Source organism: Pseudomonas sp. EL_65y_Pfl2_R96, from assembly GCF_963970905.1.
In the GTDB taxonomy this organism is placed as follows: Bacteria; Pseudomonadota; Gammaproteobacteria; order Pseudomonadales; family Pseudomonadaceae; genus Aquipseudomonas.
Genome location: NZ_CAXAQH010000001.1, coordinates 454,280 through 510,079, shown reverse-complemented (window position 1 = coordinate 510,079; position 55,800 = coordinate 454,280). Strand labels below are relative to the sequence as shown.

At 60.0% G+C, this 55,800-nt stretch carries 54 protein-coding genes and 2 pseudogenes (2 of these 56 only partly in view); 27 read left to right on the top strand and 29 right to left on the bottom strand.

The genetic code is table 11. The features are described 5' to 3' along the window. A protein-coding gene (locus AACY49_RS02355) for a penicillin acylase family protein (RefSeq protein ID WP_339521512.1) crosses the window boundary here: on the bottom strand, window positions 1-1,450 show its 5' portion. 1,001 nt of this gene lie to the left of the window's left edge; 1,450 of the gene's 2,451 nt are visible here — the first part of the coding sequence; its start codon is at window positions 1,448-1,450; its stop codon lies off the left edge, out of view. A 196-nt stretch (window positions 1,451-1,646) separates the two neighbouring features. Then, a pseudogene (locus AACY49_RS02350) lies at window positions 1,647-1,992 on the bottom strand (thiol:disulfide oxidoreductase); the annotation flags it as partial. Window positions 1,993-2,134: 142 nt separating this feature from the next. Here AACY49_RS02350 and AACY49_RS02345 point away from each other — a divergent pair. Next, window positions 2,135-2,692 carry a cysteine hydrolase family protein gene (locus tag AACY49_RS02345; RefSeq protein WP_258697275.1) on the top strand — a complete coding sequence of 186 codons (558 nt, stop codon included), beginning with the start codon at window positions 2,135-2,137 and terminating at the stop codon, window positions 2,690-2,692. Window positions 2,693-2,820: 128 nt separating this feature from the next. Here the strand turns inward: AACY49_RS02345 and AACY49_RS02340 are convergent, their stop codons facing one another. The 4 genes from AACY49_RS02340 to AACY49_RS02325 form a co-directional block, all read right to left on the bottom strand. Next, on the bottom strand, window positions 2,821-3,030 hold the full coding sequence (locus AACY49_RS02340; protein WP_007906737.1) for an SEC-C metal-binding domain-containing protein: 210 nt from the start codon (window positions 3,028-3,030) through the stop codon (window positions 2,821-2,823). A 5-nt stretch (window positions 3,031-3,035) separates the two neighbouring features. Then, window positions 3,036-3,521: an LEA type 2 family protein gene (locus AACY49_RS02335; protein ID WP_258697274.1), complete on the bottom strand. Its 486-nt coding sequence runs from the start codon at window positions 3,519-3,521 to the stop codon at window positions 3,036-3,038. 166 nt (window positions 3,522-3,687) lie between these two features. Continuing rightward, window positions 3,688-4,164, bottom strand: a complete 477-nt coding sequence (locus AACY49_RS02330) for a YchJ family protein (RefSeq protein WP_258697273.1) — start codon at window positions 4,162-4,164, stop codon at window positions 3,688-3,690. Between the two features lie 4 nt (window positions 4,165-4,168). Next, window positions 4,169-4,666, bottom strand: coding sequence for a DUF6231 family protein (locus AACY49_RS02325; protein ID WP_320391910.1), 498 nt, complete (start codon window positions 4,664-4,666; stop codon window positions 4,169-4,171). A 178-nt stretch (window positions 4,667-4,844) separates the two neighbouring features. Here AACY49_RS02325 and AACY49_RS02320 point away from each other — a divergent pair, with 178 nt between their 5' ends. From AACY49_RS02320 to AACY49_RS02305, 4 genes are all read left to right on the top strand, one after another. Next, complete coding sequence (locus AACY49_RS02320) at window positions 4,845-5,540, top strand: OmpA family protein (RefSeq protein WP_258697271.1); 696 nt, start codon at window positions 4,845-4,847, stop codon at window positions 5,538-5,540. Window positions 5,541-5,630: 90 nt separating this feature from the next. Further along, a complete protein-coding gene (locus tag AACY49_RS02315; RefSeq protein WP_320391906.1) occupies window positions 5,631-6,350 on the top strand; it encodes an OmpA family protein in 720 nt (239 codons plus the stop codon). A gap of 162 nt (window positions 6,351-6,512) precedes the next feature. Further along, window positions 6,513-6,791: a DUF1145 domain-containing protein gene (locus tag AACY49_RS02310; RefSeq protein WP_258697269.1), complete on the top strand. Its 279-nt coding sequence runs from the start codon at window positions 6,513-6,515 to the stop codon at window positions 6,789-6,791. Further along, entirely contained in the window at window positions 6,784-7,542 is a 759-nt protein-coding gene (locus AACY49_RS02305) for a collagen-like protein (RefSeq protein WP_258697268.1), read from the top strand. Before AACY49_RS02310 ends, AACY49_RS02305 begins: the two co-directional genes overlap by 8 nt. 164 nt (window positions 7,543-7,706) lie before the next feature. On the opposite strand, the gene AACY49_RS02300 is transcribed toward AACY49_RS02305, so the two are convergent. Beyond that, window positions 7,707-8,171, bottom strand: a complete 465-nt coding sequence (locus AACY49_RS02300) for a CopD family protein (protein ID WP_258697267.1) — start codon at window positions 8,169-8,171, stop codon at window positions 7,707-7,709. Window positions 8,172-8,270: 99 nt separating this feature from the next. Between AACY49_RS02300 and dinG the strand changes: the two genes are divergently transcribed. The 5 genes from dinG (at window position 8,271) to pdxH (ending at window position 16,122) form a co-directional block, all read left to right on the top strand. After that, window positions 8,271-10,415 carry an ATP-dependent DNA helicase DinG gene (dinG, locus tag AACY49_RS02295; RefSeq protein ID WP_258697266.1) on the top strand — a complete coding sequence of 715 codons (2,145 nt, stop codon included), beginning with the start codon at window positions 8,271-8,273 and terminating at the stop codon, window positions 10,413-10,415. A 96-nt stretch (window positions 10,416-10,511) separates the two neighbouring features. After that, window positions 10,512-12,932, top strand: coding sequence for a beta-agarase (locus AACY49_RS02290; RefSeq protein WP_339521511.1), 2,421 nt, complete (start codon window positions 10,512-10,514; stop codon window positions 12,930-12,932). A 248-nt stretch (window positions 12,933-13,180) separates the two neighbouring features. Next, window positions 13,181-14,326 carry a serine hydrolase domain-containing protein gene (locus tag AACY49_RS02285; protein WP_339521510.1) on the top strand — a complete coding sequence of 382 codons (1,146 nt, stop codon included), beginning with the start codon at window positions 13,181-13,183 and terminating at the stop codon, window positions 14,324-14,326. Between the two features lie 113 nt (window positions 14,327-14,439). After that, window positions 14,440-15,450 carry an OmpA family protein gene (locus AACY49_RS02280; protein WP_258697263.1) on the top strand — a complete coding sequence of 337 codons (1,011 nt, stop codon included), beginning with the start codon at window positions 14,440-14,442 and terminating at the stop codon, window positions 15,448-15,450. 24 nt (window positions 15,451-15,474) lie between these two features. After that, window positions 15,475-16,122, top strand: a complete 648-nt coding sequence (pdxH, locus tag AACY49_RS02275) for a pyridoxamine 5'-phosphate oxidase (RefSeq protein ID WP_258697262.1) — start codon at window positions 15,475-15,477, stop codon at window positions 16,120-16,122. 5 nt (window positions 16,123-16,127) lie between these two features. Here pdxH and AACY49_RS02270 read toward each other — a convergent pair whose 3' ends face one another. Further along, on the bottom strand, window positions 16,128-16,364 hold the full coding sequence (locus AACY49_RS02270) for a hypothetical protein (protein ID WP_258697261.1): 237 nt from the start codon (window positions 16,362-16,364) through the stop codon (window positions 16,128-16,130). Between the two features lie 168 nt (window positions 16,365-16,532). Between AACY49_RS02270 and AACY49_RS02265 the strand changes: the two genes are divergently transcribed. Further along, a complete protein-coding gene (locus AACY49_RS02265) occupies window positions 16,533-16,997 on the top strand; it encodes an outer membrane lipoprotein (protein WP_258697260.1) in 465 nt (154 codons plus the stop codon). 69 nt (window positions 16,998-17,066) lie between these two features. On the opposite strand, the gene AACY49_RS02260 is transcribed toward AACY49_RS02265, so the two are convergent. The 4 genes from AACY49_RS02260 to nhaA form a co-directional block, all read right to left on the bottom strand. Next, complete coding sequence (locus AACY49_RS02260; protein WP_258697259.1) at window positions 17,067-17,297, bottom strand: DUF7683 domain-containing protein; 231 nt, start codon at window positions 17,295-17,297, stop codon at window positions 17,067-17,069. 56 nt (window positions 17,298-17,353) lie between these two features. Beyond that, a complete protein-coding gene (locus AACY49_RS02255) occupies window positions 17,354-17,647 on the bottom strand; it encodes a colicin E3-like toxin immunity protein (protein ID WP_408980540.1) in 294 nt (97 codons plus the stop codon). After that, window positions 17,616-18,842 carry a colicin E3/pyocin S6 family cytotoxin gene (locus tag AACY49_RS02250; protein WP_339521509.1) on the bottom strand — a complete coding sequence of 409 codons (1,227 nt, stop codon included), beginning with the start codon at window positions 18,840-18,842 and terminating at the stop codon, window positions 17,616-17,618. Before AACY49_RS02250 ends, AACY49_RS02255 begins: the two co-directional genes overlap by 32 nt. A gap of 121 nt (window positions 18,843-18,963) precedes the next feature. Then, window positions 18,964-20,151: a Na+/H+ antiporter NhaA gene (nhaA, locus tag AACY49_RS02245; protein WP_339521508.1), complete on the bottom strand. Its 1,188-nt coding sequence runs from the start codon at window positions 20,149-20,151 to the stop codon at window positions 18,964-18,966. A 248-nt stretch (window positions 20,152-20,399) separates the two neighbouring features. Here nhaA and AACY49_RS02240 point away from each other — a divergent pair, with 248 nt between their 5' ends. Continuing rightward, on the top strand, window positions 20,400-21,497 hold the full coding sequence (locus AACY49_RS02240; RefSeq protein ID WP_258700784.1) for a PLP-dependent cysteine synthase family protein: 1,098 nt from the start codon (window positions 20,400-20,402) through the stop codon (window positions 21,495-21,497). A gap of 143 nt (window positions 21,498-21,640) precedes the next feature. Here the strand turns inward: AACY49_RS02240 and AACY49_RS02235 are convergent, their stop codons facing one another. The 3 genes from AACY49_RS02235 to AACY49_RS02225 form a co-directional block, all read right to left on the bottom strand. Then, the gene (locus AACY49_RS02235; RefSeq protein WP_258697257.1) at window positions 21,641-23,254 is read right to left on the bottom strand and encodes an NAD(P)/FAD-dependent oxidoreductase; all 1,614 of its coding nucleotides are present in this window, start codon (window positions 23,252-23,254) and stop codon (window positions 21,641-21,643) included. 95 nt (window positions 23,255-23,349) lie between these two features. Further along, the gene (locus AACY49_RS02230) at window positions 23,350-24,015 is read right to left on the bottom strand and encodes a COG3650 family protein (RefSeq protein WP_258697256.1); all 666 of its coding nucleotides are present in this window, start codon (window positions 24,013-24,015) and stop codon (window positions 23,350-23,352) included. A 181-nt stretch (window positions 24,016-24,196) separates the two neighbouring features. Then, window positions 24,197-24,796, bottom strand: coding sequence for a short chain dehydrogenase (locus tag AACY49_RS02225; RefSeq protein WP_258697255.1), 600 nt, complete (start codon window positions 24,794-24,796; stop codon window positions 24,197-24,199). A 105-nt stretch (window positions 24,797-24,901) separates the two neighbouring features. Here AACY49_RS02225 and AACY49_RS02220 point away from each other — a divergent pair, with 105 nt between their 5' ends. Next, window positions 24,902-25,816: a LysR family transcriptional regulator gene (locus tag AACY49_RS02220; RefSeq protein WP_258697254.1), complete on the top strand. Its 915-nt coding sequence runs from the start codon at window positions 24,902-24,904 to the stop codon at window positions 25,814-25,816. Between the two features lie 64 nt (window positions 25,817-25,880). Here AACY49_RS02220 and AACY49_RS02215 read toward each other — a convergent pair whose 3' ends face one another. From AACY49_RS02215 to AACY49_RS02175, 9 genes are all read right to left on the bottom strand, one after another. Further along, the gene (locus tag AACY49_RS02215; protein WP_339521507.1) at window positions 25,881-26,366 is read right to left on the bottom strand and encodes a DoxX family protein; all 486 of its coding nucleotides are present in this window, start codon (window positions 26,364-26,366) and stop codon (window positions 25,881-25,883) included. Further along, the gene (locus AACY49_RS02210) at window positions 26,363-27,121 is read right to left on the bottom strand and encodes an HvfC/BufC N-terminal domain-containing protein (protein WP_339521506.1); all 759 of its coding nucleotides are present in this window, start codon (window positions 27,119-27,121) and stop codon (window positions 26,363-26,365) included. The genes AACY49_RS02215 and AACY49_RS02210 overlap by 4 nt, the downstream gene beginning before the upstream one ends. Further along, on the bottom strand, window positions 27,118-27,972 hold the full coding sequence (bufB, locus tag AACY49_RS02205; protein WP_339521505.1) for an MNIO family bufferin maturase: 855 nt from the start codon (window positions 27,970-27,972) through the stop codon (window positions 27,118-27,120). Before bufB ends, AACY49_RS02210 begins: the two co-directional genes overlap by 4 nt. 25 nt (window positions 27,973-27,997) lie before the next feature. Beyond that, window positions 27,998-28,303 (bottom strand): BufA1 family periplasmic bufferin-type metallophore, encoded by a 306-nt coding sequence (locus AACY49_RS02200; protein ID WP_339521504.1) that lies wholly within the window; start codon window positions 28,301-28,303, stop codon window positions 27,998-28,000. Window positions 28,304-28,605: 302 nt separating this feature from the next. Further along, complete coding sequence (locus AACY49_RS02195) at window positions 28,606-29,307, bottom strand: ABC transporter ATP-binding protein (RefSeq protein ID WP_007906649.1); 702 nt, start codon at window positions 29,305-29,307, stop codon at window positions 28,606-28,608. Beyond that, complete coding sequence (gene livG / locus AACY49_RS02190; protein WP_258697250.1) at window positions 29,308-30,075, bottom strand: high-affinity branched-chain amino acid ABC transporter ATP-binding protein LivG; 768 nt, start codon at window positions 30,073-30,075, stop codon at window positions 29,308-29,310. Next, window positions 30,072-31,328, bottom strand: coding sequence for a high-affinity branched-chain amino acid ABC transporter permease LivM (locus AACY49_RS02185; protein ID WP_339521503.1), 1,257 nt, complete (start codon window positions 31,326-31,328; stop codon window positions 30,072-30,074). The genes livG and AACY49_RS02185 overlap by 4 nt, the downstream gene beginning before the upstream one ends. After that, window positions 31,325-32,248: a high-affinity branched-chain amino acid ABC transporter permease LivH gene (gene livH, locus AACY49_RS02180; RefSeq protein WP_237883833.1), complete on the bottom strand. Its 924-nt coding sequence runs from the start codon at window positions 32,246-32,248 to the stop codon at window positions 31,325-31,327. Before livH ends, AACY49_RS02185 begins: the two co-directional genes overlap by 4 nt. 233 nt (window positions 32,249-32,481) lie before the next feature. Next, the gene (locus AACY49_RS02175) at window positions 32,482-33,609 is read right to left on the bottom strand and encodes a branched-chain amino acid ABC transporter substrate-binding protein (protein WP_258697248.1); all 1,128 of its coding nucleotides are present in this window, start codon (window positions 33,607-33,609) and stop codon (window positions 32,482-32,484) included. Window positions 33,610-33,958: 349 nt separating this feature from the next. On the opposite strand from AACY49_RS02175, the gene AACY49_RS02170 reads away from it, so the two are divergent. Next, the gene (locus AACY49_RS02170) at window positions 33,959-34,264 is read left to right on the top strand and encodes a DUF2288 domain-containing protein (RefSeq protein WP_033059033.1); all 306 of its coding nucleotides are present in this window, start codon (window positions 33,959-33,961) and stop codon (window positions 34,262-34,264) included. Between the two features lie 297 nt (window positions 34,265-34,561). Here AACY49_RS02170 and AACY49_RS02165 read toward each other — a convergent pair whose 3' ends face one another. After that, complete coding sequence (locus AACY49_RS02165) at window positions 34,562-36,757, bottom strand: hypothetical protein (RefSeq protein ID WP_339521502.1); 2,196 nt, start codon at window positions 36,755-36,757, stop codon at window positions 34,562-34,564. Window positions 36,758-36,981: 224 nt separating this feature from the next. On the opposite strand from AACY49_RS02165, the pseudogene AACY49_RS02160 reads away from it, so the two are divergent. Next, window positions 36,982-37,518: pseudogene (locus AACY49_RS02160) on the top strand (NAD(P)-dependent oxidoreductase); the annotation flags it as partial. Here the strand turns inward: AACY49_RS02160 and AACY49_RS02155 are convergent. Continuing rightward, window positions 37,409-39,691, bottom strand: coding sequence for a putative bifunctional diguanylate cyclase/phosphodiesterase (locus AACY49_RS02155; RefSeq protein WP_258700783.1), 2,283 nt, complete (start codon window positions 39,689-39,691; stop codon window positions 37,409-37,411). The pseudogene AACY49_RS02160 and the gene AACY49_RS02155 sit on opposite strands and share 110 nt — an antisense overlap. Before the next feature lie 293 nt (window positions 39,692-39,984). On the opposite strand from AACY49_RS02155, the gene AACY49_RS02150 reads away from it, so the two are divergent. Then, entirely contained in the window at window positions 39,985-41,334 is a 1,350-nt protein-coding gene (locus AACY49_RS02150; RefSeq protein ID WP_339521501.1) for a spinster family MFS transporter, read from the top strand. A 94-nt stretch (window positions 41,335-41,428) separates the two neighbouring features. Here the strand turns inward: AACY49_RS02150 and rapA are convergent, their stop codons facing one another. After that, on the bottom strand, window positions 41,429-44,275 hold the full coding sequence (gene rapA / locus AACY49_RS02145; RefSeq protein ID WP_339521500.1) for an RNA polymerase-associated protein RapA: 2,847 nt from the start codon (window positions 44,273-44,275) through the stop codon (window positions 41,429-41,431). A gap of 229 nt (window positions 44,276-44,504) precedes the next feature. Between rapA and AACY49_RS02140 the strand changes: the two genes are divergently transcribed. From AACY49_RS02140 to ccoM, 3 genes are all read left to right on the top strand, one after another. Continuing rightward, window positions 44,505-44,846, top strand: coding sequence for an aspartate-semialdehyde dehydrogenase (locus tag AACY49_RS02140; protein ID WP_339521499.1), 342 nt, complete (start codon window positions 44,505-44,507; stop codon window positions 44,844-44,846). 105 nt (window positions 44,847-44,951) lie between these two features. After that, window positions 44,952-45,113 carry a hypothetical protein gene (locus AACY49_RS02135; protein WP_007935839.1) on the top strand — a complete coding sequence of 54 codons (162 nt, stop codon included), beginning with the start codon at window positions 44,952-44,954 and terminating at the stop codon, window positions 45,111-45,113. A gap of 144 nt (window positions 45,114-45,257) precedes the next feature. Beyond that, window positions 45,258-45,374 (top strand): cytochrome c oxidase subunit CcoM, encoded by a 117-nt coding sequence (ccoM, locus tag AACY49_RS02130; RefSeq protein WP_007926603.1) that lies wholly within the window; start codon window positions 45,258-45,260, stop codon window positions 45,372-45,374. A gap of 254 nt (window positions 45,375-45,628) precedes the next feature. Here ccoM and AACY49_RS02125 read toward each other — a convergent pair whose 3' ends face one another. Together AACY49_RS02125 and AACY49_RS02120 are read right to left on the bottom strand one after the other, a co-directional pair. Beyond that, window positions 45,629-47,104, bottom strand: a complete 1,476-nt coding sequence (locus AACY49_RS02125; protein WP_007903847.1) for an inorganic phosphate transporter — start codon at window positions 47,102-47,104, stop codon at window positions 45,629-45,631. A gap of 378 nt (window positions 47,105-47,482) precedes the next feature. Next, entirely contained in the window at window positions 47,483-47,683 is a 201-nt protein-coding gene (locus AACY49_RS02120) for a hypothetical protein (protein WP_007935837.1), read from the bottom strand. A 665-nt stretch (window positions 47,684-48,348) separates the two neighbouring features. Between AACY49_RS02120 and pcaR the strand changes: the two genes are divergently transcribed. The 8 genes from pcaR to AACY49_RS02080 all read left to right on the top strand — a co-directional run. Next, window positions 48,349-49,191, top strand: a complete 843-nt coding sequence (pcaR, locus tag AACY49_RS02115; RefSeq protein WP_007903845.1) for a pca regulon transcriptional regulator PcaR — start codon at window positions 48,349-48,351, stop codon at window positions 49,189-49,191. Window positions 49,192-49,480: 289 nt separating this feature from the next. Further along, window positions 49,481-50,827, top strand: a complete 1,347-nt coding sequence (locus AACY49_RS02110) for an MFS transporter (RefSeq protein WP_095054391.1) — start codon at window positions 49,481-49,483, stop codon at window positions 50,825-50,827. 270 nt (window positions 50,828-51,097) lie between these two features. Further along, window positions 51,098-51,955, top strand: a complete 858-nt coding sequence (locus AACY49_RS02105; RefSeq protein ID WP_339521498.1) for a CoA transferase subunit A — start codon at window positions 51,098-51,100, stop codon at window positions 51,953-51,955. Next, window positions 51,955-52,734, top strand: coding sequence for a CoA-transferase subunit beta (locus AACY49_RS02100; protein WP_339521497.1), 780 nt, complete (start codon window positions 51,955-51,957; stop codon window positions 52,732-52,734). Before AACY49_RS02105 ends, AACY49_RS02100 begins: the two co-directional genes overlap by 1 nt. Continuing rightward, complete coding sequence (pcaF, locus tag AACY49_RS02095; protein WP_339521565.1) at window positions 52,731-53,936, top strand: 3-oxoadipyl-CoA thiolase; 1,206 nt, start codon at window positions 52,731-52,733, stop codon at window positions 53,934-53,936. Before AACY49_RS02100 ends, pcaF begins: the two co-directional genes overlap by 4 nt. Before the next feature lie 53 nt (window positions 53,937-53,989). Continuing rightward, complete coding sequence (pcaH, locus tag AACY49_RS02090; protein ID WP_339521496.1) at window positions 53,990-54,694, top strand: protocatechuate 3,4-dioxygenase subunit beta; 705 nt, start codon at window positions 53,990-53,992, stop codon at window positions 54,692-54,694. A gap of 1 nt (window position 54,695) precedes the next feature. Next, window positions 54,696-55,262, top strand: a complete 567-nt coding sequence (gene pcaG / locus AACY49_RS02085) for a protocatechuate 3,4-dioxygenase subunit alpha (protein ID WP_258697241.1) — start codon at window positions 54,696-54,698, stop codon at window positions 55,260-55,262. Between the two features lie 190 nt (window positions 55,263-55,452). Next, window positions 55,453-55,800, top strand: the beginning of a protein-coding gene (locus AACY49_RS02080) for an MFS family transporter (RefSeq protein WP_339521495.1). The gene runs 948 nt beyond the window's last position; the window shows 348 of its 1,296 coding nt (coding positions 1-348); it begins with the start codon at window positions 55,453-55,455; its stop codon lies beyond the right edge, outside the window.

Below are 55,800 nucleotides of genomic sequence, written 5' to 3'. Positions count from 1 at the left end.
CGTCCCAGTCGTAGCGACCTTCCCAGCCTGGCGACGGCAGCAAGCCTTCGCCTTCGCGACGGTTCGGGTAGCGACCGGTGACTTGCCAGCCGATATTGCTGGCATCGGCAAACACCAGATTCAGGGCAATGGCACGGATCTCACGGCTGGCGTCCGACGCTTTCTCGGCGCTCTGTGCTCGGGACAGGTCGAAAAAGGCGTCCAGGCTTTTGTCGTCGGTGAAGTCCGGCATCTGCAAGGCCAGACCGTAACCATTCGCCAGCGCGGTGCCTTGTGCGCTGTTGAGCAGCGGCCCGTGGCGGGTTTCGTACACCGCTTCGCGAATCGGCCGCTGGCCTTTGACGAAATAAGTTTCGTTGCGCACGATCGCCGGCTGCCATTTGCCGCCCACTTCGTAGGAAAGGCCGTTGCCCTGGCGTTTGATTTTTTCCAGGAACAGGTCCTGGTTGTCGCCCATGACGGTGGTCATGCTCCACGCCACTTTGCCGTTGAAACCACCGAGCACCATCGGTAACCCGGCAATGGTCACGCCGGAGGCCTGGTATTTCGGCGCGCGAATCTGCACGTAACTGAGCAACGACGGCACGCCCAGCGGCCCGTGGCTGTCGCTGGCCAGCAGGCTTTTGCCGCTGCGGCTGCGTTGCGGGGCGATCGCCCAGTTGTTCGAAGACGTGGCGCCCAGCAGATTCAGATCCGACAGTTGGCCGGTGGCTTTGCCTATTTCGCTCAGCCCCGGGATTTGCCCGTTGAGTTTGATGCCCTGAAGTTTTTCGGCTTCAGCCACCGGCAGTTTTTCGTCGGGCGCAGACGGCGTCAGCCACGCCAGTTTGTCGGTGCTGACGGTCTGGGCCAGCATCAATGAGGAAATCTCTTCCGGCAGGTTCGCCGATTGGCTGAAGTTCAGCAGGCAGAACATCAGCGCCGAATCTTCCGGTTTCCAGTATTCAGGCTTGTAGCCGGTGGCCGCGAGGTCCGCAGGCAATTTGTCGCGGTAGCGGAACAGGTAGGCGTTGACCCCGCGGGCATAGACTTCGAAGAACCGCTTGAGACGCGGCGAAGAGGCCTTGTACAGCTCATCCGCGCTTTTCTTCAGATTGACCGCGCGCATGTAGCGGTCGGCGTCGAGCAGGTCCGAACCGGACATCTCCGCCAAACGGCCCCGGGCCAACAGGCGCAGAGTGACCATCTGGCTGATGCGGTCGCTGGCGTGCACGTAGCCGAGGGTGAACAGCGCATCGTGGAAGCTGTTGCTCTCGATCAGCGGCATGCCCATGGCATTGCGACGAACCGAAACGTTCTGCGCCAGACCCTTGAGCGGTTGCACGCCGGAGGTGGGCGGGAGGGTGTCCTGAGTGTTCCAGGTCTGACAACCGGTCAGGCTCAAAACACCGGCCACTGCTGCGGCAACGCCGAACCGGGGAAGAAAATGTGTAAGGGCTGGCGAGGCCATGGCAAAGCTCCTGCGGGGGGTAGAGGCGCAATAAAGGCGCTACGTTAGTGAGCAGGAGGAGGCCGCGCAAGCGGGGTGTAGGGTTATTTCAGGAAATGTCTGATAAACCACAAACTTCTGGACGATGCGTTACCCGTGGCGAGGGGGCAAGCCCCCTCGCCACAACAGCCTCCTAACCACAGGGTTTGTGTTTGCCTCAGGATTTAGGTGGATTGACCTTGTCCACCAGCGCATACGCCTTCACCGTCGCCGGGCGGTTCTGGATGTGGTTGAACCAGCGCAGCACGTTAGGGAAGTCTTCCAGGTTCTGGCTCTGCCATTTGTGGGAAACGATCCACGGGTAGATCGCCATGTCGGCAATTCTGCCCGGCCATCGGCCCCAGGCCGCCCATCTGCCAGAACAGCCATTGCAGCGCCTGCTGGCGCCCGCGCAGGTCCTTGGGCAAGAACTTGCCGGTTTTCTCCGCCAGGTACAAAAGAATCGCCCCCGACTCGAACAGCGACAACGGAGCTCCGCCATCGGCCGGCTCGTGATCGACGATGGTTCCAAATCAAGAGACATCGTCAGGTATGGGCAGCGACCGCGAGCATCAGGTCGTCCTGTTTGCGTTTGATGGCTTGCCAGTAGCAGGAAGTGATGCTGAAGTGCGAAAAACTCAATGACCTTGCATGAGAAAAGTCGGCATGGAGCTCAAGACGAACGCGGCGCTGATCATCATCGATCAACAAAAAGGCATCCTGCACCCCAGGTTGGGTCGTCGAAACAACCCACAGGCCGAAGAGCGCATTCTGGAATTGCTGGGGCATTGGCGTCGAACCGGGCGGCCGGTGATTCATGTGCAACACTTGTCCCGTTCAGCGGATTCGGTGTTCTGGCCGCAGCAATCGGGGGTGGAGTTTCAGCAGCGATTTCAGCCATCGGTCGGTGAGTGGCTGATACAGAAGCAAGTGCCGGATGCGTTTTGTTCGACGGGGTTGGAGGCGCGTTTGCGCGAGGCGGGGATCGATCAGTTGATCATCGTTGGTGTGGCGACCCACAACTCGGTGGAGTCCACGGCGCGAACGGCCGGGAATCTGGGGTTTGAAGCGTGGGTTGCGGAGGATGCGTGCTTTACCTTCGACAAGGCGGATTTTTTCGGCAACGACCACTCAGCCGAGGAGGTACATGCGATGTCGCTGGGTAATTTGCATGGCGAATATGCGACGGTCGTGGGCACAGCAGAAATATTAATGGCTGGCTGAAAACCTGTGGGAGCGAGCCTGCTCGCGATAGCGTTTTAACGGCCAAATTGATAGTGAGTGTGCCGCCGTCTTCGCGAGCAAGCCCGCGAAGGCGATTCAACAGGCGAAAAAATTATCCGCCCGAAGCATCAAGCGCCGTGGCACTTCTTGAATTTCTTGCCGTTGCCGCAGGGGCAAGGGTCGTTGCGGCCGACATCCTTCAGGGCGTTGCGCACCGGCTCCTGGTGGGCGTGGCCGCAGTTCGGGCCGTGGACATGGCCATGGTCGTGATCATGGTGGTCGTGATGGTCATGATCGTGGTTGCAGTCAGGGCCATGGACATGGGGTTGCTGGGTCATCGGGGTCACTCCGGAATTAAATCGGCGGCGATTATCACGCCATTGCGCGCCAGGTGCACGTAGTGCGCGATGAATATACCGGTTTCAAGTGTGCCTTCCAGACGATAGGGAATCGGTTGATCGGGTTTTTTCAGCAGTTTCACCAGGTCCCGGACTTTGGGCCACAGGTTGGTGCGGATCGGTACTTTGAAATAGGCGCTGCGCTTGGGACCTACGGTGAACCAGTGTTCGTGCTCGCCTTCGGTCAGCAGGATGTCCCCCAGGTGAATGCGATATTCCAGGGCGCGCACCGTCAGGTCTTGGTCATTGGGATTGTCGACGCGAAAATGCAGCAGGAATTTCTGCTCCAGCAGCCTGGCCCGGACCACCTCGACCTTGACCAGATGGACCTGCGGATCCGGCAGGTCGTCACTGAACCATGAGGCGCAGCCGCCGAGTCCTGAAAACAGCAGCAAGGTGAACAGATAGAGCGCGAGTCGTCGGGTGGTCATGGTCGTGTTTCTCCCTTTGTAGCAGCTGGCGAAGCCTGCGTTCGGCTGCGAAGCAGTCGCCAACCCTGGCGCCTCGGTCTATCTTAAACACCGCGCCGCCCGGTTTCACGACTGCTGCGCAGCCGAACGCAGCCTCACAGGCTCGACAGCTGCTACAGGGATCACCTCAAGCGCTGAAATAACTCGCACAACACTTCTTGAACTTCTGCCCGCTGGCGCAAGGGCACGCATCGTTGCGCCCGGCCTTGAGTGGCACGGTAGGGTCGATGAAGTACCAGCGGCCGGCGTTCTGTACAAATGACGAACGTTCGCGGTGGCTGTGTTCGCCGCTGTTGTCGTGCCAGCGAGCGGTAAAGGTGACGAAGGCGTGCTCCGGCTGACCGCCGAAGACTTCGGCGCTCTCCACTTCCAGGCCCAGCCAGGTGCTTTGGGCGCTCCAGTCGCTGATCGACTGGCGATCCAGGCCGGTCTGTTGCGCGGGCAGGGTGGTCGCCACCAGATAGTCGACCAGCCCCAGCACATAGGCGCTGTAGCGCGAACGCATCAAGACTTCGGCGCTAGGGGCCGGATGGCCGGCATGGTAATGACCGCAGCAGGCATCGAGCAGCGTGCCGCTGCCGCAAGGGCAAATGGATGTACTCATTGCGTTACCACCAATATTTCCCGAAGTTTTCCGGATTGGCCCAGAAGCGTGAGTTGAGCCAGTCGGGCACCTGTTTGTAGTCAAGCAGATCGTAGGTAAACAACGTCAACACTTGATCGTCGCGCTGGAAGCGTTCGCTGGCTTGCAGGGCCAGGGAGAAAAAATCCGTCTCCTGCCAGCCGCTGGCCGGCAAGTCGGCCAGCACTGCAATGCGGCTGGCATTGAGGTTGCGTATTCCGCCGAGCAGATTCAGGCCGTCGCGCTTGGGCAAGTGTTCGAGGCAATCGACCACCAGCGCCAGATCATACCGTTGCGCCGCCAGTTCGGCCGGCAATGGCCCGGGCGCGGCAAAGGCGACGATGCTCTGCGGGTGCGCGAGCTGGAACGCCTCGAGCGCGGGGAATTCGCTGGCGCCCATCAGCAGCAGACGCGCCGGGGCGTAACGATCAAGCAATGCGGCCAACGCCTGTTGGGGCGTGCGCGAAGAAATACCTGCAATCATCGAAGATCCTCAATCAGAACGCCAAGACTAGCTTGTCTTGTCGGGCGGTTTAAGCAAAAAGCGGCGATCTTCCGTGAACATAGGGCAAAACAGCAATGGCCTATTGCTGGCGGAGATTAAAGCTCGGGTCTTTACTTCCTGAATCGGCTTTAAGCCGATCCCTCAGGAGAAGAACTAGATGAGCATAATTCGGACAGCATTACCCTTGGTTCTGCTAACCAGTGTGTTGACTGGTTGCGCAGGTTTGCAGAAAACTGACTGGCCGACCTGTGCGGCGGTCGGTGGTGTCGTCGGTGCAGGGCTCGGCGCGACAGAGAGCGCGGCATGGGCGGGCTATGGCGCGCTGCTGGTCGGCGGCACGACAGCGGCCTGGTGCTGGGTGCACGGCGATGGCGACGAGGACGGCGATGGCGTGCCGGACAGCCGCGACAAGTGCCCGCACACACCTAAAGGCGTGCGGGTCGATGCCGACGGCTGCCCTCCACCGGCGCCTGTGCCGGTGGTCGAAGAGAATGCGGTGGTCAAGGAAGAAGTCATCGTTATCCGTGATGTTCACTTCCAGTTCGATTCGGCCAAGCTCACCCCTTCCGATAAAGAGGTACTCAACACCGTTGCCACGCGCCTGAAACAGGAATCCTCCGGTTCCCGACTGACCGTCACCGGTCATACCGACAGCGTCGGCAGCGATAAGTACAACCAGAAACTGTCGGACAGGCGCGCCCATTCGGTGGTGGAATACCTGATTTCCCAAGGCGTGCCACGCAGCAGCTTCGTGTCTGTGACCGGTGCCGGTGAAAGCCAGCCGGTGGCCGATAACAAAACCGCTGACGGCCGTGCGCAGAACCGCCGCACAGAAATCAAAATCAACCGCTGAGTCCCTTGTACTCCGCGGCTTGTGCAGTCGCGGATGCGGGTCTTTACTCCTGTGTGACCGGTATGGGCCGGTGACACAGGAGCATTCACAATGAGCGTTCTCACAAGGACCGTCTTGCCGGTTATGTTACTTGGCAGTCTTCTTTCCGGTTGCGCGACTCACAGCGATGGCACCGCCCCCTTGAATCAACGAACCTGGCCAATCTGCAGTGTCATTGGCGGACTGGTCGGCGGCGGTTTGGGCGCGATCGAAAGTGGCGGTTGGGCGGCAGGTGGAGCGGCGCTCGGGATCTTGACCGGTGGTTTGATCTGTTATGCCCAGGATGGCGACGAAGACGATGATGGTGTCTTCGATCGACGCGATCGCTGCCCCGATACGCCCGCCAATACGCCTGTCGAACATCACGGTTGTCCGTTGCCGCAGTACCCGGCCAGCGTGAAACCTGCTGAACCTGAAGCCGCGAAATCCGAAGTCATCACCCTGAGCAGTAACGTGTTGTTCGCTTACAACAAATCCAACCTGACGCCCGAAGCGCACAGTCAGCTGGATTCGTTGATGGCCAAATTGCAGAGCGCCGATGTGGTGAGCATCAAAGTCGTCGGTCATACCGACAGCCAGGGTTCGGACGCCTATAACCAGAAACTGTCGGAACGTCGTGCCAGCAGCGTCGCAGCCTACCTGTTGAGTCAGGGGCTGGCGCCGAACAAACTCACCAGTGAAGGCAGGGGCGAAAGCCAGCCGGTGGCCGATAACGACACGGAAGAAGGGCGGGCGCAAAACCGTCGCGTGGAGTTGCACATCAATCGCTGAGCTTTGTGATCAAGAGGCCTGTGATAGAGCCGTCGGAGGACCATCAAGGTGGGCCCGGCGGCCATTCGGCGCCTACCGGAAGAATTTTCTGTTGCCCTCTGGCTTATCCCGCCTGTAAGCCGTTACTGTGCGTGCAAAGAATAATTCTCAACGGAGGAGCGTATGAAGGTGTTTTGGGGGCTGGGGAAGTTGTTGACCCTGCTGTTCTGGTTGGTGGTGCTGGTCAATCTGCTCATACCGTTTGTTCATCCGCTGCACCTGTTGATCAATCTGGCCGGCAGCCTGTTGGCGCTGACTCATCTTCTGGAGCTAGTGTTCTGCAACCGCAGCCTCAAAGGTCGAGCCCACCCCTGGCGTGATCGCCTGAAGATTGTCTTTTTCGGCGTTTTTCACCTGCAAACCATTCCGGCCCCGGCCACTGCGAAGGCTTCCCATGCGTAAACTCTGTCTGCTCGCCGCACTCATCAGCCCATTGGCCTGCGCCCAGGTGGTGAGCGTCGAAACCAACTCGCTGATGCGCTTGCCCAACACCGCCAGCGCCTTGCAACTGGAACGGCTGGAAGTCGCCGATCACGGTACCTTGCTGATTCCCTCGAACGTGACTGAAGTGACCGTCGGTGAGTTGCACCTGGGGCGCGACGCGCGGATCGCCATTGTGCCGAGCGAACAGGCTTTGGTATTGAAGGTCAGCCGTGCCGAGTTGTCCGAAGGCAGCCAGATCACTGCGCGGGGCGCGGCGGGGACTTATCAGAAGGCCGCGCGCTCCGGGCGTAATCTGAACTTGCAGATCAAGGCCTTGAAAGCACCGCAACTGTCGGTAGACGCACGCGGTGGCGCGGGTGCACCGGGTTTTGTCGGTCTCGATGGCGGCAACGGCGCGGCATCGGGTTGCACCGGGGGTCAAGGCGGCGATGGCGGCGACGGCGGTGATGGCAGCGACGGCCAGCCAGGGGCACCGGGTGCGCTGGTTCGGTTAGAAGTGCCGCGTGAATTCCCGGCAGAGCAAATCAAGGTCGAAGTGGCGGGCGGTGCCGGTGGCGTGGCAGGGACTGGTGGCAAACCGGGAGCGGGCGGCAAGGCCGAGGGCTGCATCGTGTACACAGCCGATGGCGGCAAGAGCGGTCGTCCTGGCGCTGATGGTCAGCCAGGGCCTGCCGGGGCGGCGGGTTCGGTGAGCATTCAGCGGTTGTAAGAACGACTGAGCCCCTCTGTGGCGAGGGAGCTTGCTCCCGCTGGGTCGCGAAGCGGCCCCCAAAACCGGCGACTCTGTTCTTTCAGAACGTGTGCAGTGATCGATTACGACTGCTGCGCAGCCGAGCGGGAGCAAGCTCCCTCGCCACAGAGACTATGCATTGCTCAGAGCATCGGCCGAGCCGCAGCAATCGCCACCAGCACCAACCCGACCATCAGGTTAATTCCCACCAACCGGCGAATCCTGCCCAGCGTCGCCGCACCCGTCGGCCAATCCTGAGCCTCCACCGCTGTGCGCAGTTCCGGCAGCAGCAACGCCTGAATCCGGATAAACAGCGCCACCATCACCACGTACAAGCCCATCATCACCTGCACATAACGCGGTGCCGCTTCAAACCCGGTGAACTGCAAATGAATCATGCCCACACCGCTGATCGGCAAAAGCACCACCGCGACCCAGACCCAGCGGAAAAAACCTTGAAACACTTCCACCCACAACTTCAACCGGGCAGGGCCTTCCAGTGCCTTCATCGCCGCGGGACGCAGGACCATCCAGGCGAAAAACATGCCGCCGACCCACACCAGGGCGGCCAGGACATGCAGGATATAAACGATGCCAAAAGGTGTCATTGGGGTACTCCGTTCTGCGCGGGATTAATTAGCGGGGTATGATAGCGGCCGATCCGAACCACTGAAAATTTATCCAGCGTTTTTTGCGCCCGACAATCCATGATCAGCACCGAACTCAAAACCACGATCCAGGGCGCCTACTCGCGTTTTCTCGAAGCCAAGAGCCTCAAGCCGCGCTACGGCCAACGCCTGATGATCGCCGAAATCGCCAAGGTCCTCGGTGACATCGACACCGACGACGAAGGCCGGCGCAGTGGCGACCCCGCGATTGTCGCGGTGGAAGCCGGCACCGGTACCGGCAAAACCGTGGCTTACAGCCTGGCGGCCATCCCCGCCGCCAAGGCCGCCGGCAAGCGTCTGGTGATTGCCACGGCCACCGTGGCCCTGCAAGAGCAGATCGTCTACAAGGACTTGCCCGACCTGATGCGTAACAGCGGGCTGAATTTCAGCTTCGCGCTGGCCAAGGGCCGGGGGCGCTACCTGTGCCTGTCCAAGCTCGACATGTTGCTCCAGGAAGGTCACGCGCAAACCGCCACCGCGCAGCTGTTCGAAGAAGAAGGCTTCAAGATCGAGGTCGATGAGGCCAGTCAGAAGCTGTTCACCAGCATGATCGAAAAGCTCGCCGGCAATAAGTGGGACGGCGACCGTGACAGTTGGTCGACTGCGCTGGAAGACGCCGACTGGGCGCGCCTGACCACCGATCATAGCCAGTGCACCAACCGTCATTGCCCGAATTTCGGCCAGTGCGCCTTTTACAAGGCGCGCGAAGGCATGGGCAAGGTCGACGTGATCGTCACCAACCACGACATGGTGCTGGCCGACCTGGCCCTGGGCGGCGGCGCGGTACTGCCGGACCCGCGCGACACGATCTACGTGTTCGACGAAGGCCATCACCTGCCGGACAAGGCCATCGGCCACTTCGCCCATTACACACGCCTGCGCTCCACCGCCGACTGGCTGGAAACCACCGCCAAGAACCTCACCAAATTGCTCGCCCAGCATCCATTGCCGGGAGATCTGGGCAAGTTGATCGAGCAGGTGCCGGAGCTGGCGCGGGAGATCAAGACCCAGCAGCAGTTCATGTTCAGCGCCTGTGAGCAGGTCGCTGACTTCAAACCCGGCGAAGATGTCGAAGGCCGTGAGCGGCCGCGTCACCGTTTCGTCGGCGGGGTGATTCCCGAGCACATGCGCGAAATGGGCATCGAGCTGAAGAAGGGCTTTGCCCGGCTGACCGACCTGTTCACCCGGCTCACCGAACTGCTCAAGGAAGGCATGGACGGCGAGGTCAACATCGGTATCGCCAGCAACCAGGCCGAAGAGTGGTATCCGTTGTTCGGCAGCCTGCTGTCCCGTTCTTCGGGCAACTGGGAGTTGTGGACCGCCTTCACCGTCGAAGACCCGGAAGACAACCCGCCCATGGCCCGTTGGCTGACCCTGGCCGAAAGCGGTTCGTTGTTCGACATCGAGGTCAACGCCAGCCCGATCCTCGCGGCGGAAATGCTCCGGCGCAACCTGTGGAACGTGGCTTACGGGGCGCTGGTGACCTCGGCGACCCTGACCGCCCTCGGCACCTTCGACCGTTTCCGCATGCGCGCCGGCCTGCCTAAAACCGCCGTGACCGCAGTGGTCCCGAGCCCGTTCCATCATGCCGACGCCGGCGTGCTGCGGGTGCCGGACCTCAAAGCCGACCCGCGTGATGCGCCGGCTCACACCGCAGCGATCATTCGTGACTTGCCGGAACTGGTCGAGGGTTCCCGTGGCACCCTGGTGCTGTTCTCCTCGCGCAAACAGATGCAAGACGTATTCGACGGGCTGGACCGCGACTGGCGCAAGCAAGTGTTCATTCAAGGCAACCTGTCGAAACAGGAAACCCTGAACAAGCACAAGGCGCGGGTCGATGGCGGGGACTCCAGCGTGCTGTTCGGCCTGGCGAGTTTTGCCGAAGGCGTGGATTTGCCCGGTGCCTACTGCGAGCACGTGGTGATCGCCAAGATTCCGTTCTCGGTGCCCGACGATCCGGTCGAAGCCGCGCTGGCTGAGTGGATCGAAGCCCGTGGCGGCAATCCGTTCATGGAAATCTCGGTGCCGGACGCGTCGCTGAAACTGGTCCAGGCCTGCGGTCGCCTGCTGCGGACCGAAGAAGATCGCGGCACCATCACCTTGCTCGACCGTCGTTTGGTCACGCAGCGCTACGGCAAAGCTATTCTCAATGCGTTGCCGCCATTTCGTCGTGAAATTTCCTGATGCGCCGGTGGGCAAATAGGCCCACCGCGTTGTCTACCTCACTGCCACTGCTTTTCCATTGGCCCATTGATGGTCGTTAGGGAGAACCACGTTCCTATGATTCGCCGTTCGTTGCCCACTGTTTTTGCCTTGATGTTCGCAACCCCTTTGCTGGCGGCCCCTGCCGACCAGCAGACGCTGTTCAATTTTGTGCGCCCCGCCGACGTGGTTCAGGTGGCGACCCAGGACGCCAGCCTGCCGCAATCCAACGCGGAGCAAACAGCTGAAGGTGAAGTGCTGCGCCGCGTGACCTTCAACCCGGTCGCCCAGCCGACCGTGCGCCTGACGCCGCAGACCGGTGCGTGGGACTGGTCGCAGTCGGGCGTCATGAGCCTGCGGATCCAGAGCGCGATGAGCTGGGCCGTGACCCTGTACGTGAACATCCAGAGCAATGACGGCAAAACCCTGGTCAGCCGTGTCGATCTGCCGGCCGGCCCTGCACAAACCCTGCTGGTGCCTTTGGTCGCCAGTTCGCCGCTGAGCCAGGGCATGAAAGCCGGCCCGCCGATGCCGATGAACTTCGAGGGCCAACGTGTGTTGCTGGCCAGCAGCGCCGGTGAGCTGGATCGCAGCCAGGTGGTGTCGGTGACCTTGTCGATGGACCAGCCGAAAGTCGCCCAAAGCATTTTGCTTGAGCGCTTCGGCGTGCAGGACGGCGAGGCCGTGACCAAAGCCGCTTATGGCGGTCTGGTGGACGCCTATGGGCAATCGACCCGGGCCAAATGGCCGGAGAAGATCGGCAGCGACGAGCAACTGAAATCCGCAGCCGCCAAAGAACAGCAACAACTGAAAACCTGGCTGGCCGAGCGCGAGAAGGCGTCCCTGGACAAGTTCGGCGGCTTGAACAAAGGCCCGGTGTTCAAGGCCAGCGGTTTTTTTCGCACCGAAAAGCGTGACGGCCGCTGGTACCTGGTGACTCCGGAAGGTCATCCGTTCTATTCCCTCGGCGTTAATACCGTGACCCCGAGCGTCAACCAGACCTACGTCGCCGGTCGTGAGTGGATGTTCGAATCCCTGCCCAAACCCGACGAACCCCTGGCCAGCCATTATGGCGAAGGCGATAACCGTGGCGGCAACGGTGCCGATCAGGGCCGAGCCTACAACGCCGGTCGCTGGTATGATTTCTATGGCGCTAACCTGCAGCGTCTTTATGGCGAGCCTTGCGCACCGGGCAGCGACACCAAGGCCGGTGTGGCTGAAGCCGCCAAGGCCGGCGCCGTTGAAGCGTCGGTCGAAAAAGCGGCCGAGCCAACCGCCGCCGAACCCTGCAAAGTGGTTATCGACGAAAAACGCTGGGCCAGTCACACCCTCGATCGCCTGCAAGCCTGGGGCTTCAACACCCTCGGCAACTGGAGCGCGCCTGTTCTGGGCAATGCCGACCGTGTGCCGTACACCTTGCCGCTGTCGATTGTCGGCGATTACGCCAGCATCAGCACTGGCACCGATTGGTGGGGCGGCATGCCCGACCCGTTCGACCCGCGTTTCGCCATGGCCACCGAGCGCGCCGTGGCCATCGCCGCCCGCGATCATCGCGACGATCCATGGCTGATCGGTTACTTCGCCGACAACGAACTGGCCTGGGCCGGTCCCGGTGACGACCCGAAGGCTCGTTATGCCTTGGCCTACGGCACCTTGAAGATGACCACCGACGTGCCGGCCAAACGCGCCTTCCTCAAACAGCTGCGAGACAAGTACCGTAACCAGGCGGGTCTGTCGAAAGCCTGGGGCATTGATCTGCCGGCCTGGGAATTGATGGAGGACCCGGGCTTCGTGCCGCCGCAACCGAGCGCCGAATACCCGGAAATCGAAGCCGACTTCAAATACTTCCAGAAGGTCTTTGCCGACACTTACTTCAAGACCATTTCCGACTCGCTCAAATGGCATGCGCCGAATCAACTGTTGCTGGGCGGCCGCTTTGCAATCAGCACCCCGGAAGCGGTTGAGTCCTGCGCGCAATACTGCGATGTGTTGAGCTTCAACATGTACACCCTGCAACCCCAGGACGGTTACGACTTTGCCAGACTGCGCAGCCTGGACAAACCGGTGCTGATCACCGAATTCAACTTCGGATCAAAGGATCGCGGCCCGTTCTGGAGCGGCGTGACGCAACTGGCGAAGGAAGAAGACCGCGGCCCGGCTTACGCCAACTTCCTCAAGCAGGCGATGAGCGAGCCGTCAATTGTCGGGGTGCACTGGTTCCAGTACCTCGATCAACCGGTGACCGGCCGTCTGCTGGATGGCGAGAACGGGCACTTCGGTCTGGTGGGCATTACTGATCTGCCGTTCCAGGGGTTCGTCGACAGCGTGCGCAAAAGCAATGTGCAGATCGTCGATCAACTTGGCAAAGAGGCCGAGAAGGCCAGGGCCGAGGCGGATAAAGCCAGTCACGACGCCGAGGGCGGCAGGAAAGGCGAGGCAGGCAAAGGCCCGGGGAAAGGGGCAGGGCATGCAGGTGGGCATTCGGGCAACGGCCATTGATTGCTGAGTTCTGACACACTGCGTCATCGTTCTTCGCGAGCAAGCCCGCTCCCACACTGGATCGCGTCCGTCTGGATACCTCGGTCAAATGTGGGAGCGGGCTTGTTCGCGAAGGCGTCATCAGCATCGCCGCTTCTCAAAGCGGAATACAGGGCTACCTACCACCCAGCCCACGACTGTTCCCAAAACCCTCAAGGGCTGGAACAATGCGGGCCACTTTGTAGAGCGTTTATCCGGGAGAGTTGCGGGTGCAGATTCAGGGTCATTACGAGCTTAAGTTCGAAGCGGTGCGCGAAGCGTTCGCCGCGCTGTTCGACGATCCTCAGGAACGCGGCGCGGCGTTGTGCATCCGGATCGGCGGTGAAACCGTTCTCGACCTCTGGGGCGGTACCGCCGACAAGGACGGCCTTGAGGCCTGGCACAGCGACACCATTGCCAACCTGTTTTCCTGCACCAAAACCTTCACCGCCGTGACGGCGCTGCAATTGGTGGCCGAAGGCAAGCTGCAACTGGATACCCCGATCGCCCGCTACTGGCCCGAGTTTGCCGCCGCCGGCAAAGAGTCCGTGACCCTGCGCCAGTTACTCTGCCATCAGGCCGGTCTGCCGGCACTGCGCGAGTTGCTGCCCGCCGAAGCACTTTACGACTGGCAGACCATGGCCGATGTCCTGGCCGCCGAAGCGCCATGGTGGACGCCGGGTCAAGGTCACGGTTATGCGGCGATTACCTATGGCTGGCTGGTCGGTGAATTGCTGCGACGCGCCGACGGTCGTGGGCCGGGCGAATCCATCGTGGCGCGGGTCGCCAAGCCTTTGGGGCTGGATTTCCACGTCGGCCTTGCCGACAAAGAGTTTCATCGTGTGGCGCACATCGCCCGTAGCAAAGGCAACCTCGGTGATGCCGCGGCCCAGCGCTTGCTGCAAGTGACCATGCGCGAACCGACGGCCATGACCACCCGGGCCTTCACCAACCCGCCGTCAATCCTGACGAGCACCAACAAGCCGGAATGGCGGCGCATGCAGCAGCCGGCCGCCAATGGCCACGGCAATGCCCGCAGCCTGGCCGGGTTCTACGCCGGTCTGCTCGATGGCAGTCTGCTGGAAAGCGAAATGCTTGACGAGTTGACCCGCGAACACAGCATTGGCGAGGACAAGACGTTACTGACCCGGACCCGATTCGGCCTGGGTTGCATGCTCGATCAACCGGACGTCCCCAACGCCACCTACGGCCTCGGCCCACGGGCGTTCGGTCACCCGGGTGCCGGCGGCTCCATCGGTTTTGCTGACCCAGAACACGATGTGGCCTTCGGCTTTGTGACAAATACCCTGGGGCCGTACGTTTTGATGGATCCACGAGCTCAAAAGCTTGTGCGAGTACTGGCCACTTGTCTGTAAATCACGCTCAAGGGGGCCAGGGCCGGAACCCGAAAGCCTGTGTGGTTTCAAAGCGTCTGTTTATCCGGGGCAACCCGGTCTGATTCTTCATTACTTCATTTTGTGGATATCCCATGTCGTCCAATAAAACCCTCGCCCTGGCCCTGTGCTTCGCTATCACCGGTTGTGCACAAACCCCACAAAATGACGCCGCAGGCGGCAGCAGTTGGTGGCCGTTCGGTTCTTCCGACAAGGTTGCGACTAAAGAACCTACCCCGGCCCCGGCACCCCTGAAACCTGCTGCCACAGCACCTGTCACCAAGGCTGAAGCCGATGCCGGTGGCAAGTGGTGGTGGCCGTTCGGCGGCAAGGAGCAGAGCACCGCCAAAGCAGCCGTGCCGATGCCCGATCCGAAAGTCACCCAGGCCTGGCTCGACGACTACGAACCGCGTCTGCGCGAGGCCATCAAGGACAGCAACCTGAAACTCGAGCGCCGTGAAAATGTGCTGGTCGTCACGGCCCCGGTAGAAGGTTCGTTCAACCCTGATCGTCCGGCCATGCTGCTGCCGGTGACCCTCGGCCCGTTCACCCGTGTCGCGAAAATCCTCGAAGCCGATCCAAAGACTGTCGTGCTGGTACTCGGCCACAGTGATACCTCGGGTGCCGCACCGGCCAACGTGAAACTGAGCCAGGAGCGCGCCCAAGCAGTGGCGGCGATCTTCCGTCTCAGCGGCCTGCAACGTGATCGCCTGATGCTGCGCGGCATGGGCGGTGAGGCCCCACGTGCCGCCAACGACAGTGCTGAAGGTCGTGCCTTGAACCGTCGCGTCGAGCTGTTGGTGACGCCGGCAGACACCATGGTCGCGTTGCTGAACAAGTACAACATGCCGGCACCGGCGCCGGTGACCAAAGTTGTCGCGCAAGACGTCAAGCCAGTGGCCAAGCCTGTTACCCCTGCGCCAGCCACCAAAAAAGCAGCCACCAAAAAAGCAGCCGCGAAAAAAGCACCGGCCAAGAAAGCGGCCGCCAAGGCTCCAGCCAAAAAAGCACCGGCTAAAACCGCGACCCCAGCGAAAAAGACGGCGCCGGCCAAAGCCGCTGCCGATTCGAAGAGCACTACCGCCGCCGATGCTACAAAGCAGTGATTCGTTAACCAAAAGGAATGCGCCATGACCAAGGCCTTGGCTGATATGCGTCGCGATTACACCCGTGATGGCCTGACCGAGGCGCAAGCCCCGGCCGAGCCGTTCACGCTGTTCCATCAGTGGTTCGCCGACGCGGTGAAAACCGAGCAGCTGCCGGTGGAGGCGAATGCCATGACGCTGGCCACCGTCGATCAGGACGGCCGGCCGCATTGCCGCATTCTGCTGCTCAAGGGCCTGGATGAGCAGGGCTTCACCTTTTTCACCAACTATGAAAGCGACAAGGGGCAGCAACTGGCAACCAATCCATTTGCGGCCATGACGTTCTTCTGGCCGGCCCTGGAGCGCCAGGTGCGCATCGAAGGGCGGGTGGTGAAGGTCACGCCTGAAGATTCCGACGCCTACTATCAGGTTCGTCCTCTGGGCAGCCGTCTTGGTGCCTGGGCGTCGCCCCAGAGCCGGGTGATCGCCGATCGTGGCGAACTGGAAGCGTTGCTCAAGAACACCGAGCAACGTTTCAGCGACACCCAGCCTCACTGTCCCGAGCACTGGGGCGGTTATCGCTTGCTACCCGAGCGCATCGAATTCTGGCAGGGCCGTCCGAGCCGTCTGCACGATCGCCTCAACTACCGCTTGCAGGGCGCCGACTGGGTTCGTGAACGCCTGGCTCCCTAAACGGTCTACCGATCGGGATACCCTGCCGCAGCGGCCTCAAGCCACTGGGGCAGGTCTCGACGCTTGATCTTCTGCGCTTGAGCGTTCGCCAGTTGCTGGAGCATGAAGGCTCTTTTCTGTTCGTCTTTACCCGCCAGTGACAAGGCCAGGTCGCGGTCCATCCAGCGTTTGATCCGCACGTACAGCCACCAATGGAAGTACAAACCGGCGACGGTCGTGACGACAATGATGAAGTAATCCATGGAAATCCTTGGGTCAGCGGCGCAGATTTTGTAATTTGACGCTACTGTGTGGTGAGTTCGAAAAGTGCCTGTACCGGGCCTGAATGAAACCAATTTTATCCGGGCGATACCGTGACAGGCGTCAAGCTGCGGAGTTTAATGGACACCTGTCCTATGGAGTTTGATGCTATGCGTAAGTCTGTTCTGCTGGTTGCTTCCTTTTCCACGATGGCGATGTTGCTCACTGGCTGCCAATCGAGCCTGACCGGTGACTCCTACTCCCGTGACGAAGCGCGTCGCGTGCAGACGATTCGCATGGGCACCATCGAAGCCCTGCGTCCGGTGAAAATCGAAGGTACCAAAACCCCAATCGGCGGCCTCGCGGGTGCAGCCGTGGGTGGTGTAGGCGGTAGCGCCATCGGTGGCGGTCGCGGCAGCATCGTCGCAGCGGTCATCGGCGCGGTTGCCGGCGGCCTGGTGGGTTCGGCGGCCGAAGAAGGCCTGACCCGTACGCAAGGTGTTGAAATCACCGTGCGCGAAGACGATGGCAGCATGCGCGCCTATGTGCAGGAAGTTCAGCCAAACGAAGTGTTCCGCGTGGGTGAGCGGGTGCGGATCTCCACTGTGGGTGGGACCAGCCGCGTTACGCACTAAGCGGGGACGAAGGGTAAAAGAAAACCCCGATCAGGTGACTGGTCGGGTTTTTTTTTGTGTCTGCTGCCTTCACGCATTGCACGTGAGTTGGAAGTAATGGTCTGGGTCGTGAATGGGCTTTCCTATCAGCCCTTCGATCGCTGAAAGTTGCAACTGGGACAGGTTGTAGCCTTCCCAGCCTTGCTGGTCTGAAGTCCAGCCCATGATGACTTTCAGTTGGTCATCCGATCCGTCGGGTAAATCTTCCTCGAACGCGAGGAATTCGGTTTCGATATCGAACGCTTCTACGCGATAAATCAAAACTCGGTGTCTCCTGAGGACATCCAGTTAAAGGTAGGCTAAGTGCCTCGACTGGATCACCAGCTCTCGCGGTAATCGAAAGATAGTTGGTAATCGTGGGTGCCTAGGTCTATTAGGTGGCGAAAGTGGGGTTGAATAATATCGATCCAATGGCTGCCAACATCAAAACCCCCATTGTTAATATTGTTTTCGACGGGGATGCCGAGAGCATCAAGTATTGACTCATCGTCGCCTAAATCTTTAGAGGACTCTTCGCCCTTACAAATTTCGGTTTGCTTGTCATACCATTCCAACCGTAGCTTCAGTCCCATCTTTGTCTCACAAGTATTTTTTCTTGATGTTTCGTTCATTTTTAGCATCATCGCGTCGCTCACCCGTTACGGCGTCAAATGCTCCCAAATGACTCCCATTACTTGCGCGATATACCTCCAGTTCACCATGCATCGAGTCCCATTCGTAGATCGTTTTGCCCTTTGCATCAGTCCAACGCTCTCTAAGTCCTCCACCACCTACGACGGGGTTCTTTTTCTTGGCTTTTTTTAGACCAGGAAATGCACTGATATCCTCAGTTTTTGGCGCTGGATGATACCTGTGACCAGCTGTTGGCAAGCCTTTACGAGGCGCGCTGACCACAACATATAGCGGCGACACCCCGGAACCAACCGGAAACACCAGAATGAAATCCTTGTACTCAGGCGGATACACCGGATTCACGATGATGCTGTCAGCCGCCTTCGTCGGCGGATAAACCCAGATATGCGGCGCTTGCGGTGCGGCTTCCAAAGCGGGGATGCCAAGGATATTTGAACCGTCCTCCGCCGGTGTCCAGATCAGCTCGACACCATCTCCAAGCTCAGCCACTTGCTGACTGCCACGCAAGGTGAATTGCACGACATCGACCATTTCCCAGTCACGGTTTTTGCCGGTGTAGAACCCGTATCCCTTGAGACTGCCGTCAGCCTGTTGCTCGACCCGCAGGCGAACGCGGGTGCGGGCCTGTTTAAGGGCACGCAGTTGATCTTCGGTGTAGAGCGAGCTGTCGCCAAGGCTCGACGGTATGACCAGGGCCACCAAGCCTGCCAAGGTGGCCGCAGCGGTGCTGGCGGCGGCTGCGGGCAGTGCGGCGAACGCTGAGCCGGTCAAAGCAAAGCTGCCGAAACCTGCCGGAATCGCGGTGCCACTGATTTTCTTGAGCGGCACGACACCGGTTTCATCGGCCTCGCGGGCACCGAGCAGAACCAGTTCGCCATAGTCTTTCAGGCTGTCGGTCGGAACAACACCGGAGGGATTCGTGTAGTCGATGATTGCATCGGGCAACTTGCAGGACTTGGCGAACACGCATCCCGCGCGGACAACATCGTCCTTTTTCGCGACAACTTGAAGGCTGTCTTCGAAGGCCTGCTGCCTGGCGAGCATGACCTCGTAGGCTTTTTGCCTGGCATCGCGCTCGGCCAGTTCGGTGGCCGTCATGTAACGGTGGGTGACGTGATGCCCGTCGCCGGACGGTGGGTTTTGAACCCGGGGAATATCCTTGTTGCCAGCCACTGATTGTCCTTTCGCTCGTCCATCGGCAACCCCGGAAAGAGGGGCTGCACGACGTTAACGAACGTGGCTAATCGTGGCTGTAGGACGAATCCTCAATGCCGCTAAGAGTGTTCTCTATCGTTCAGGATGGCAGTGCGGTGTTCTTGCGACTCGCCGCCGCTGTCACCGCATAACCGATCAATGCCGCCAGTATCGAACCGGTCAAAATCCCCATGCGGTCCATCCCGGCGTATTCACTGGTGCCGGGCACGAAGGCCAGGGAACCGACGAACAGGCTCATGGTGAAACCGATGCCGCAGAGGATTGCTACGCCCAGCACCTGGCCCCAGTTGGCGCCTTGGGGCAGGGCGGCAATGCCGATTTTTACCGCCAGCCAGGTCAGGCCGAACACGCCGACGGTCTTGCCCAGCAGCAGGCCGACAGCAATCCCCATCGGCACATGGTGGGTGAAGCTTTCGACGGTCACGCCGCTCAGGGACAGGCCGGCGTTGGCGAAGGCGAACAGCGGCAGGATGCCGTAGGCCACCCACGGATGCAGGGCATGTTCCAGGGTCAGCAGCGGCGAAGGTTCGGCGTTTTTCGTGCGCAGTGGAATGCAGAAGGCCAGGGTCACACCGGCCAGCGTGGCGTGCACGCCACTCTTGAGCACGCAGACCCAGAGAATCAGCCCGATGATCATGTACGGCCCGAGCTTCACCACGCCGAGTCGATTCATCCCGATCAAGGCCGCGATGCAGGCCGCAGCCAGCGCCAGGGACAAGGTCGACAGCGCGCCGGAATAGAAAATCGCGATGATGATGATCGCGCCCAGGTCGTCGATGATCGCCAGGGTCATCAGGAACAGTTTCAGCGACACCGGCACCCGTTTGCCCAGCAGGGCCAGTACGCCTAGGGCGAAGGCAATGTCGGTGGCCGTCGGGATGGCCCAGCCACTCAGGGCGGACGGATTGTCGCGGTTGAGGAACCAGTAGATCAGCGCCGGCACCACCATGCCGCCAATTGCCGCCGCGCCGGGCAGGACGATCTGCGACGGTTTCGACAGTTGGCCGTCGAGGACTTCGCGCTTCACTTCCAGGCCGATCAACAGGAAGAACAGTGCCATCAGACCGTCGTTGATCCACAACAGCAGCGGCTTGGCGATCTTCAGCGCGCCGATCTGCGCCACCACGGGGGTGTCCAGCAGGCCGCCATAGAGCCACGACAGCGATGAATTGTTGATGATCAGTGCGAGGACAGCGGCAGCGATCAATAACAGACCGCTGGCAGCTTCCAACTGAAAGAAACGCGTGAATGTGCTACGCAGAGGCAAGGTCGCTCTCCATCGATGAGTTCAAAAGGTGACACACCCTAACCCGTACTGTTAGTTGTTAAAACAAAAGTTATATTCTTTTTTGTTATATGCCGTTACGACGTGGGCAGTCAGCAAAGGCCAGAGCCTAGCAGTTGCCGGACGTATTGGACCTCAGCTGTATCTGTGCATGATGTAGGTTCTTTCCTAAGCTTGTGGGCTGAGCCTTGCGACAAGGCCGACTCTTTGCCCGATCCAGCGAGAAAACCATCATGAGCGACAACCGACAGTGGGCCCGCGAAGCCATCCGGATCATAGAAGCCGACTTCCAGCGCAGCGCCGACACCCACCTGATCCCCTTGCCGCTGCCGGGGTTGCCGGGCATCGAGTTGTACTTCAAGGATGAGTCGAGCCATCCCACCGGCAGCCTGAAACATCGGCTGGCGCGCTCGTTGTTCCTTTATGCGCTGTGTAACGGTTGGCTCAAACCCGGTGCGCCGGTGATCGAGGCTTCCAGCGGTTCGACGGCGATTTCCGAGGCGTACTTCGCCCGCTTGCTGGGTTTGCCATTCATTGCGGTGATGCCCGCGAGCACGTCCAAGGAAAAGATCGCGCAGATTGCTTTCTACGGTGGCAAGAGCCATCTGGTGGATGATCCGACGCAGATCTACGCCGAGTCCGAACGCTTGGCTCGCGAACACGATGGGCACTTCATCGACCAGTTTACTTACGCCGAACGCGCCACCGACTGGCGGGCGAACAACAACATCGCCGAATCGATCTTCCAGCAGATGCGCTTCGAGCAGCACCCGGAGCCGAGTTGGCTGATTTCCAGCCCCGGCACCGGCGGCACCACCGCGACGCTGGGCCGCTACGTGCGCTATCGCCAGCATTGCACCCGCGTACTGTGCGCCGATGCCGAGCGTTCGGTGTTCTTCGATTACTACAAGACCGGCGACGCCAGCCTGCGCCTGGATCACGGTTCGCGGATCGAAGGCATTGGCCGGCCACGGGTGGAAGCGTCGTTCCTGCCCAAAGTGATCGATGCGATGGTCAAAGTGCCGGACGCGTTGTCGTTGGCGGCCATGCACTATCTGGCACAACGTTTGGGGCGACGGGTTGGCGGATCGAGCGGGACCAACCTGATCGGCGCCTTGATGGCGGCCCGGCAGATGGCGGCGGCGGGGGAATCGGGGTCGATCGTGGCGATTCTGTGCGACGGCGGCGAGCGCTATGCCACCACCTATTACGATCAGGCCTGGCTCAAGGCCCAGGGGTATGAGTTGAGTGGTTTGATGGATGCCGTGGCGGCGAGTGTCGAGCGTGGCGAGCCACTGCCGGCCAGCGTGTTGCGCGCCAATATCTGAGAAGTTTCAGACACTGAAGAACCTTGTGGGAGCCGGGCTTGCCCGCGATGGCGGATTCAAATTCAACAGAGATGTTGACTGATCCACCGCTATCGCGGGCAAGCCCGCTCCCACAGGTAATGTGTTGTTTCGGTATTTGTGTATCAGGCCTCGAGACCAAGAATGTCTCGGGCCACCGCTTCGGCAATTCGAATCCCGTCGACGCCCGCCGACAGAATCCCGCCCGCATAACCCGCACCTTCACCGGCTGGGAACAGGCCCTTCACGTTCAGGCTCTGCATCGACTCGTTACGGGTAATCCGCAACGGCGACGACGTGCGCGTCTCGATCCCGGTCAGCACCGCGTCGTGCAGCGAGTAGCCACGAATCTGCTTCTCGAACGCCGGCAAGGCTTCGCGAATCGCTTCGATGGCGAACGCCGGCAAAGCCAGGGCCAAGTCACCCAAGGCAACGCCCGGTTTGTAGGACGGCTCGACGCTGCCCAACTCGGTCGACGGCTTGCCGGCAATGAAGTCGCCGACCAGCTGCGCCGGTGCTTCGTAATTGCTGCCACCCAGCACAAAGGCGTGGGATTCCAGGCGTTCCTGCAACTCGATGCCAGCCAGCGGGCCGCCCGGATAATCGACTTCCGGGGTAATCCCGACGACGATCCCGGAGTTGGCGTTGCGCTCGTTACGCGAATACTGGCTCATGCCGTTGGTGACCACGCGGTTCGGCTCGGAGGTCGCCGCCACCACGGTGCCACCCGGGCACATGCAGAAACTGTAGACCGAACGGCCGTTCTTGGCGTGGTGCACCAGTTTGTAGTCGGCAGCGCCGAGTTTCGGGTGGCCGGCGTATTTGCCCAGGCGCGCGCGGTCGATCAGCGACTGCGGGTGCTCGATGCGAAAGCCCACCGAAAACGGCTTGGCTTCCATGTATACGCCACGGCCGTGAAGCATGCGGAAGGTGTCCCGGGCGCTGTGGCCGAGGGCCAGAATCACATGTTTCGAATGGATCTGCTCGCCGCCATCAAGCTCGACGCCGACCAGTTGGCCGTCTTCGATCAATACGTCAGTGACGCGCTGCTGGAAACGCACTTCGCCGCCCAGGGCACGAATTTGCTCACGCATGTTTTCCACCACACCGGTCAGACGAAACGTCCCGATGTGCGGCTTGCTGACGTAGAGGATTTCTTCCGGCGCGCCGGCCTTGACGAACTCGTGCAAGACTTTGCGACCGAGGAATTTCGGGTCTTTGATCTGGCTGTAGAGCTTGCCGTCGGAGAACGTACCCGCGCCGCCTTCACCGAATTGCACGTTGGATTCGGGGTTGAGCACGCTTTTGCGCCACAGGCCCCAGGTGTCCTTGGTGCGCTGACGCACTTCGGTGCCTCGTTCGAGGATGATCGGCTTGAAGCCCATCTGCGCCAGCAGCAGGCCGGCGAAGATCCCGCAGGGGCCGAACCCGACCACGATCGGGCGCTGGCTCAGGTCGGCCGGCGCCTGGCCGACCACTTTGTAGCTGACATCCGGCGCCACGTTGACGTTACGGTCATCGGCGAATGTGTGCAGCACCGCCGCCTCATCGCGAACGTTGAGGTCGATGGTGTAGATGAAGCACAGTTCGGAGGACTTTTTACGCGCATCGTAGCTGCGCTTGAACAAGGTGAAATCGAGCAGGTCATCACTGGCGATGCCCAAGCGCTGCACGATGGCAGGGCGCAGGTCTTCTTCGGGATGGTCGATCGGCAGCTTGAGTTCAGTGATTCGTAACATGACGGGATCCGGTTCGCGGGGCGCACAACTGCGCCAAGGCGTTTGAAGCCCGCGATTATAAGCCTCAAAGGATGATTCCAGTGAGGCTAAAACGATCAGTCGTCGCGCGATCCGCCGAAATACCCACAGCCGCGTTGCACCTGGCCATCGATGCGCAGCTCGGCGCTCATGTGCTGCACGCTGCCGGTGCTGCTGTCGACGCAACGTTGCGGCGCGACCCAGAGCTCGATGCGCTGATTATTGGCTTCGGTACTGAGGTTGAAGCGGCCATCGCCCAGTTGCTCTTCAACGTACGGCAGGGCCAAGGGCGGCTGACCGGCGCGGTCGATGACCATGCCCTTGCCGCTGACTTTGACGTTCCACTCAGGGCCATGGCCGGCGGCACGCAGGATCAGCCGCTTGAAATTGGGATCGTCGCACGCCGTGCCCGAGCGCTCGACGCGGTACAGCTGCGCCAGATCGAGCCGACTATCGGCACCACTGGCAACGATCCGACCGCGCACGTCGGCGAACAACTTGCCCTGATCATCGGCCAGGGTCGCGGCCTCTTGCAGGACGCTGGTGCCGCCGGTGTCGTTGACCACATAACTACGCTGTTCATTGCACGGCTGGAACAGCAACTTGCCGTCGGCCGCCGTCAACTGGCCCTGCATGCGAGTCTGGCCCACATGTGAAGCGCTTTCGCGCGGGCCGTCCAGCAACTGGCACGCGGCGAACAGCGGAAGCAGGGCAACAAGCACTAAGGAACGGGCAACACGCATCTTTGAGTCTCCTGACAAGTGCCGCCACGTTACTCAGCCTGACCGTTCATCACAACCCTGCAATGTCCTCGCTTTCCCAAAATCAAGAGCAAAAGATCGTAGCCTGCGGCAGTTCCTGCGGGGTGTACGCGGTGCCTTTTGTAGGAGCTGGCGAAGCCTGCGATCTTTTGATTCTGGCGGTTTAGCCGACGCGGTAGGTCTGGCCAGTCTGCAAGCCTTCCACGCTTTTGGCGTAGGCCAGTGCCACTTCGGCGGCGGGAACCGGTTTGAAACCACGGAAGTACGGGGCATAGCTGCCCATGGCTTCGACCAGCACGTTCGGGCTGACCGAGTTGATGCGCAAACCGCGCGGCAGTTCGATCGCCGCTGCACGGACGAAACTGTCCAGGGCGCCATTGACCAGGGACGCCGAGCTGCCAGTACGGATCGGATCGTGGCTGAGGATGCCGGTGGTGAAGGTGAATGACGCACCGTCATTGGCGAACTCCCGGCCGATCAGCAACAGGTTGACCTGGCCCATCAGCTTGTCCCGCAAGCCGAGCTCGAAGTCTTGCGCGGTCATGGTGGCCAGTGGCACGAAGTTGACACTGCCGGCGGCGCAGATCAGCGCGTCGAAATTGCCGGTCTGTTCGAACAGTTTGCGGATCGAGGCGCTGTCGCTGATGTCGACCTGAAAATCACCGCTCTTGCGGCCGATGCGGATGATTTTGTGGCGCTGGGACAGTTCATGGTCAATGGCCGAACCGACGGTGCCGGAGGCGCCAATCAAGAGAATTTTCATCGTGCTGTACCTGTATGGGTTGGATTTAAATTTAAGTTTAGTGTGGTTTTTTTTATTGATAAGCGTGCTAATAGGCAACCTTTGGTTTTCAAATGGAAACAATCCATGAGCGAAATGGACGACCTGGCGGCGTTCGCGATATTGATCGAGGCGGGCAGTTTCACCTTGGCGGCGCAGCAACTGGGTTGCAGCAAAGGGCAACTCTCCAAGCGCATCAGCCTGCTGGAAACGCGGTTTTGCGTGGTGTTGCTGCAACGCACCACGCGCCGCTTGAGCCTGACGGCGGCGGGCGCGGCGCTGTTGCCGCAAGCCCAGGCGCTGGTGATTCAAGTCGAGCGAGCGCGTCAGGCGTTGGCGCGGCTGAAGGACGACATGGCCGGCCCGGTGCGGATGACAGTTCCGGTTTCACTGGGGGAAACCTTCTTTGACGGCGCATTGCTGGAGTTTTCCCGGCAGTACCCCGAGGTGCAGATCGAGCTGGAGCTCAACAACCACTACCGCGACCTGTCCCGTGACGGATTCGATCTGGCGATCCGCTCGGAAGTGGCCAACGACGATCGCCTGGTCGCCCGCCCGCTGCTGGCCTGGCACGAGATGACTTGCGCCAGCCCGGCGTATCTTGAGCGATGCGGTGAACCGCTGACGCCTCAGGCGCTGGCCGAACACCGGTGCCTGCTCAACAGCCATTACAGCGGTCGCGAAGAATGGCTCTATCACCAACAGCACGAGTTACTGCGGGTGCGAGTGTCGGGACCGTTCGCCAGCAACCACTACAACCTCTTGAAGAAGGCCGCGCTGGCGGATGCGGGCATTGCGCGTTTGCCGTCGTACTTGCTGCAAGAGGAATTGGCTGACGGGCGTTTGAGATGGCTCCTGCGCGATTATCAGACTCGCAGCATGCCGATGTATCTGGTGCACCCGTATCAGGGCGGATTGCCGAAGCGCACCCAAGTGCTGGCGGATTATTTGATTGGTTGGTTCAAGCGCAGTGGCGAGGCGTTGGATCGGCTTCAACGATAACGGGAACTGGTGCAATTGGATCGGCAGCTCCTACAGGGGATCCCTATCCGTCAATGGTTGGCCGTTAGCGGGCGTAACGCTTGGCAATCAGATGATCAATCGACAACTTGCCCGGCCCGGTCGCCATCAAGTACAGCAGCACCGCCGCCCAAGTACCGTGAGTCGGATAGGCATCGGGGTACACGAACAGCTGAATAGTCAGCGTCATACCCAGCAGTGCCAGCGCCGAAAAACGTGTGGCAAAGCCGATCAGAATCAGCACCGGAAAGAAATGCTCGGCGAAGGCCGCCAGGTGCGCCGCCAGTTCCGGGGAGAGCAGTGGCAGGTGATATTCGCTCTGAAACAACGGAATAGTCGAGCCCGCCAGCCGTGGTACGCCGACTTCAAAGGTGCCGTCGATCAAGTCGATGGCCAGGCCTTCCACTTTGGTCTGCCCGGACTTCCAGAACACCGCGGCAATGGAAAAGCGCGCGATAAACGCGATCAGGCTGTGGGGGATTTTTTCCAGCAGCGCGATGGTACGGGCGATGGGGTTCTGGCGACTGTTCATGGCGATACCTTGTGGTGTAAATGGGTGATGACGTGGTGGCTGATCAGCAGCGCCAGGGTTTGGCTGAGGTCGAAGGCGGGCGCAGCCTCTAATGCTTGGGTCAGGGATTGGCCGTTTTGCAGGTTCTGAATGAATGTGCTGGCGCCGTGGTCGATGGCGAACACCTCAACCTCCAGCCCATTGCGCAATACCAGCGCGTTTTGCCCGTGGTCGAGGTCGATTCCGGTCAGCGTCGCGTCCTGTTGATGGGCCGCCCAGATCGCAACCACCGCGAAGGCTGAAGTCAGTAGATTCAGGGAGGGATGAAGGCCGACCGTCAGCTCGCTCAGCGCTTGCGGGGCCGACAACGCGGCGGTGATCTGTTCATGGCTCAGGGGTTGGGCGTCGGCGGCGTGATAGGCCTGAACGCGCAACCGTTCCAGCCGCGCCACGTCGGCCAGATAAGGCACGCTGGCTACCGGTTCAAAGCGGTCGATGAACTCGGCGAAGTCCTTGCCGTAGTCGTTGATGAGAGGGCCTTGAGGCGGGTAACACTGCACATACAACCCCGCCATCGCCCGGAAAAAATCATCACCGACTAACTGCCAAACCACTGGGTAGCTATCCGCCAATGCGTTGATCAGTGAGCTCTGCACATTGTTGCGATACACCGCGAAACGGCTGGCGGGATCGGCGCCGTTGGCACTGAACAAACCCTCGGGGCAGGGCCGTTGCGGATCGAGCAGGGCGGCGGCAAACGCGGCTTGAGTGCTCATGATCGGCTCCCCGCGCAATGCAGCAACGCATCAGCCTGACGGGCTTCGGCATGCAGCACGCTGAAGGCCGGTAACTGATTGTCGCGCTCGATCAACGTGGCGATCGGGCCAACTCGTTCCAGCACCCGCCGATACAGTGCCCACACCGCGTTATCGATGGGCGCACCGTGATCGTCGATCAGCAGACGGTCGCCAAGGCTGTCGGTGTCTTCGGCAAACCCGGCCAGATGAATCTCACTCACTGCGTGCAGCGGCAGTGCGTCGATGTAGGCCAGGGGATTTCTTTGATGATTGATGCAGGAGACGTAGACGTTGTTGACGTCCAGCAGCAGGCCACAGCCGGTGCGGCGAACGACTTCACCGATAAAGTCGGCCTCGTCCAGGGTCGAGCGCTGGAACGCCAGATACGTCGCCGGGTTCTCCAACAGCATCGGACGTTTGAGGGTGCTCTGCACCTGATCGATGTGCTCGCAGACGCGGTTCAGCGTCGGCGCATCGTAGGCCAGTGGTAGTAGGTCGTTGAGAAACACCGGGCCATGGCTGGACCAGGCCAGGTGTTCGGAAAAGGACTGGGGTTGATAGCGCTCGATCAGCGCGGCAAGCCTTTGCAGGTGCCAAGCATCCAGCGGACCTTCGGCACCGATGGACAGGCCAACACCGTGCAGCGACAGCGGATACTGCTCGCGGATCAACCCCAGAAAATGATGAAACGGGCCGCCGGCCACCATGTAGTTTTCGGCGTGGACTTCGAAGAAACCGATGTCCGGTTGTGCACCGAGCACTTCACGAAAGTGCTCGGTTTTGAGCCCCAGCCCGGAGCGGGGCGGGAGCCCGGAGAATGAATTGTTCATGGTCGACACTCAGGCTGGGGGCTGATTACGACTTGGCTTTGTAGGCTTCCATCTGGCCGAAACCGGTTGGCGAAGTCTTGCTCTCGGTGGTCAGGCAGGTGCCTTTCGGGACGAGTTTCCAGGCATTGGCCTGGTGATCCATTTTGGCGGTGCCGGCGCAAGTGGTGCCAGCGCCTGCGGCGCAATCGTTATGACCTTTCATGGCCACGCCGAAGCATTTTTCCATGTTGGCGTCAGCGGCATGGGCAGTCGACACGGCGGCGATGCTCAGGGCAGAACCGAGGGCCAGAACCAGGGCGGTGACGGACAGGGTGCGGGTGGTAGCAGTCATGATGTTTCTCCGAAATTGAGCTTGGGTTGGCAAGCGTTTGTGCTTGCTTACCGCTCTAGAGAAACGACAGGGCGTGGCGTTACAGCTGACAGCGAAATTTTTTCAGAAATCTTCAAAACACCACAAATCCCCTGTGGGAGCGGGCTTGCTCGCGAAGGCGATGTGTCAGCCAACATCTCTGTTGAATGTGATGCCGCTTTCGCGAGCAAGCCCGCTCCCACAGGGGATCTTCATTGGTGCGTGGGGTGTGGCAGGCATAAAAAAACGGCCGCAAAGGCCGTTTTTTTGTTCATCGGTAAGGCTTAGCCGCCGAGGTACGCTTCGCGCACTTTCGGGTCGGTCAACAGCGCTTCACCTGTCCCTGTCATCACCACCCGACCGTTTTCCAGCACGTAGGCACGGTCAGCGATTTTCAGAGCCTGGTTGGCGTTTTGTTCCACCAAAAACACCGTCACACCGTCCTTGCGCAGTTGTTCGATGATGTCGAAGATCTGCTGGATGATGATCGGTGCCAGGCCCAGCGATGGCTCGTCGAGCAGCAACAGCTTGGGCTTGCTCATCAACGCGCGGCCGATGGCGAGCATTTGCTGTTCGCCGCCAGACATGGTGCCGCCGCGTTGGGCGAAGCGTTCTTTCAGGCGTGGGAAAAGTCCGAGGACCTTGTCCATCTGTTCCTGATAGTCGCCCTTGTCGGTGAAGAATCCGCCCATGGCGAGGTTTTCTTCCACGGTCAGACGGGCAAACACCCGACGACCTTCCGGGACCACGGCGATGCTTTTACGCATGATATGCGACGAGTCCTGGCCGACGAGCTCTTCGCCCATGTAGCGGATGCTGCCGCTGTGGGCTTGCGGCGAACCGCAGAGGGTCATCAGCAGGGTCGACTTGCCGGCACCGTTGGCGCCGATCAGGGTCACGATCTCGCCCTGGCGGACTTCGACGTTGACGCTGTGCAGCGCCTGGATCTTGCCGTAGAAGGTGGAAACGTTTTCGAACTGCAGCATTTACGCTTCCCCCAGGTAGGCTTTGATCACTTCAGGATTGTCGCGGATCTGCTCCGGCGTGCCGTTGGCCAACGGTGTGCCCTGGTTGATCACGACGATGTGGTCGGAAATGCTCATGACCAGTTTCATGTCGTGTTCGATCAGCAGCACGGTAACGTTGTGCTCTTCACGCAGCATGCCGATCAGCGCCTTGAGGTCTTCGGTTTCCTTCGGGTTCAGGCCGGCGGCCGGTTCGTCGAGCATGATGATCCGTGGGCGGGTCATCATGCAGCGGGCGATTTCCAGGCGACGTTGCTGACCGTAGGCCAGGGTGCCGGCCGGACGGTTGGCGAACGCCTTGAGGTTGACCTTTTCCAGCCAGTATTCGGCGTATTCCATGGCCTCGCGTTCGCTTTTGCGAAAGCCCGGCGTCTTGAACAGACCGGCCAGGAAGTTGGTGTTCAGGTGACGGTGCTGGGCGATCAAGAGGTTCTCGACCGCGGTCATGTCCTTGAACAGCCGCACGTTCTGGAAGGTGCGCACCACGCCTTTGAGGGCGATCTTGTGGCCGGGCAGGCCTTCGATCGCTTCGCCGTCCAGCAGGATGCTGCCGCCGCTCGGTTTGTAGAAACCGGTCAGGCAGTTGAACACGGTGGTTTTGCCGGCGCCGTTGGGGCCGATCAGTGCCACGACCTGTTTTTCCTTCACGCTCAGGGCTACGCCGTTGACCGCGAGCAAGCCGCCGAAGCGCATGCTCAGATTTTCTACTTTGAGGATCTCACGGCTCATTTGCGCAGCTCCATGTGAGGGCGTTGCATAGGCAGCAGACCTTGAGGACGCCAGATCATCATCAGCACCATCAAGGCGCCGAACATCAACATGCGGTATTCACTGAATTCACGCATCATTTCCGGCAACAGGATCATCACCGTGGCGGCGAGTACGACGCCCAGTTGCGACCCCATGCCGCCCAGCACCACGATGGCGAGGATGGTCGCCGATTCGATGAAGGTGAAGGACTCCGGTGTCACCAGGCCTTGGCGCGCGGCGAAGAAGCTACCGGCGAAACCGGCGAACGCAGCACCGAGGGTGAAGGCCGACAGCTTGATGACCGTGGGATTGAGACCCAATGCACGGCAGGCGATTTCGTCTTCACGCAACGCTTCCCAGGCACGGCCCAGGGGCATGCGCAGCAGACGGTTGATGACGAACAGGGCGAACAGCGACAACAACACCGCGATCAGGTAAAGGAAGATCACCTTGTTTACCGGGTTGTAGGTCAGGCCGAAGTACTCGTGGAAGGTCTGCAGTCCGTCTGCGGCAGTTCTATCGAAGGTCAGTCCGAAAAGCGTTGGCTTGGGAATGTTGCTGATGCCGTTCGGGCCGCCGGTGAGGTCGGTCAGGTTGCGCAGGAACAGACGGATGATTTCACCGAAACCCAGGGTCACGATCGCCAGGTAATCACCGCGCAAACGCAGCACCGGGAAGCCGAGCAGGAAGCCAAACGTGGCCGCCATCATCCCGGCGATCGGCAAGCAGATCCAGAAGCTCAGGCCGTAGTAATGCGACAGCAACGCGTAGCTGTAGGCGCCCACGGCGTAGAAGCCGACGTAACCGAGGTCGAGCAGGCCGGCCAGGCCGACCACAATGTTCAGGCCGAGGCCGAGCATCACGTAGATCAGCACCAGCGTGGCGATATCCACCGCGCCGCGGGAGCCGAAGAACGGCCAGACCAGCGCACCGATGATCAACGCGATGATGATCCAGCGCTGGGTGGTCGGCAGGGTCAGGAAGGTACTGGCCTTGGCCGGCATCACCGGCAGGTTGGGCGAGGCTTTCCACGCCGAGCTGATCTGCTGGTCGAACAGCACGCGCAAGAACATCAGCACCGAGCATGCGGCGATGGTGATCAGTGTTGCAGTGCTGGTGCCATGGACTTCGAGGTTGATGCCGACAATGGTCAGTTTCAGACCGAGTACCGGGTAGGCCACGGCCCACACCAGCAAGGCGCTGAATAACGCCTGTTTAAGATTCCTAGTCATACTTTCTCAACCTCCGGACGGCCCAACAGGCCGGTTGGCCGGAACAACAACACCAGGACCAATAGGCCGAACGCCACGACGTCCTTGTACTGGTCGCCGAAGATATCGGCACCAAAGGCTTCCGCCACCCCAAGCACCAGCCCGCCGAGCATCGCGCCGGGGATGCTGCCGATACCGCCCAGTACCGCGGCGGTGAAGGCCTTGAGGCCGACCAGGAAACCGGCGTTCGGGTTGATCACGCCGTATTGCATGCTCAACAGCACAGCTGCGATAGCCGCCAGTGCCGCACCGATGACGAAGGTCAGGGCGATGATGTTGTTGGTGTTGATGCCCAAGAGGTTGGCCATCTTGATGTCTTCGGCACAGGCACGGCAGGCGCGACCCAGGCGAGAGCGGGAGATGAACAGCGTCAGGCCGAGCATGGCGACCAGGGTCACCACGAACACCACGATTTGCATGTAGGAAATCAGCACTTCATGTGCGCCACCTGGCCCGATGGCAAAGTTGCCAGGGATCAGGTTGGAGATGGATTTGTCCTTGGAGTCTTGCGCCAGCAGAACCGTGTTCTGCAGGAAAATCGACATGCCGATGGCGGAAATCAGCGGGATCAGACGGTTGCTGCCGCGAAGTGGGCGGTAGGCGATCCGTTCGATGCTATAGCCGTAGGCACTGGTTACAACGATGGTTGCGAGAAAAGCGGCGGTCATCAACAGCGGCACACTGTCGAGTCCCAGCATGGCCAGCCCGGCGATGGCGATGAACGCCACGTAAGAGCCGATCATGTACACCTCGCCGTGGGCGAAGTTGATCATTCCAATGATGCCGTAAACCATCGTATAGCCGATGGCAATCAGGGCATACGTGCTGCCGACGGTCAAACCGTTAACCAGCTGTTGGAAGAAGTGATAGATGTCAGGCATTACAGCGCTCCTAAAAACCTGATACGCATTTCACTGGTGGAGTCATTTTCCCGCTCGAGCCCCGTGGATCTGCATCCACTTCGAATTCGAGGTTTGCCAGCGAACCGCTGATGACGGTTTTGAGATTTTCAGGTGGGGAGGCTGGCGGATCACGCCAGCGCGGCCCAATACGTTCGTAAAACAAAGCCCACGGCACGCCGTGGGCTTTATTGGCAGTCAGTCAGGCCAAGGCCTTACTGAGGCGAAACTTCAGTTTTAGGTTTGCCGAAATGCCACTGGTAAACCACGAATTTGAAGTCTTTCAGGTCGCCCTTTTCGTCGAAAGACAGGTCGCCGGTCGGGGTTTTGAACGTACCTTTGTGGATAGCTTCAGCCACTTTGGCAGTGTCTTCGCTCTTGGCGGCCTTGATGCCATCGGCGATGACTTGCACAGCCGAGTAGGCCGGGAACACGAACGGACCGCTCGGGTCTTCTTTCTTGGCTTTGAACGCGTCAGCCAAGGCGATGTTGGCCGGATCCTGGTCGAAGGATTTCGGCAGGGTCACCAGCAGGCCTTCGGAAGATTCCTTGGCGATCTGCGAAATGGAGTCGTTACCCACGCCTTCCGGACCCATGAACTTGGCTTTCAGGCCTTTTTCCTGGGATTGACGCAGGATCAGACCCAGTTCCGGGTGGTAGCCGCCGTAGTAGACGAAGTCGACGTTGGCTTGCTTGAGCTTGGCGATCATCGAGGAGAAGTCTTTGTCGCCGGCGTTGATGCCTTCGAACACGGCAACCTTGACGCCTTTGCCTTCGAGGGTTTTCTTCACGGCGCTGGCGATGCCTTCACCGTATTGCTGTTTGTCGTGCAGCACGGCAACGATTTTCGGTTTGACGTGATCGGCGATGTAGTTACCGGCGGCAGGGCCTTGGGCGCTGTCCAGACCGATGGTACGGAACACCATTTTGTAACCACGGGAAGTGATGTCCGGGCTGGTAGCAGCCGGGGTGATCATGATCACGCCTTCGTCTTCGTAGATGTCGGACGCCGGTTGAGTGGAGCTGGAGCACAGGTGACCCACTACGAACTTGACGCCGTCGTTGACGACTTTGTTCGCGACAGCCACCGCTTGTTTTGGATCGCAGGCGTCATCGTATTCAACCGCGACGAGCTTCTTGCCGTCGATACCGCCCTTGGCGTTGATTTGTTCGATGGCCATTTTGGAGCCACTGAACTGCATGTCGCCGTATTGGGCTACAGGGCCGGTTTTAGGGCCGGCGATACCGATCTTGATGGTGTCAGCGGCGAACGAATGGCTGGCAACCCCGGCCAGAACCATAGCGGCAAACAGTTTTGAAATCTGCTTAGTAGCCTTAGTCATAGTGCTCCACTCTTGCTGTTGTAGTTTTTATAGTCCTGGCGCCGTAGCAGCAGAACCGGGTCAGATATCGTCGATATCCTCCGGAAAATGCCCCCGGCAACTGTACCGGTACAGTGTAGAGCGCCGATTGTTAGCCTGGGAAGCTGGCGCCAGGGGGCAAAACCTGAGGGTGTCGCTTTATTGAAAGAAAAAGACAGAATCGCGGCGGATGTCAGCTGGCTAATACTTGATTCAGCAGCATTCCCTGGCTTTCCTGCGTTTCTCATTCGGTGACGCGATTGCATCCGGGTTTTTCTGGCGCATTAGCGACGTTATCATTCACGTCGATTTCTTTTGCGGACAGGAACCCATGACTCAAGAACCTAGCACCCTCTATGCCAAGCTGCTTGGTGAGACCGCATCTATTACCTGGAAAGAGTTGGAGCCATTCTTCGCCAAGGGTGCCCTATTGTGGGTCGATCCAGGCCTGGATTTGATCGCTGCGGCAGAGGCGGTAGCCACCGATGAAGGCGAGAAAGTGGCTGCCTGGCTGGCCGCCGACAAGGTCGCCAAGCTGTCTGAAACGCGGGCGCTGGATCTTTTTGAACGTGATCCCGAGCTGTGGGCCGTTGTTGTTTCTCCATGGATTCTGATCCAGGAAAGGGCGACGAGCTGAGTACTTGCACTTGATTGGTGCGCGGCGTTGCCGGTTAAAAGTGTGTAGGCGAGTAGCGTGATGGCATGTTGCCGTAGAGAAAGGCCACAGAAGGGTCTTGGCGAGGGTGACGTAAACGTAACGGGAACAGTTTATTGAGCAGCCGATTGGCTGCTTAATTGTTTCTGGATGTTGGGGTTTGTGGTGATTCTTATGCCGCCATCGCGGGCAAGCCCGCTCCCACAGGTACTGCGTTTTTTCAAAAGAGAACGCGGTCCTTGTGGGAGCGGGCTTGCCCGCGATTGGGTGCACCGCGGTTTAAGCGGTCTTGCCGGTGTGGTTATTAAGCGAAATAACCTTGGTCTTGCCAATCCGGTGACGGTAGATCTCGCGCAGGTACTTGATCGCCTTTTTCACGCAATCCCGCGACAGGCGGATGTCGTTGATCGAGACGAACTTGTCCTTGTCGTTGATCAGCTCGCGGTACTTCTTCTCGTACATCGGTTTGATCGCGTACCAGTTGGTATCGAGGATCTTCGCCGGGTTTTCGAATTCGTTGAGTAGTTCGTCGATCCGGTCTTCGTCGAAGTCTTCATTGATGATGAAGTCCAGGATCGAGTTGTCCAGAGTCTCGTCGAAGCGGTACGGATTTTTCGCAAAGCAACGCTTGATGAAGGCCACGATCAGGGTCAGGAAGTCGTCCGACAGGCACGGGCTCTTGGCGATCAGGGTGGTCAGCGACAGGTTGGCCGAGGCGCCGATCACCAGCGCGTAACGCTTGAGCGTGGTGTTGGGGAACAGGCTGTTGAGGTGAGTCTTCAACCGGTTCAGGTCCATGTAGGACAGCTTGTAGTCTTTAGGCAACGAAACAATCGATACCACCGACGAGCAATTCTTGAAGAAGTGCAGGTCGTGCAACGCGGCCGCGTCGTAGCCCGAATTCTTGTACTGCTCCAGCGAAGCGCGATAGCGCTTGGACTCGATCGGCAACAGGCTGATGCCTTCGATCGCCTGGGTGACCTTGTTGAAGTGCGGCAGGTCGATGGAGCGGAAGAACAGGTCGTCGATGTTCAGGCGCTGCGGCTCTTTCTCGAACACCTTGAACTTGTCGCTGCTCGGCGGCGGGGTTTCCGGCACCACGGACTCGGCGTAAGCAATCGCCACCGGGCCGGCCAGGCTCATGAACAGGTCGTTGGCGTCCAGGCGAATGGTTTCGCCGATGTCGATGCCGGCGCGACGGAAATAGTTCTGGTCGTAGTCGGTGGTCACCGCCTGCGCTGTCAGAATGTTGAATATCTGCTGTGAGATGTACTGGTTGGCGTGCTTTTCCATGGCATTGACGTCAATGTTCTGGATGTTGCCGTCATCGCTTTCTTCGGCGTAGCGCATGATGTCGTTGGAGATCAGCATCATCGCGTTCCATGGGCGAATGCGCCCCATGACGCTGGCTTCGCTGCTGTCTTCGTTGGCGAAGTTGTAGGAGAAGTCCCATTCTTCCGACAGGTATTTGCACAGTAGGCGACCGGCGTTGATGTGCAGCGCCTCGGACATTTCACTGCGGTGATCGGAAATATTCGGCAGTACGCAAATGCCGCTGGTGAAGATCGGCTCGAAGACGAAGGAATGACCGCTCTTGCCGTCGTGCTCGTCCATCGGCTTGGTGTCGAACGTTTTGTTCATGTACGAGTGTTGCTGGGCCAGGCCGAATTCCGAGGCCATGCCCGAACCGGTACCGCCACCGGCGCTGAAGATCGAGAAATACAGGCGCGACTGGTTGGCCTTGATCCCGCAGCTGTCGATCAGGTACGAGTGAATCATTTTCCAGTCAGGGCTGGAGAACCGCTGGGTGTCCTTGTTCAGGATGATCTTGGCCAGGTACTGGCCGAGGATCGGCGCGTTACCGGCGCCACCGGCGTGGACTTCCGACAAGTCCATGATTTTCATTTTGCTGTAGTCACGCAGAAAGCCGCTTTTTTCTCCCTTGCGCGAGAAGCGGATGCGCCCGGCGATGTCCTTGTCCAGGTCGCCGAGCATCACCAGCGGTTCGACCAGGAACACCGGTTTGCTGGCCTTGTTCGACCCCAGGCGCAGGTTATTGCGAATCCACTGCGCCGGGCTGTAGCCCTTTTCGGCGTAGCGTTTGTCCGGCGACAGACGGTCTTCGTTGTTGAATTCGTTGAGGTAGAACTTGCGGGCGTTGTACACCAGCTCCGCCACGTCCAGCGCGATGTTCGAACCACAGCGGCCCAGGCCGATCAGGCACACCGACGGGAATTCCTGGTCGTTGTGCTGTTCGTTGTCACCTTCCAGATGGGGCGGGCGCGGGAACACCAGATCGCGCAGGCCGTCGAGGTTGTCGAGGATGCGGTCGGTATTGGTTTCGGTGAAGTACAGGTATTGCTGAGTCGCCAGTGGACGCGACGGGGTCAATGGCTTCGACGATGAGGGGCTGTTCGCCGCGGGGCTCAGGGTCAGATCGGATACCGCGGTGGCCGGATTATTTTTGGAAGTCATTTGCGCCATATACCTGGACTGGTCGGCTCGGCGACAAGTGTCATCGAGTCATCACGGAATGGGATCTCGCGTCTTTTTGCTGCGCGAATGTGGCCCAAGCGTCAGGGCCTTGGCCTGAGCATCGCTCGGGGGAATCCTTTCCTTAATCATGATGAGTCGGCCAATATTCGATGATCTTTAATCAAAGGGAGGCTAAATGATGGCAGCGTTACCTTCGCTGGGGTTGGCTCGATGCATCGGTGTCCGGCGGGGTGGTCGGCGCCGAGGCCGGCAGCCTGGCGATCATGGTCAGTGGCGGGGCGGCAGACCTTGCGCGGGTGCGGCCGGTGTTGTTGACCCTTGGCCAGCGGGTGACCCACATGGGGGCCGTCGGCGCGGGGCAGGTGACCAAGGCCTGCAATCAGATGATTGTCGCCTGCAATGCCCTGGTCATTGCCGAAGTGGTGGCCCTGGCCGAGCGTTCCGGGGTCGATGTCCGCCTGATCGCCGAGGCGTTGGCCGGTGGTTTCGCCGATTCAAAACCGTTGCAGATTCTTGCGCCGCAAATGGCCGAGAGCCGCTTCGAACCGATGAAATGGCACGTACGCACGCTGCTCAAGGACCTCGACACCGCCGTGAAGTTTTCCCGCGAACAGGGTTCGGCCACGCCGATCAGCGGATTGGCCGCACAACTGATGCGCCTCCATGGGGGGCAGGGGTTTCTGGAGAAGGATCCGTCGACGCTAGTGCAGTTGTACCGCGAGCCAGACTCAACGGATTGACGGTGTGCGTGTGTTTGCGCTGGTTGATTTCGGCCAGCACCGGACGCAATTCAGCCAGCGGCACCGGACGGCTGAGCAGGTAGCCCTGAACGAAGTCGCAGCCGTGGCGTTCGAGAAAATCGTATTGCTCGAAAGTTTCGACGCCTTCGGTGACGACCTGCAAATGCAGGGTGTGGGCCATGACGATAATGGCCATGACGATTTCCATGTCCTGGGTGGCCTTGGGGATGTCCTGAATGAACGAGCGGTCGATCTTCAGCGTGTTCAATGGCAGGCGCCTGAGGTAGGCCAGGGATGAGTAGCCGGTGCCGAAATCATCGATCGACAACGAAACCCCGAGGGCGCGAATCTGTCGCAGCAATACCAGGGTGTTGGTGATATTGCCCATCAGCGCGTTCTCGGTCACTTCCAGTTCCAGCCGCTGTGGTGCTACCCCGCAGATGCGCAGGGCGTGTTCGATTTCCTCGGCCAACTCTTCTCGCGCCAGGTTCAGGGGCGAGCAATTCACCGCGATTTTGAGGCCTTCGCAATCGTGGCGGGACAGCTCACCCAAGTCTTCGCAGGCCTTGCGCAGCACCCAGTTGTCCAGTTCGGCGATCAGGCCGTTGGCCTCGGCGATGGCGATGAACCGATCCGGCGTCAGTAATCCGTGAACCGGGTGTTGCCAGCGAATCAACGCTTCAAGTTTGGTGACCTGGCCGTTTTTGAGGTCATAGATGGGTTGGTAATACAGCATCAACCCGATGTTTTCGCGCAGGGCATAACGCAGTTCTTCTTCGAGTTGCAACTCCAGGGTGGCACGGGTTTTCAGGTTTGAACTGAAAAAATGCAGCGCGTTACGACCGCAGTCCTTGGACTGGTATAGCGCCAGATCGGCGTTCTTCAGCAATTCCTCGCAAGTCTTGCCATCTTCCGGAAACAGGCTGATGCCGATACTGGTAGTCATGACCATGCGCCGTCCGGACAACTCGATGGGTTCCTTCATTTTCAGCATGATGCGCTGGGCCATTTGCCGTGCTTCTTCGCGGTCGTACAGGCTGAAGAGGATGCAGAATTCGTCGCCTCCGAAGCGCGCCACCACGTCTTCATGGCTGCGTATCGAGGCCTTGATATGGCTGGCCAGGACTTTGAGCAGTTCGTCGCCGGCGTCATGGCCGAGGCTGTCATTGATCCGCTTGAAGTGGTCGATATCGAGGAACATCATCGCCAGCATGCCGCCTTCGTTGGTTTTCTCGATGAGCTTCTCGGCAAAGATCTGATTGAAGCCCCGGCGGTTGATCAGGTTGGTCAAGGGGTCGTAGTGCGCCACCTGTTGCAGCGACATGCGTGCCTGATCCAGTTGGCTGAGCAGGGCGTTGACCCGCTGCAGGTCGGACTCCTTGTGTTGCAGCTTCTTGTCCGCCAGCGCGGCACTGATGCTGCTGCCGATAATCAGCAGTGTGATCACCGCCACTGTCAATCCCAGTTGCAGGTGATTGTCGTCCTCGGGCAGTGGTTGAAGGCTGCCAGCGGGCAGCACCAGGCTGAGTGCCGCCATGCCGGTGAAATGCATGCTGACGATGCCGGCTCCGAGCACCAGGCTGGCGGTGTATTTGAGCAGTTGATGTAGCACACCGGCGCCATCGCGCAGGTGACTGGAAATCAACAGAGCGGCCAGGCTGGCACCGATGGCGATCACAATGGAAAGTGCGAACAAGAAGGGGTGGTAATAGACCCGCGCATTCGATCGCAGGGCGGCCATGCCAACGTAGTGCATGGTCGCGATGCCCAGGCCGATCCACACCGCGGCTTGCAGGTATCGTCGGAAACTCGGCTGAGGATGACTGAGGGTGTGCATGGCCAGCCACGAGGCGGTCAGGGCGAACAACAGCGAGAGCAGGGTGGTGGGCAGGTGGTAATGGATTTCGATCGGCGCCTGGAACGCCAGCATGCTGATGAAATGCATGGCCCAGATGCCGCCGGCCAGACACCCGGCGCCGACCCAGCGCCAGAGTCGCTGGGAGGCTGATTTTTCCACATGCCCGACCCGTTCGGTCATATCCAGCGTGGCAAAGCCGGCCGTGCAGGCGACCAGATAGGCCAGCAACACCAGAAAAGGGTTATGGGTGCAATCGAGTATGACCTGCCCGCTCTCTGGCAGCCCGGTCATGAAATGCAAACCCAGCCACTCCATAGCATGCCCCGTCTCTGATTCATCCTGGCCTGCGTCGTGCACGCGGGCGAATGCTTGCAGTATAGAGGCCATGCATGGAGCGCAAGGGGTGGTGGCACATTAGTGCCAATGCTTTTGGAATGGCTTTTAGAGCTATTGGAAATAAATTGTTGCATGGACCGCGCTGGCTGCCATGGATGGATATCAGCCTTACGAATAATGACAGACAGCGCTGGCGGGCCTGACTAGATTGACGGTTCCGGGCTCGAATGCGTTGGCAATGAAGCCCCAATAACAATAAAAGAGACGGACCCATGCAGAACTCGACCCAAGCGGCGAATGCCTGGCGCATTCTGTTCCTGTTGTTCCTGGCCAACCTGTTCAACTTCTTCGACCGCACGATCCCGGCCATCATCATTGAGCCGATCCGCATGGAGTGGCACCTCAGCGACTTTCAACTGGGGATCATCGGGACTGCATTCACCATCGTTTACGCCATTGCCGGCCTGCCTCTGGGGCGATTGGCCGATACCGGTTCGCGCAGCAAACTGATGGGCTGGGGCCTGGCGGCGTGGAGCGGGCTGACAGCGGTCAATGGGTTGGTGGGCAGTTTCTGGAGTTTCCTGATCGTGCGCATGGGCATCGGCATTGGTGAGGCCAGTTACGCGCCGGCCGCCAACTCGCTGATCGGCGATTTGTTCCCGGCTCACCGTCGGGCGCGGGCCATGGGTATTTTCATGCTCGGTTTGCCGCTGGGCCTGTTGTTGGCATTCTTCACCATTGGCGCGATGGTCAAGGCGTTCGACAGCTGGCGTGCGCCGTTCTTCATCGCGGCGGTGCCGGGGCTGATCCTGGCAGTCTTCATGTTCTTCATCAAAGAGCCGAAACGTGGTGCGGCAGAAAGCGTGCAAGTGTCTCAGGAACGCGTGGACCGGCCGATCCGTCGGGTGCTGGCGGTGCCGACTTTCCTGTGGCTGGTGATGGCGGGGCTGTGCTTCAACTTCGCCACCTATGCCTGCAACTCGTTCCTGGTGCCGATGCTGCAGCGTTATTTCCTGATGCCGTTGCAGGAAGCGGCGGTGGCGACCGGGGTGATCGTCGGGGTGACCGGGTTGTTCGGCCTTACACTCGGCGGCTGGATTGCCGACAAGATTCACCAGCGGGTGGCCAGTGGGCGACTGTTGTTCGCGGCGTTCAGCCTGGTCATTTCAACCTTGTGCACGGCCTGGGCGCTGCACGCCGGACGGATCGAGATCGGGGTGTTTGTCGCGGTGTTCAGCCTGGGTTGGTTGTTCGCCTACAACTTCTACACCTGTGTGTACACGGCGATTCAGGACGTGGTCGAACCGCGCCTGCGGGCCACGGCGATGGCGCTGTTCTTTGCCGGGTTGTACTTGCTGGGCGGCGGATTGGGGCCGGTGGTGGTGGGCGGATTGTCTGATCATTTTGCGCACTTGGCCATGCTCTCGGCCGGCGCTGAGCAGATGACTGAAGCCTTCAAGGCTGTTGGTTTGCATGATGCGATGTATCTGATTCCGGTGGCATTGTTCTTTACGATGGTGTTTCTGTTTTTGGCATCGCGGTGTTTTGTGAGGGATGCCAAACGGATGAAGGAAGGGTTGGTGGCGGTGGCTGAGCCGCAGACTCCGGTGGTCACCGCGTAAATGATCGTTCCCACGCAGAGCGTGGGAACGATCAGCAGACAAAAAAAGGCCCGCATCGCTGCGGGCCTTCTTTTTAGCGGTGGAGCAGAGCGGATTAACCCGCCACCAACACCCGAATCGCTTCCAGTCGCAGCGCCGCCTTGTCGAGCATCGCCAGGCCTTGCTCACGTTGCTTGCGCAGCGCAACCAGTTCGCTGTCACGTACGGTCGGGTTGACCGCTTGCAAGGCGGTCAGGCGTGCCAGTTCTTCGTCGGTATCCGCCGCCAGGCGACGTTGCGCCTCGGCCACGCGCTCGGCGTGACGCGGGGTGATCTTCTCTTCGCCGGCGTTGATCCGTGGCGTCAGCTGGTCGCGCTGGGCCTGGATGAACTTGTTGGCACTGGCGCGGGGCACGCTTTCCAGTTGATCGTTCAGGGTTTCGAACGACACCCGGGCCGACAGGTCATTGCCGTTGGCGTCGAGCAGGCAGCGCAGGGCGGCTGGCGGCAGGTAACGGCCCAGTTGCAGCGAACGCGGGGCAACCACTTCGCTGACGTAGAGCAGTTCCAGCAACACGGTGCCCGGTTTCAGCGCCTTGTTCTTGATCAGCGCCACGGCGGTGTTGCCCATCGAACCGGACAAGACCAGGTCCATGCCGCCCTGGACCATCGGGTGCTCCCAGGTGATGAACTGCATGTCTTCGCGAGACAACGCCTGGTTGCGGTCGTAGGTGATGGTCACGCCTTCGTCGTCGCCCAGCGGGAAGCTGGCGTCGAGCATTTTTTCGCTTGGCTTGAGGATCAGCGCGTTTTCCGAATGGTCTTCGCTGTCGATGCCGAAGGCGTCGAACAGGGTTTCCATGTAGATCGGCAGGGCAAACTGATCGTCTTGTTCGAGGATGTCCTCGACCAGTGCATCACCTTCGCCGGCGCCGCCGGAGTTGAGCTCCAGCAAGCGGTCACGGCCGGTGTGCAGCTCGGCTTCCAGACGTTCACGCTCGGCGCGGGCCTCGTCGATCAGCGCTTGCCACTCGCCGTCATCGGCGTTTTCCAGCAGCGGCAGCAGGCGTGGGCCGAACTGATGCTGCAAGGCGTTGCCGGTCGGACAGGTATTGAGGAACGCGTTCAGCGCTTCGTGGTACCACTGGAACAGCCGTTCTTGCGGGCTGGTCTCCAGGTACGGCACGTGCAGTTCGATGATGTGCTTCTGACCGATCCGGTCCAGACGACCGATGCGCTGCTCCAGCAGGTCCGGGTGCGACGGCAGGTCGAACAGCACCAGATGGTGCGAGAACTGGAAGTTGCGACCTTCACTGCCGATTTCCGAGCAGATCAGCACCTGAGCGCCGAATTCTTCGTCGGCGAAGTAGGCGGCGGCGCGGTCACGCTCTAGGATGTTCATGCCTTCGTGGAAGACCGTGGCCGGAATGCCGGAACGTACGCGCAAGGCGTCTTCCAGGTCCATGGCGGTTTCGGCGTGGGCGCAGATCACCAGCACTTTGGTGCGTTTGAGCATTTTCAGCTGATCGATCAGCCACTCGACGCGCGGGTCGAACTTCCACCAGCGCTCTTCTTCGTTGGCGTCCGGCTGGGCCTGGAAGCTGACTTCCGGGTACAGCTCGGCGTGATCGCCCAGTGGCAGTTCGAGGTATTCGGCCGGGCACGGCAACGGGTACGGATGCAGTTTGCGCTCCGGGAAACCCTGCACGGCGGCGCGGGTGTTACGGAACAGCACGCGGCCGGTGCCGTGGCGGTCCAGCAGTTCGCGGACCAGACGAGCGCTGGCTTCGGTGTCGCCATCATTGACGGCGGTCAGCAGGGCTTCGCCTTCGTTGCCGAGGAAACCGTGGATGGTCTTGTGCGCTTCAGGCGACAGACGCCCTTTGTCCAGCAGCTCCTGAACGGCTTCGGCCACCGGGCGATAGTTTTCGCTCTCGGCGCGGAAGGCGTGCAGGTCGTGGAAACGGTTCGGATCGAGCAGGCGCAGACGGGCGAAGTGGCTGTCCTGACCCAGTTGTTCCGGGGTAGCGGTCAGCAGCAAGACGCCGGGAATGACTTCGGCCAGTTGCTCCACCAGGGAGTATTCAGGGCTGACCTGGTCTTCGTGCCACACCAGGTGGTGCGCTTCGTCGACCACCATCAGGTCCCAACCCGCTGCGAACAACGCGTCCTGGGCCTTTTCGTCTTCCACCAGCCACTCAAGTGCAACCAGCGCAAGCTGGGTGTCTTCGAACGGGTTGGCGGCATCGCTTTCGATGAAGCGTTCTTCGTCGAACAGGGCGACTTGCAGGTTGAAGCGGCGGCGCATTTCCACCAGCCACTGGTGCTGGAGGTTTTCCGGCACCAGGATCAGCACGCGGTTGGCGCGGCCCGAGAGCAGTTGGCGATGGATCACCAGACCGGCTTCGATGGTCTTGCCCAGGCCCACTTCGTCGGCCAGCAGAACCCGCGGCGCGATACGGTCGGCGACTTCACGGGCGATGTGCAACTGGTGCGCGATGGGTTGCGCCCGCACGCCGCCCAGGCCCCAAAGGGAGGACTGCAACTGGCGGCTGGTGTGTTCGAGGGTGTGATAACGCAGGGAGAACCAGGCCAGCGGGTCGATCTGGCCGGCGAACAGACGGTCGCTCGCCAGGCGGAACTGAATGAAGTTCGACAGCTGGGTTTCCGGCAGGGTAACCACTTCGTTTTGCGCGTTGAGGCCGTGGTAGACCAGCAGGCCGTCGACGTCGTCGACTTCTTGTACGGTCAGTTTCCAGCCTTCGAAGTGAGTGATCGAGTCACCCGGCGAAAACCGCACGCGGGTGAGGGGCGCATTCCGTAGCGCGTACTGGCGAGTGTCGCCAGTGGCCGGGTAGAGCACGGTCAACAAGCGGCCGTCCTGTGCCAGAACGGTGCCTAAACCCAGCTCGGCTTCGCTGTCACTGATCCAGCGTTGCCCCGGTTGATACTGCTGCGCCATGCTGCCTGACTCCCACCTTGAAAAAGCGGGCTATCTTAACGGAATGAGCCTTCAGGACCAAAGGATTACATGCGCTCGCCGATGGAGGATGCGAACTTTTCGGGAGATGAAGATCAAAAGATCGCAGACTGGGCCAGCTCCTACGGTGCCAGACGGATCACAAGTTTGCGACCGATGGCTCAAGTCGCCATCCCCGCAGCCGACAGCCTGCTGACAGGAGACTAAAAATATGCTGCCACCGATGCTCCCCTTGAGCGCCGTGCCGATCACTTCACAGCAGGATCCGATCCGCCAGCGCCCGGATATTCCGCCCGTGGTGCCGGTGCAGGAAAACTCCAACGAAAGCACCATCGACCTGCAAAAGCGCGATCCGGAAGAGGCGGGCCTGCAGCTGCGCGAGGAACAGCGTCGTCGGCAGGAACGGGAGCGGCGCCGTCGTGAGGCCGATGAAGATCCTGAAGAACACCTCGCGATTCCCGGAAATGAACTCAATGCCGACAACACCGTGCCGGTGGTGCCGTTGATGGAGAATCAGCCACGTCAGGGATTGTGGGTCGATATCGAAATCTGAAGTGTCGGATGACTGGTCAGCACCCGCGCCAGACCGCATTATTGGCACAATCCTGCCGCCTTTAGCCGGCAGCTGAATTCATTTCCAAGCGATGCACTGAACGCCATGAGCCAAGATGACAAGCTGATTGACCTCAACTCCGAACGTGCCAAACGGGTTCATGACCTTAATGAAAAACGCCTGAACGAAGTACGCCAAGCGTTTGAGCAGGCCATGCCGCTGGGTAAAGCGAAGAAAAAGCCGAAGAACAAACCGAAAAAGCGTTGAAACACCCTGCATCGGTTGATGCAGGTCAGTTATTTCCCTTCCTTTACGCCCAGTCTTGGGCGGCATTGATCCCGGTCAATTTTTTCTCCTGCCCGATTGGTTAACTTAGCCCCATCGCAACAGGGCAAGTGCAGGAGGCCAGTCATGTTTTTCGACAACGTGGTGATCGCCGGAGTGCTGACAGTCGGCCTCATGGTTCTGTTTTTTGCCGGGTTTGGATTTTTCATCTGGAAGGATGCGCATAAGCGCAAGAAGCCGTAGGTCTTTCTGGAGCAATGAGCACGCAAGGCATTTTGGGCGACTTCGGTCGCCCTTTTTTTTTGTCTGTGGTTTTCCGGGGTACACGATCAACTGTGGGAGCGGGCTTGCCCGCAATAGCGATAGGTCTGTTACATCGATGTCGGATCTGCCGCCGTCATCGCGGGCAAGCCCGCTCCCACAGGGATCAGTGGTGTGATTGCAGCAATAAAAAAGGCGCGAACCTCACGGAACGCGCCTTTTTCAGTAGCGGTAGATCAGCTACCCAGTGCCTTCGATGCCAGCCAGAACAGGCCGGCCGACAGGGCTACGGTGGCTGGCAGGGTCAGGACCCAGGCCAGCAGGATGGTTCTGACAGTGCCGCCTTGCAGGCCGCTTTTGTTCGCGACCATGGTGCCGGCCACGCCTGAGGACAGAACGTGTGTGGTGGAAACCGGCAAGCTGAAGATGTTCGCCGCGCCGATCATGCACGCGGTGGTGATCTGCGCCGACATGCCTTGAGCGTAGGTCATGCCTTGCTTGCCGATCTTCTCGCCAATGGTCAGTACCACGCGTTTCCAGCCGACCATGGTACCCAGGCCGAGGGCCAGTGCGACCGCCAGAATCACCCAGAACGGGGCGTATTCGGTGGTGGTGGTCAGGTCCTTGCGCAGTTTGTCCAGGTCAGCCTTTTCACGGGCAGCGAGGCCTGGCAGCTTGGCGACTTTCTTCGCGGTGTCGTCCAGACAGAGCAGGTAGCGACGTACTTCGATGCGGCTTTCCGACGGCAACGAATGGTAGTCCGCTACACCTTTAAGGGTGCCAAGCAGCGCTGAAATGGTCGGTTCGGTCTGTTGCGGGTTGCAACGGAATTTCTCCGGCAGATCGCCTTTCACGCTTTTGCCCAGTGCCAGGAACTCACCCAGGGATTCGCGGTTGCGCTCGTAGAACTGGCTCAGGTGCAGGGTCGCATCGCGAGTCCGCTCGATCTGGTAGGTGGTACTGTTCAGGTCGAGGACGAACTGCGCCGGCACGATGCCGATCAGTACCAGCATGATCAGGCCGATACCTTTCTGGCCATCGTTCGAGCCGTGCACGAAACTGACCGCCATCGCCGAAATCACCAGCACCAGACGGTTCCAGAACGGCGGGTGTTTCTTGTCGTCGATCTTGCGGCGCTGTTCCGGTGTCTTGTGCATCTTGGACAGCGGACGCCACCATTTAAGGCCGATCAGCACCAGGGCTGCAATCAGGAAGCCGGCCATCGGCGAGAACACCAGGGACGCCCCGATATCGATCGCTTTCTGCCAGTTCACACCGTCGGCCAACGGAATGTCGTTGATCAGGGCGTTGGCCAGGCCAACCCCGAGGATCGAACCGATCAGCGTGTGGGAGCTGGAGGCCGGAATACCGAAGTACCAGGTGCCCAGGTTCCAGGTGATGGCGGCGGCGAGCAACGAGAACACCATGGCCAGTCCGTGACCGGTGTTCACATTGATCAGCAGTTCTACCGGCAGCAGATGGACGATGGCATACGCCACGCCCACACCGCCCAGCAATACGCCGAGGAAGTTGAACACACCGGAAAAGAACACCGCCAGATGAGGCGGCATGGCTTTGGTGTAGATAACAGTGGCCACCGCGTTTGCGGTGTCATGAAAGCCGTTGATGAACTCGAAGGCGAGGACAAAGGCCAGGGCGAGCAAGAGGCTCACAAGCACCCAAGCATCCAGTCCGCTGAATAAATCGATCATGAAGGTTTTCTGACCCGTTCGTAAGGGGGCGCGATTATGCCAGAAAAGACTGCTAATCGATGCACTAGCTGCTCGTCGGTAACATTCTTCAACGAATTAATTTGTGGCAATCCCCTAAGTCCCAGGCTTTTTCAGGGCTTTACAAGTCGTTGAATTTGCTTGGAAAGGCAGCAGCCACAAGGGTTTCGCTCGTCGGGGCGAGAGGCTTGGACGCTTGTGTGAAATATCTGAGAAGAGGGTCAGACATGAGCCATTTTCCTCATCCAATGGATGAGAGGAGCCGCCGCCCGCTTGTAGCGGGCGCGAAAAGCATCATCGATACAACCCGCTTTTAACGGGTGTAGACGCAGGCTCTTGAAAGGAATCAGGCCGAGGCAGTCATGGCTCTTCGGCTTTGAGTTCCTTTTCCATCTTCTGCAATTCCTGGGTGAAGGCCTGATCCTGAACGGTGGCGCGTTTACGCCAGGGTTTGCGTTCGGGTTCGGGCTGAGCGGCGTAAGTGGTGACTTCCCCGCCGTAAACTTCCTTGTAACGTTGTTCCTGGCGCTCAAGTTCTGCGCGCAGTTCGTCTTTCGTCACAGTGCTACCTGATTGAGTTGAGATTAATTCTGGTGAAACGCGCTGCATCGATCTATTGACCATGCTCGTAGAAAGGATAATGCCTGACACGGCATCATTCCCACGGCGCAATCAATACTTCCTTGTTGCAGGCGGCCACGGCACCAGAGAAAAACAGCTGACGTAGCATCAGTCTCCTGTTTCAGCGAGCGCGTTGGCGGAGCATATGAAATGAGCGTCAGGCGCTTGCTGCGGACAGCGGCAATGGATATTGCGCTGCCGGTTGGCGGATTCGGCACGTAAAAAACCGGTCGCCATTGAGATGCATTATAGCGGTCGATCCGAAGAACACTATCTCTCGAGAGTTAAAAGTAGTTCCTCATGTGTGATTGTTTTGTTGCTCCTAACTTTAGCAGTAACTACGGTGGGCTGATGCCAGTTGCTGCGGTGACATTCTGACGCCATTAAGCCGAACAAATTATTACATCGTCCTCCTTTAAGCCAGTGACCGAAAATAACAACCGTGTTGTGCGGCGAGTGAAAGCCGTGTGGCTCACCGTAAGCACTATCGATTGCGATTATCGGCCTGCGGTTCGATAATCGCCCAATGTTGGCGGCCGGTGACTTGTGTGCCAGACCGGCAGCCGCTTGTAATAGTCGCTGATCCGCGTGGGGAACAACCTGATATGAACGATCAAATGCGCAATTCCTTCGCTTCAGTAGCACCGCCGATCGTCGCCTCGCCCGCCAAGCGAATTCAGGCCCTGACCGGTGACCCGGATTTCATGACCTCCCTGGCTCGTGGCCTGGCGGTGGTGCAAGCGTTCCAGGAGCGCAAGCGGCACCTGACCATTGCACAGATCAGCCACCGTACGGAAATTCCCCGCGCCGCTGTGCGACGTTGCCTGCATACCCTGATCAAGCTCGGCTACGCCACCACCGACGGGCGCACCTATTCGCTGTTGCCCAAAGTCTTGACCCTGGGCCATGCCTATCTGTCGTCGACCCCGCTGGCGGTGTCTGCCCAGCCCTATCTGGACCGCATGAGCGAGCAACTGCACGAGGCCTGCAACATGGCCACCCTGGAAGGTGATGACATTTTGTACATCGCGCGCTCGGCGACCACCCAGCGGCTGATTTCCGTCGACCTCTCGGTGGGTGGACGCTTGCCGGCCTATTGCACCTCCATGGGCAGGATTCTTCTCGCCGCGCTGGACGACACGTCGTTGCGCGAGTATCTCGACCATGCCGAGCTGCAAGCCAAGACCAGTCGCACCTTGCATACTCCCGAGGCATTGCTCGAATGCCTGCAAGAGGTACGGCAACAAGGCTGGTGCATCGTCGATCAGGAACTGGAACAGGGGCTGCGCTCGATTGCCGTGCCGGTGTACGACGCTTCCGGCCAAGTGGTGGCGGCGCTGAACGTCAGCACCCATGCCGGCCGGGTCAGTCGCAGCGAGCTGGAGCAGCGTTTCCTGCCCGGCCTGCTAAGCGCCAGTCGTGATCTGAGCGCGCAACTCTTTGCCTAAGCTGTTCGATAAACGCACAGAGTCGCGTTTATCGAATTGACGCTCTTTCCCTTGGATCATTAATGTCGCGGCAGCGTCATCCGGCACTGTTGGCCTTCAGTCAGTCGCCGGATCACGGCCCAATAATAATGAGAAGAGGCATCATCATGCGCTCGTTACCCGACTGCCGCTGTTCCCTCCGGCTCAGCTGCCGAAACCGAATCGCCTGATCCCCGACCTCCTTTTCTTGTGACAGCGTCAGCCTCGGCTGGCACCTGTTCGACTGCGTTCTTTGCGTGGGATAAAAATAATGAACCAGCCTCAGTCTGCTGTAGGAAACTGCCTCGACGTGCAGTCCTTCATTAACGCTCAACCCATTTCGCGCTACCAATGGCGGGTGGTGATCCTGTGTTTCCTGATTGTCTTCCTCGATGGCCTCGACACTGCGGCCATGGGTTTTATCGCGCCGGCACTGTCCCAGGACTGGGGCATCGACCGCGCCAGTCTCGGTCCGGTGATGAGTGCGGCGCTGATCGGCATGGTCTTTGGTGCCTTGGGTTCCGGCCCGTTGGCTGACCGCTTCGGGCGAAAAGTCGTACTGGTGGGCGCGGTGCTGTTGTTCGGCGCGTTCAGCCTGGCGTCGGCCTACAGCACCAATGTCGATCAACTGCTGGTACTGCGCTTTCTCACCGGCCTGGGCCTGGGCGCCGGCATGCCGAACGCCACCACGCTGCTGTCCGAATACACACCGGAGCGCAAGAAGTCCCTGCTGGTGACCAGCATGTTCTGCGGCTTCAACCTCGGCATGGCCGGGGGCGGGTTCATCTCGGCCAAACTGATTCCGGCCTTCGGCTGGCACAGTCTGTTGATGATCGGCGGGATTCTGCCGCTGATCCTCGCCGTCGTATTGCTGTTCTGGTTGCCGGAATCGGCACGTTACCTGGTGGTGCGCAATCGCGGCACCGACAAAGTGCGCAAGGCCCTGGCGCCGATCGACCCGACGGTGGTGGCCCAGGCTTCGAGCTTCAGTGTGCCGGAACAGAAAACCGTGAAGGCGCGCAATGTGTTTGCGGTGATCTTCTCCGGCACTTACAGCACCGGCACGTTGTTGCTGTGGCTGACGTACTTCATGGGGCTGGTGATCGTTTACCTGCTGACCAGTTGGCTGCCGACGCTGATGCGTGACAGCGGCGCGAGCATGGAGCAGGCCGCATTCATTGGTGCGCTGTTCCAGTTCGGTGGGGTGTTGAGCGCAGTGGGTGTGGGCTGGGCGATGGACCGGTTCAATCCGCACAAGGTCATCGGCATTTTCTACTTATTCGCCGGGGTGTTTGCCTACGCGGTAGGGCAGAGCCTGGGCAACATCACATTGCTGGCGACCTTGGTGCTGGTGGCCGGGATGTGTGTCAACGGCGCGCAATCGGCGATGCCGTCGCTGGCGGCGCGGTTTTACCCGACTCAAGGGCGGGCGACCGGTGTGTCGTGGATGCTCGGGATTGGCCGTTTCGGCGCGATCCTCGGTGCGTGGATGGGCGCAACGTTGCTGGGCCTGGGCTGGAACTTCGAGCAGGTGCTGACGGCGCTGGTGATTCCGGCCGCGTTGGCGACCACGGCGGTGGTGATCAAGGGCATGGTCAGTCATGCGGACGCGACCTGAGGACAACTTTCAAGATTGTTGTTGAGTTTGCCGGCCCCATCGCGGGCAAGCCCGCTCCCGCAAGGATTGCGCATCAACCTGTGGGAGCGGGCTTGCCCGCGATGCTTTTAGTGATCGATAGCCAGACAACAATATGTTCGATAAACGAACGCTTAGTCGATTATCGGATTGTTTGGGTTTTTCCAGGGGCTTAATCTTCAGTCATTCCGGCGCTGCGCATCGCGCCTTTTTCTACCACTGTCGGTTGATAAAAAAACGGGAGCCTGCCCCATGGCTGAAATCCTTTCGCTGCATGACGCGGTGAAGCAGTTCGTCAACGACGGCGATACCGTCGCGCTCGAAGGCTTCACTCACTTGATTCCTACGGCGGCGGGTCACGAAATCATTCGCCAGGGCAAGAAAGACCTGACCCTGGTGCGGATGACGCCTGACTTGATCTACGACCAATTGATCGGTGCCGGTTGTGCTCGCAAGCTGATTTTCTCCTGGGGCGGTAACCCGGGCGTGGGCTCGCTGCACCGTCTGCGTGATGCGGTCGAGAAGCAGTGGCCGCATGCGTTGGAAATCGAAGAGCACAGCCATGCCGACCTGGCCAATGCCTACGTCGCGGGCGCTTCGGGCCTGCCGTTCGCGGTGTTGCGTGCCTACGCCGGTTCCGACCTGCCGAAGGTCAACCCGCTGATCAAGACCGTCACGTGCCCGTTCACCGGCGAAGTGCTGGCGGCGGTGCCGTCGGTGCGCCCGGACATCACCGTGATTCACGCGCAGAAAGCCGACCGTCAAGGCAACGTGTTGCTCTGGGGCATTCTCGGTGTGCAGAAAGAAGCGGCGCTGGCGGCCAAACGCTGCATCGTCACTGTCGAAGAAATCGTCGATGACCTTAATGCACCGATGAACGCTTGCGTGCTGCCGACTTGGGCTCTGAGCGCGGTCTGCCACGTCCCGGGTGGCGCGCATCCATCCTACGCCCACGGTTACACCGAGCGCGACAACCGTTTCTACCAAGCCTGGGACCCGATTGCCCGCGACCGTGAAACCTTCACCGCGTGGATCAACGAGTACATCCACGGCTGCGCTGACTTCAGCGAGTTCCAGGCCAAGCTGGCCGCTGCTTCGGAGGCCAAGTAATGACTTACACCACCAATGAAATGATGACCGTCGCCGCCGCCCGCCGTCTGAAAAACGGTTCGGTGTGCTTCGTCGGTATCGGCCTGCCGTCGAAAGCTGCCAACCTGGCGCGGCTGACGTCCTCGCCGGATGTAGTCCTGATCTACGAATCGGGTCCGATCGGTGCCAAGCCGAGCGTACTGCCGCTGTCGATCGGTGACGGTGAACTGGCGGAAACTGCCGACACTGTCGTCCCGACTGGTGAGATTTTTCGCTATTGGTTGCAGGGCGGGCGCATCGACGTCGGTTTCCTCGGTGCCGCGCAAGTCGACCGCTTCGGTAACATCAACACCACAGTGGTGGGCGACTACCATCAGCCGAAAGTTCGCCTGCCGGGTGCCGGTGGCGCGCCGGAGATCGCCGGTTCCGCCAAGAGCGTGCTGATCATCCTCAAGCAGTCGGCGCGTTCCTTTGTCGACAAACTCGATTTCATCACCTCGGTAGGCCATGGCGAGGGCGGGGACTCACGCAAGCGTCTCGGCCTGCCGGGCGCCGGTCCTGTCGGCATTATTACCGACCTGTGCATCATGGAACCCGAAGCGGATACTCATGAATTCGTGGTGACCGCGCTGCACCCAGGCGTGACCCGCGAGCAAGTGATTGCGGCCACCGGCTGGGCGATTCGCTTCGCCGATCAGGTGGAAAACACCGCCGAGCCAACCGATGTCGAGCTGACGGTGCTGCGTGATCTGGAAGCCCGCACCGCTGCGGCCCACGGCCAAGCACCCGGAGAAGCCTGATGCGTGACGTTTATATCTGCGACGCGATTCGCACCCCCATCGGCCGTTTCGGCGGTGGCCTGTCGGCGGTCCGCGCTGATGACTTGGCCGCCGTGCCGATCAAAGCGCTGATGGAACGCAACCCGTCGGTGGACTGGAGCGCGGTGGACGAGGTGTTCCTCGGCTGCGCCAACCAGGCCGGCGAAGACAACCGCAACGTGGCACGCATGGCGTTGTTGCTGGCCGGGCTGCCGGAAACCATTCCGGGCGTTACCCTCAATCGGCTGTGCGCTTCGGGCATGGATGCGATCGGCACCGCGTTTCGGGCCATCGCCAGCGGCGAGATGGAGCTGGCGATTGCTGGCGGCGTCGAGTCGATGTCCCGCGCACCGTTCGTGATGGGCAAGGCCGACGCGGCGTTTTCACGCAACATGAAGCTGGAAGACACCACCATCGGTTGGCGCTTCATCAATCCGTTGATGAAAGCCCAATATGGCGTCGATGCGATGCCGCAGACCGCCGATAACGTGGCCGACGATTACGAAGTTTCTCGCGAGGATCAGGACGCTTTCGCCCTGCGCAGTCAACAACGCACGGCCGTCGCGCAAGCCGCAGGATTTTTCGCCGAAGAAATAGTGGAAGTGCGCATTGCCCACAAGAAGGGTGAAACAGTGGTCAGCCAGGACGAACATCCGCGCGCCGACACAACGCTCGACACCCTGGCCAAACTCAAACCGGTCAATGGCCCGGACAAAACCGTCACTGCCGGTAATGCTTCCGGTGTGAATGACGGTGCGGCGGCGCTGATTCTGGCCTCGGCCGAAGCCGTGAAGAAACATGGCCTGACGGCCCGCGCCAAAGTGCTCGGCATGGCCAGCGCCGGAGTCGCACCACGGGTGATGGGCATCGGCCCGGTGCCGGCGGTGCGTAAATTGACCGAGCGTCTGGGCCTGGCGGTCAGCGATTTCGACGTGATCGAACTCAACGAAGCTTTCGCCAGCCAGGGTTTGGCCGTGCTGCGTGAACTGGGATTGGCGGATGACGCGGCCCAGGTCAACCCGAACGGTGGCGCCATTGCCTTGGGCCATCCGCTGGGCATGAGCGGTGCACGCCTTGTTCTGACTGCGCTGCATCAACTGGAAAAAAACGGTGGCAAGAAAGGTCTGGCGACCATGTGCGTCGGTGTCGGCCAGGGGCTGGCCTTGGCGATTGAACGGGTCTGACACGCTTGGCTGTGAATAAGTAGCGTCGACTAATAAGAACAGAGGAAAGCGCAATGACTGACAAACCTGGTTACCGTCGCCCACAGGCGGGCACTCAGCCGGAATACCTGCACCCTCCTTATCAATCCACCAACCTTCGCTCGCCGTCCAAGCCGTTGGTGTTTTTACCTCATTCGCTGTCGGAAATCACCGGGCCGACCATCGGCGCCGAGCGTATTCAGGAGCGGGACAACGACCTGACTGCCCAGCACTCGGGCGAGCCGTTGGGTGAACGGATCATCATCCACGGCCGTGTGCTGGATGAAAACGGTCTGCCGGTGCCGGGAATTCTGGTGGAGATCTGGCAGGCCAACGCCGCCGGTCGTTACAACCATGCCCGCGACCTGCACGACGCGCCGCTGGACCCGAACTTCACCGGCACCGGTCGCACCGTGACCGACGCCGATGGCTGGTATCAGTTCCAGACCATCAAGCCAGGCGCCTATCCGTGGGGCAACCACCACAATGCCTGGCGTCCGGCGCACATCCATTTCTCACTGTTCGGGCCGAGTATTCTGACGCGCCTGGTGACCCAGATGTATTTCCCGGGTGACCCGTTGCTGGCCTATGACCCGATCTACAACTGCGTGCCCGATACCAGCGCCAAAGAGCGTCTGATCGCCCGTTTCGATCTGGAAAAAACCATCCCTTCCTACGCCCTCGGTTATCGCTGGGACATCGTCTTGCGCGGCCGCGATGCCACGCCGATGGAGAAATAAGATGACGCTGAACGCGACCACGTCCCACACCGTCGGACCGTACTACCACATCGGCCTGACCTGGCTGAACCGCGAAGACCTGACCGTTGCACAAACCCTTGGCGAGCGCGTGGCGATCACCGGGCAAGTAGTCGATGGCAATGGCGACTTCGTCAACGACGCCATGCTGGAAGTCTGGCAGGCCAACGCCGCCGGCAAATACGACCATCCCGAAGACGATCAGGACAAACCCCTGGACCCGAACTTCGAAGGGTTTGGTCGGGTGCCGGTGGATGCAGAAGGGCGCTTCCGCTTCACCACGATCAAGCCGGGCACGGTGGAAGGCTTGAAGGGCTCGACCCAGGCGCCGCACCTGGTGGTGCTGGTGTTTGCTCGCGGGTTGGTGAAGCACTTGCTGACGCGGATTTACTTTGATGGCGAACCGGCCAACGTGGCGGACCCACTGCTGGAGTGCGTGCCTGCCGAACGCCGCAGTACGTTGCTGGCGAAGCAGGATGCTGCGGGTGTTTATCAGTGGAATGTGATTTTGCAGGGGACGGATGCGGAGACGGTGTTCTTCGATTATTGAGAACACCCAACCCCCTGTGGGAGCGAGCCTGCTCGCGATTGCGGTGAGTCATTCAGCATTGATGGCACTGATACGCCGCTTTCGCGAGCAGGCTCGCTCCCACAGGGAATCGTGTCGCTGATGCATTTGCGGAGCGGGGCTATTGCTAAATGTGTCTAGACTCTCGCGGTCCCCAAAAGAGTAAAAAACAATGACTACTCTCACAGCTCTCTACACCCGTGAAGAACGAAACAAAAGGATCTTTGCGATTGTCGGCGCCTCGTCCGGCAATCTGGTCGAGTGGTTCGACTTTTACGTCTACGCCTTCTGCGCAATCTATTTTGCCCCGGCGTTTTTCCCGTCCGACAACCCCACGGTGCAGTTGGTGAACACGGCGGGCGTATTCGCTGCCGGGTTCCTGATGCGGCCCATCGGCGGCTGGATCTTCGGTCGGTTGGCGGACAAACACGGGCGCAAGAATTCGATGTTGATCTCGATTCTGATGATGTGCTTCGGCTCTTTGCTCATTGCCTGCCTGCCGACCTACAACAGCATCGGT

What these genes read in the sequence shown, in the direction of transcription:
- AACY49_RS02305 (WP_258697268.1), top strand. Translation starts at nt 6,784, where the DNA reads ATGCGTAAACTCTGTCTGCTCGCCGCACTCATCAGCCCATTGGCCTGC.
- AACY49_RS02175 (WP_258697248.1), bottom strand. Translation starts at nt 33,609, where the DNA reads ATGACTAAGGCTACTAAGCAGATTTCAAAACTGTTTGCCGCTATGGTT.
- pcaR (WP_007903845.1), top strand. Translation starts at nt 48,349, where the DNA reads ATGAACGATCAAATGCGCAATTCCTTCGCTTCAGTAGCACCGCCGATC.
- AACY49_RS02125 (WP_007903847.1), bottom strand. Translation starts at nt 47,104, where the DNA reads ATGATCGATTTATTCAGCGGACTGGATGCTTGGGTGCTTGTGAGCCTC.
- pcaG (WP_258697241.1), top strand. Translation starts at nt 54,696, where the DNA reads ATGACGCTGAACGCGACCACGTCCCACACCGTCGGACCGTACTACCAC.
- AACY49_RS02345 (WP_258697275.1), top strand. Translation starts at nt 2,135, where the DNA reads ATGGAGCTCAAGACGAACGCGGCGCTGATCATCATCGATCAACAAAAA.
- AACY49_RS02210 (WP_339521506.1), bottom strand. Translation starts at nt 27,121, where the DNA reads ATGAGCACTCAAGCCGCGTTTGCCGCCGCCCTGCTCGATCCGCAACGG.
- livH (WP_237883833.1), bottom strand. Translation starts at nt 32,248, where the DNA reads ATGCCTGACATCTATCACTTCTTCCAACAGCTGGTTAACGGTTTGACC.
- AACY49_RS02340 (WP_007906737.1), bottom strand. Translation starts at nt 3,030, where the DNA reads ATGACCCAGCAACCCCATGTCCATGGCCCTGACTGCAACCACGATCAT.
- AACY49_RS02165 (WP_339521502.1), bottom strand. Translation starts at nt 36,757, where the DNA reads ATGACTTCCAAAAATAATCCGGCCACCGCGGTATCCGATCTGACCCTG.
- AACY49_RS02220 (WP_258697254.1), top strand. Translation starts at nt 24,902, where the DNA reads ATGAGCGAAATGGACGACCTGGCGGCGTTCGCGATATTGATCGAGGCG.
- pdxH (WP_258697262.1), top strand. Translation starts at nt 15,475, where the DNA reads ATGACCAAGGCCTTGGCTGATATGCGTCGCGATTACACCCGTGATGGC.
- AACY49_RS02300 (WP_258697267.1), bottom strand. Translation starts at nt 8,171, where the DNA reads ATGACACCTTTTGGCATCGTTTATATCCTGCATGTCCTGGCCGCCCTG.
- AACY49_RS02100 (WP_339521497.1), top strand. Translation starts at nt 51,955, where the DNA reads ATGACTTACACCACCAATGAAATGATGACCGTCGCCGCCGCCCGCCGT.
- AACY49_RS02140 (WP_339521499.1), top strand. Translation starts at nt 44,505, where the DNA reads ATGCTGCCACCGATGCTCCCCTTGAGCGCCGTGCCGATCACTTCACAG.
- AACY49_RS02230 (WP_258697256.1), bottom strand. Translation starts at nt 24,015, where the DNA reads ATGCGTGTTGCCCGTTCCTTAGTGCTTGTTGCCCTGCTTCCGCTGTTC.
- AACY49_RS02335 (WP_258697274.1), bottom strand. Translation starts at nt 3,521, where the DNA reads ATGACCACCCGACGACTCGCGCTCTATCTGTTCACCTTGCTGCTGTTT.
- AACY49_RS02325 (WP_320391910.1), bottom strand. Translation starts at nt 4,666, where the DNA reads ATGATTGCAGGTATTTCTTCGCGCACGCCCCAACAGGCGTTGGCCGCA.
- AACY49_RS02135 (WP_007935839.1), top strand. Translation starts at nt 44,952, where the DNA reads ATGAGCCAAGATGACAAGCTGATTGACCTCAACTCCGAACGTGCCAAA.
- AACY49_RS02280 (WP_258697263.1), top strand. Translation starts at nt 14,440, where the DNA reads ATGTCGTCCAATAAAACCCTCGCCCTGGCCCTGTGCTTCGCTATCACC.
- pcaH (WP_339521496.1), top strand. Translation starts at nt 53,990, where the DNA reads ATGACTGACAAACCTGGTTACCGTCGCCCACAGGCGGGCACTCAGCCG.
- AACY49_RS02270 (WP_258697261.1), bottom strand. Translation starts at nt 16,364, where the DNA reads ATGGATTACTTCATCATTGTCGTCACGACCGTCGCCGGTTTGTACTTC.
- AACY49_RS02315 (WP_320391906.1), top strand. Translation starts at nt 5,631, where the DNA reads ATGAGCGTTCTCACAAGGACCGTCTTGCCGGTTATGTTACTTGGCAGT.
- AACY49_RS02265 (WP_258697260.1), top strand. Translation starts at nt 16,533, where the DNA reads ATGCGTAAGTCTGTTCTGCTGGTTGCTTCCTTTTCCACGATGGCGATG.
- AACY49_RS02155 (WP_258700783.1), bottom strand. Translation starts at nt 39,691, where the DNA reads ATGGAGTGGCTGGGTTTGCATTTCATGACCGGGCTGCCAGAGAGCGGG.
- rapA (WP_339521500.1), bottom strand. Translation starts at nt 44,275, where the DNA reads ATGGCGCAGCAGTATCAACCGGGGCAACGCTGGATCAGTGACAGCGAA.
- AACY49_RS02320 (WP_258697271.1), top strand. Translation starts at nt 4,845, where the DNA reads ATGAGCATAATTCGGACAGCATTACCCTTGGTTCTGCTAACCAGTGTG.
- AACY49_RS02200 (WP_339521504.1), bottom strand. Translation starts at nt 28,303, where the DNA reads ATGACTGCTACCACCCGCACCCTGTCCGTCACCGCCCTGGTTCTGGCC.
- AACY49_RS02235 (WP_258697257.1), bottom strand. Translation starts at nt 23,254, where the DNA reads ATGTTACGAATCACTGAACTCAAGCTGCCGATCGACCATCCCGAAGAA.
- ccoM (WP_007926603.1), top strand. Translation starts at nt 45,258, where the DNA reads ATGTTTTTCGACAACGTGGTGATCGCCGGAGTGCTGACAGTCGGCCTC.
- dinG (WP_258697266.1), top strand. Translation starts at nt 8,271, where the DNA reads ATGATCAGCACCGAACTCAAAACCACGATCCAGGGCGCCTACTCGCGT.
- bufB (WP_339521505.1), bottom strand. Translation starts at nt 27,972, where the DNA reads ATGAACAATTCATTCTCCGGGCTCCCGCCCCGCTCCGGGCTGGGGCTC.
- AACY49_RS02110 (WP_095054391.1), top strand. Translation starts at nt 49,481, where the DNA reads ATGAACCAGCCTCAGTCTGCTGTAGGAAACTGCCTCGACGTGCAGTCC.
- AACY49_RS02105 (WP_339521498.1), top strand. Translation starts at nt 51,098, where the DNA reads ATGGCTGAAATCCTTTCGCTGCATGACGCGGTGAAGCAGTTCGTCAAC.
- AACY49_RS02215 (WP_339521507.1), bottom strand. Translation starts at nt 26,366, where the DNA reads ATGAACAGTCGCCAGAACCCCATCGCCCGTACCATCGCGCTGCTGGAA.
- AACY49_RS02310 (WP_258697269.1), top strand. Translation starts at nt 6,513, where the DNA reads ATGAAGGTGTTTTGGGGGCTGGGGAAGTTGTTGACCCTGCTGTTCTGG.
- AACY49_RS02330 (WP_258697273.1), bottom strand. Translation starts at nt 4,164, where the DNA reads ATGAGTACATCCATTTGCCCTTGCGGCAGCGGCACGCTGCTCGATGCC.
- AACY49_RS02225 (WP_258697255.1), bottom strand. Translation starts at nt 24,796, where the DNA reads ATGAAAATTCTCTTGATTGGCGCCTCCGGCACCGTCGGTTCGGCCATT.
- AACY49_RS02195 (WP_007906649.1), bottom strand. Translation starts at nt 29,307, where the DNA reads ATGCTGCAGTTCGAAAACGTTTCCACCTTCTACGGCAAGATCCAGGCG.
- AACY49_RS02170 (WP_033059033.1), top strand. Translation starts at nt 33,959, where the DNA reads ATGACTCAAGAACCTAGCACCCTCTATGCCAAGCTGCTTGGTGAGACC.
- AACY49_RS02290 (WP_339521511.1), top strand. Translation starts at nt 10,512, where the DNA reads ATGATTCGCCGTTCGTTGCCCACTGTTTTTGCCTTGATGTTCGCAACC.
- AACY49_RS02255 (WP_408980540.1), bottom strand. Translation starts at nt 17,647, where the DNA reads ATGAACGAAACATCAAGAAAAAATACTTGTGAGACAAAGATGGGACTG.
- AACY49_RS02185 (WP_339521503.1), bottom strand. Translation starts at nt 31,328, where the DNA reads ATGACTAGGAATCTTAAACAGGCGTTATTCAGCGCCTTGCTGGTGTGG.
- AACY49_RS02150 (WP_339521501.1), top strand. Translation starts at nt 39,985, where the DNA reads ATGCAGAACTCGACCCAAGCGGCGAATGCCTGGCGCATTCTGTTCCTG.
- livG (WP_258697250.1), bottom strand. Translation starts at nt 30,075, where the DNA reads ATGAGCCGTGAGATCCTCAAAGTAGAAAATCTGAGCATGCGCTTCGGC.